General features: G+C 59.2%; 40 protein-coding genes, 6 pseudogenes and 1 riboswitch (2 of these 47 cut by a window edge). Of the genes and pseudogenes, 25 read left to right on the plus strand and 21 right to left on the minus strand.

Features of this window, described 5'->3' with window-relative positions; all coding sequences use genetic code 11:
• Together EP837_RS18340 and EP837_RS18345 are read right to left on the minus strand one after the other, a co-directional pair.
• Positions 1-2,049, minus strand: partial view of a TonB-dependent receptor gene (locus tag EP837_RS18340; protein ID WP_082919834.1) — the 5' portion only. It extends 153 nt beyond the left edge of the window; the window shows 2,049 of its 2,202 coding nt (coding positions 1-2,049); it begins with the start codon at positions 2,047-2,049; the stop codon falls past the left edge of the window.
• A 211-nt stretch (positions 2,050-2,260) separates the two neighbouring features.
• Positions 2,261-3,739, minus strand: coding sequence for an aldehyde dehydrogenase (locus EP837_RS18345; protein WP_066531946.1), 1,479 nt, complete (start codon positions 3,737-3,739; stop codon positions 2,261-2,263).
• 403 nt (positions 3,740-4,142) lie between these two features.
• Between EP837_RS18345 and EP837_RS18355 the strand changes: the two genes are divergently transcribed.
• From EP837_RS18355 to EP837_RS18380, 6 genes are all read left to right on the plus strand, one after another.
• Positions 4,143-5,654: a carboxylesterase/lipase family protein gene (locus tag EP837_RS18355; RefSeq protein ID WP_082919835.1), complete on the plus strand. Its 1,512-nt coding sequence runs from the start codon at positions 4,143-4,145 to the stop codon at positions 5,652-5,654.
• Positions 5,655-6,163: 509 nt separating this feature from the next.
• On the plus strand, positions 6,164-7,975 hold the full coding sequence (locus EP837_RS18360; RefSeq protein ID WP_082919836.1) for a flavin-containing monooxygenase: 1,812 nt from the start codon (positions 6,164-6,166) through the stop codon (positions 7,973-7,975).
• Between the two features lie 23 nt (positions 7,976-7,998).
• The gene (locus EP837_RS18365) at positions 7,999-8,898 is read left to right on the plus strand and encodes an isocitrate lyase/PEP mutase family protein (protein ID WP_066531956.1); all 900 of its coding nucleotides are present in this window, start codon (positions 7,999-8,001) and stop codon (positions 8,896-8,898) included.
• Positions 8,899-8,916: 18 nt separating this feature from the next.
• Positions 8,917-9,750 carry an SDR family NAD(P)-dependent oxidoreductase gene (locus EP837_RS18370; protein WP_066531957.1) on the plus strand — a complete coding sequence of 278 codons (834 nt, stop codon included), beginning with the start codon at positions 8,917-8,919 and terminating at the stop codon, positions 9,748-9,750.
• Positions 9,747-10,802: an amidohydrolase family protein gene (locus EP837_RS18375; protein ID WP_066531959.1), complete on the plus strand. Its 1,056-nt coding sequence runs from the start codon at positions 9,747-9,749 to the stop codon at positions 10,800-10,802. Before EP837_RS18370 ends, EP837_RS18375 begins: the two co-directional genes overlap by 4 nt.
• Positions 10,803-10,862: 60 nt before the next feature.
• Positions 10,863-11,594 carry a carboxymuconolactone decarboxylase family protein gene (locus tag EP837_RS18380; protein ID WP_066531962.1) on the plus strand — a complete coding sequence of 244 codons (732 nt, stop codon included), beginning with the start codon at positions 10,863-10,865 and terminating at the stop codon, positions 11,592-11,594.
• A gap of 67 nt (positions 11,595-11,661) precedes the next feature.
• Here EP837_RS18380 and EP837_RS18385 read toward each other — a convergent pair whose 3' ends face one another.
• Entirely contained in the window at positions 11,662-12,627 is a 966-nt protein-coding gene (locus EP837_RS18385) for an aldo/keto reductase (RefSeq protein ID WP_066531965.1), read from the minus strand.
• Positions 12,628-12,781: 154 nt separating this feature from the next.
• Positions 12,782-14,161, minus strand: coding sequence for an MmgE/PrpD family protein (locus EP837_RS18390; RefSeq protein ID WP_066531967.1), 1,380 nt, complete (start codon positions 14,159-14,161; stop codon positions 12,782-12,784).
• A gap of 562 nt (positions 14,162-14,723) precedes the next feature.
• Between EP837_RS18390 and EP837_RS18395 the strand changes: the two genes are divergently transcribed.
• Positions 14,724-15,545 carry an SDR family NAD(P)-dependent oxidoreductase gene (locus EP837_RS18395; RefSeq protein WP_156518750.1) on the plus strand — a complete coding sequence of 274 codons (822 nt, stop codon included), beginning with the start codon at positions 14,724-14,726 and terminating at the stop codon, positions 15,543-15,545.
• An 84-nt stretch (positions 15,546-15,629) separates the two neighbouring features.
• Positions 15,630-16,226 (plus strand): VOC family protein, encoded by a 597-nt coding sequence (locus tag EP837_RS18400; RefSeq protein WP_066531969.1) that lies wholly within the window; start codon positions 15,630-15,632, stop codon positions 16,224-16,226.
• A gap of 187 nt (positions 16,227-16,413) precedes the next feature.
• Here EP837_RS18400 and EP837_RS22105 read toward each other — a convergent pair.
• Together EP837_RS22105 and EP837_RS21170 are read right to left on the minus strand one after the other, a co-directional pair.
• Positions 16,414-16,530, minus strand: a pseudogene (locus EP837_RS22105) (IS3-like element ISBcen22 family transposase); the annotation flags it as partial.
• Between the two features lie 125 nt (positions 16,531-16,655).
• A pseudogene (locus tag EP837_RS21170) lies at positions 16,656-16,771 on the minus strand (transposase); the annotation flags it as partial.
• A 507-nt stretch (positions 16,772-17,278) separates the two neighbouring features.
• On the opposite strand from EP837_RS21170, the gene EP837_RS18410 reads away from it, so the two are divergent.
• The 3 genes from EP837_RS18410 to EP837_RS18420 all read left to right on the plus strand — a co-directional run bounded on the left by EP837_RS18410 (position 17,279) and on the right by EP837_RS18420 (position 20,317).
• On the plus strand, positions 17,279-18,040 hold the full coding sequence (locus EP837_RS18410) for an SDR family oxidoreductase (RefSeq protein ID WP_066531975.1): 762 nt from the start codon (positions 17,279-17,281) through the stop codon (positions 18,038-18,040).
• Between the two features lie 100 nt (positions 18,041-18,140).
• Complete coding sequence (locus EP837_RS20745; protein ID WP_082919838.1) at positions 18,141-18,806, plus strand: NIPSNAP family protein; 666 nt, start codon at positions 18,141-18,143, stop codon at positions 18,804-18,806.
• A 104-nt stretch (positions 18,807-18,910) separates the two neighbouring features.
• The gene (locus EP837_RS18420; RefSeq protein ID WP_066531977.1) at positions 18,911-20,317 is read left to right on the plus strand and encodes an MmgE/PrpD family protein; all 1,407 of its coding nucleotides are present in this window, start codon (positions 18,911-18,913) and stop codon (positions 20,315-20,317) included.
• Positions 20,318-20,444: 127 nt separating this feature from the next.
• On the opposite strand, the gene EP837_RS18425 is transcribed toward EP837_RS18420, so the two are convergent.
• A complete protein-coding gene (locus tag EP837_RS18425) occupies positions 20,445-21,053 on the minus strand; it encodes a VOC family protein (protein WP_066531980.1) in 609 nt (202 codons plus the stop codon).
• 22 nt (positions 21,054-21,075) lie between these two features.
• On the opposite strand from EP837_RS18425, the gene EP837_RS18430 reads away from it, so the two are divergent.
• Positions 21,076-22,215, plus strand: a complete 1,140-nt coding sequence (locus EP837_RS18430) for a LysR family transcriptional regulator (protein WP_082919839.1) — start codon at positions 21,076-21,078, stop codon at positions 22,213-22,215.
• Positions 22,216-22,286: 71 nt separating this feature from the next.
• Here the strand turns inward: EP837_RS18430 and EP837_RS18435 are convergent, their stop codons facing one another.
• Positions 22,287-23,678: an MFS transporter gene (locus EP837_RS18435; RefSeq protein ID WP_066531986.1), complete on the minus strand. Its 1,392-nt coding sequence runs from the start codon at positions 23,676-23,678 to the stop codon at positions 22,287-22,289.
• 309 nt (positions 23,679-23,987) lie between these two features.
• Positions 23,988-27,002, minus strand: a complete 3,015-nt coding sequence (locus EP837_RS18440) for a TonB-dependent receptor plug domain-containing protein (protein WP_066531988.1) — start codon at positions 27,000-27,002, stop codon at positions 23,988-23,990.
• A gap of 258 nt (positions 27,003-27,260) precedes the next feature.
• On the opposite strand from EP837_RS18440, the gene EP837_RS21175 reads away from it, so the two are divergent.
• On the plus strand, positions 27,261-27,536 hold the full coding sequence (locus EP837_RS21175; protein ID WP_156518756.1) for a hypothetical protein: 276 nt from the start codon (positions 27,261-27,263) through the stop codon (positions 27,534-27,536).
• A 902-nt stretch (positions 27,537-28,438) separates the two neighbouring features.
• Here EP837_RS21175 and EP837_RS18445 read toward each other — a convergent pair.
• Both EP837_RS18445 and EP837_RS18450 read right to left on the minus strand, forming a co-directional pair.
• Positions 28,439-29,446 carry an amidohydrolase family protein gene (locus EP837_RS18445; protein WP_066531990.1) on the minus strand — a complete coding sequence of 336 codons (1,008 nt, stop codon included), beginning with the start codon at positions 29,444-29,446 and terminating at the stop codon, positions 28,439-28,441.
• Positions 29,447-29,454: 8 nt separating this feature from the next.
• On the minus strand, positions 29,455-29,910 hold the full coding sequence (locus EP837_RS18450; protein ID WP_335676342.1) for a (R)-mandelonitrile lyase: 456 nt from the start codon (positions 29,908-29,910) through the stop codon (positions 29,455-29,457).
• Between the two features lie 904 nt (positions 29,911-30,814).
• On the opposite strand from EP837_RS18450, the gene EP837_RS18455 reads away from it, so the two are divergent.
• Entirely contained in the window at positions 30,815-31,984 is a 1,170-nt protein-coding gene (locus EP837_RS18455) for an MFS transporter (RefSeq protein WP_082919840.1), read from the plus strand.
• A gap of 288 nt (positions 31,985-32,272) precedes the next feature.
• Here the strand turns inward: EP837_RS18455 and EP837_RS21895 are convergent, their stop codons facing one another.
• The 4 genes from EP837_RS21895 to EP837_RS18470 all read right to left on the minus strand — a co-directional run bounded on the left by EP837_RS21895 (position 32,273) and on the right by EP837_RS18470 (position 36,066).
• On the minus strand, positions 32,273-32,398 hold the full coding sequence (locus EP837_RS21895; RefSeq protein WP_257784380.1) for a hypothetical protein: 126 nt from the start codon (positions 32,396-32,398) through the stop codon (positions 32,273-32,275).
• Positions 32,399-32,747: 349 nt separating this feature from the next.
• Positions 32,748-33,734 carry a sulfur carrier protein ThiS gene (thiS, locus tag EP837_RS18460; protein WP_082919841.1) on the minus strand — a complete coding sequence of 329 codons (987 nt, stop codon included), beginning with the start codon at positions 33,732-33,734 and terminating at the stop codon, positions 32,748-32,750.
• A 5-nt stretch (positions 33,735-33,739) separates the two neighbouring features.
• Positions 33,740-35,587, minus strand: coding sequence for a phosphomethylpyrimidine synthase ThiC (gene thiC / locus EP837_RS18465; protein ID WP_066531994.1), 1,848 nt, complete (start codon positions 35,585-35,587; stop codon positions 33,740-33,742).
• A gap of 11 nt (positions 35,588-35,598) precedes the next feature.
• Positions 35,599-36,066: a DUF2065 domain-containing protein gene (locus EP837_RS18470; RefSeq protein WP_225870684.1), complete on the minus strand. Its 468-nt coding sequence runs from the start codon at positions 36,064-36,066 to the stop codon at positions 35,599-35,601.
• Positions 36,058-36,168, minus strand: a riboswitch (TPP riboswitch). It overlaps the preceding gene by 9 nt.
• Before the next feature lie 437 nt (positions 36,169-36,605).
• On the opposite strand from EP837_RS18470, the pseudogene EP837_RS18475 reads away from it, so the two are divergent.
• The 3 genes and pseudogenes from EP837_RS18475 to EP837_RS18490 form a co-directional block, all read left to right on the plus strand.
• Positions 36,606-36,956: pseudogene (locus tag EP837_RS18475) on the plus strand (transposase); the annotation flags it as partial.
• A 245-nt stretch (positions 36,957-37,201) separates the two neighbouring features.
• Complete coding sequence (locus tag EP837_RS18480) at positions 37,202-37,534, plus strand: carboxymuconolactone decarboxylase family protein (RefSeq protein WP_066531996.1); 333 nt, start codon at positions 37,202-37,204, stop codon at positions 37,532-37,534.
• 714 nt (positions 37,535-38,248) lie between these two features.
• Positions 38,249-38,700 (plus strand): annotated as a pseudogene (locus tag EP837_RS18490) (aldo/keto reductase); the annotation flags it as partial.
• 200 nt (positions 38,701-38,900) lie between these two features.
• Here the strand turns inward: EP837_RS18490 and EP837_RS18495 are convergent.
• From EP837_RS18495 to EP837_RS18515, 5 genes and pseudogenes are all read right to left on the minus strand, one after another.
• Positions 38,901-39,884: an aldo/keto reductase gene (locus EP837_RS18495; RefSeq protein ID WP_066532001.1), complete on the minus strand. Its 984-nt coding sequence runs from the start codon at positions 39,882-39,884 to the stop codon at positions 38,901-38,903.
• A gap of 87 nt (positions 39,885-39,971) precedes the next feature.
• Positions 39,972-41,264 carry a multidrug effflux MFS transporter gene (locus tag EP837_RS18500; RefSeq protein ID WP_066532004.1) on the minus strand — a complete coding sequence of 431 codons (1,293 nt, stop codon included), beginning with the start codon at positions 41,262-41,264 and terminating at the stop codon, positions 39,972-39,974.
• A 101-nt stretch (positions 41,265-41,365) separates the two neighbouring features.
• Positions 41,366-42,234, minus strand: a pseudogene (locus EP837_RS20750) (SDR family NAD(P)-dependent oxidoreductase); the annotation flags it as partial.
• 328 nt (positions 42,235-42,562) lie between these two features.
• Positions 42,563-43,208, minus strand: a pseudogene (locus EP837_RS18510) (IS110 family transposase); the annotation flags it as partial.
• Between the two features lie 204 nt (positions 43,209-43,412).
• Positions 43,413-44,681 carry an MFS transporter gene (locus EP837_RS18515; protein WP_197486436.1) on the minus strand — a complete coding sequence of 423 codons (1,269 nt, stop codon included), beginning with the start codon at positions 44,679-44,681 and terminating at the stop codon, positions 43,413-43,415.
• Between the two features lie 614 nt (positions 44,682-45,295).
• On the opposite strand from EP837_RS18515, the gene EP837_RS18525 reads away from it, so the two are divergent.
• Positions 45,296-46,456 carry an acyl-CoA dehydrogenase family protein gene (locus tag EP837_RS18525; RefSeq protein ID WP_066532345.1) on the plus strand — a complete coding sequence of 387 codons (1,161 nt, stop codon included), beginning with the start codon at positions 45,296-45,298 and terminating at the stop codon, positions 46,454-46,456.
• A gap of 12 nt (positions 46,457-46,468) precedes the next feature.
• Complete coding sequence (locus EP837_RS18530) at positions 46,469-48,214, plus strand: enoyl-CoA hydratase/isomerase family protein (protein WP_066532009.1); 1,746 nt, start codon at positions 46,469-46,471, stop codon at positions 48,212-48,214.
• 67 nt (positions 48,215-48,281) lie between these two features.
• Here the strand turns inward: EP837_RS18530 and EP837_RS18535 are convergent, their stop codons facing one another.
• Entirely contained in the window at positions 48,282-49,907 is a 1,626-nt protein-coding gene (locus tag EP837_RS18535; RefSeq protein ID WP_197486437.1) for an MFS transporter, read from the minus strand.
• Between the two features lie 275 nt (positions 49,908-50,182).
• Between EP837_RS18535 and EP837_RS18540 the strand changes: the two genes are divergently transcribed.
• The 6 genes from EP837_RS18540 to EP837_RS18565 all read left to right on the plus strand — a co-directional run.
• Positions 50,183-51,550 (plus strand): MmgE/PrpD family protein, encoded by a 1,368-nt coding sequence (locus EP837_RS18540; RefSeq protein ID WP_197486438.1) that lies wholly within the window; start codon positions 50,183-50,185, stop codon positions 51,548-51,550.
• A gap of 63 nt (positions 51,551-51,613) precedes the next feature.
• Positions 51,614-53,437, plus strand: coding sequence for a thiamine pyrophosphate-binding protein (locus tag EP837_RS18545; RefSeq protein ID WP_066532013.1), 1,824 nt, complete (start codon positions 51,614-51,616; stop codon positions 53,435-53,437).
• 15 nt (positions 53,438-53,452) lie between these two features.
• Entirely contained in the window at positions 53,453-54,907 is a 1,455-nt protein-coding gene (locus EP837_RS18550) for an NAD-dependent succinate-semialdehyde dehydrogenase (protein ID WP_066532348.1), read from the plus strand.
• A gap of 147 nt (positions 54,908-55,054) precedes the next feature.
• Positions 55,055-55,819 carry an SDR family NAD(P)-dependent oxidoreductase gene (locus EP837_RS18555; RefSeq protein WP_066532014.1) on the plus strand — a complete coding sequence of 255 codons (765 nt, stop codon included), beginning with the start codon at positions 55,055-55,057 and terminating at the stop codon, positions 55,817-55,819.
• A gap of 106 nt (positions 55,820-55,925) precedes the next feature.
• Complete coding sequence (locus EP837_RS18560; protein ID WP_066532015.1) at positions 55,926-57,209, plus strand: DUF3422 family protein; 1,284 nt, start codon at positions 55,926-55,928, stop codon at positions 57,207-57,209.
• A 172-nt stretch (positions 57,210-57,381) separates the two neighbouring features.
• On the plus strand, positions 57,382-57,671 hold the 5' end (the start) of the coding sequence (locus EP837_RS18565) for an IclR family transcriptional regulator (protein WP_197486439.1). 568 nt of this gene lie beyond the right edge of the window; the window shows 290 of its 858 coding nt (coding positions 1-290); its start codon is at positions 57,382-57,384; its stop codon lies beyond the right edge, outside the window.

A 57,671-nucleotide genomic window follows, 5' to 3' on the forward strand; every position in this document is an offset into this window, starting at 1 on the left:
CATGATGGTCAAGCTCGCCCGTGCCGTCGTATAGGCCGGTTCGCGGTCGAAGCGAAGCGGTCCGCCCGCACCCGGCGCGAAGTCGAAACTCGAAGTGTAGCGCACGAAACCTGTCAGTTCCGCTTTCCAGTCTTCAGAGATGTCTCCAGTTGCGGTCGCACCTATGAAATAGGTCCATTTGGGCGCACGGATCAGAGGATGGCCAGACAGATCTTCATTACCGACTTGCGGCTGGCCGTTCGCATCAAGTGCTGGCAATAGCGCTTGATTGTAGATGAAGTCGATGTAACGCGTCTTCAGGTACGAAAGGCCGGTGAAGATCTGAAGGTTGTCGACTGGGCTAAATTCGGCATCGAATTCCACTCCCTTGCCCTTAGCATCGGCATTGAGGGTGGAGCCGAGTTCACCCCCCGTCGCATCCTGGTCGACGGCGAGAACCTGGAGATCCCGGTTTTTGTAGTGGAACAAGGCCAAATTGGCGCGGACCCGCTTGTCAGTCGAAACAAACTTGAGGCCGACTTCGTAGCCCTTGATCTTCTCGGGAAGAAAGACGCTGGGCGGCGGAGCAGCCTTATCCGCCACGACGCCCCCCGCCTTGAAGCCGTCATTGTAGCTTGCATAGACGTTCAACGGACCAGTATCGTAGGAAATGACGAACCGCTTCGTGAACCGGCTGAACTTCACAGGTTGATTGAACATTTCCCGCCGGTCCTTGGTATAGCGGCCGCCAACCGTGACCTTGAGCCCTTCCACCGGTTCGAGGGAGCCATCGCCGAAGAAGGAAATCGACTCAGTCGTGATGTGGTTATTGAATGCCTGCGGCCAATTGGGAAATTGAGACGCTGCCGGAAAACCAAGGGCAAAATCTGTGACATCGTTAAGATAGTTCACGCCACCTATGAGATTGAACATACCCTCGAAGTCAGACGTCAACGTGACATCCTGCGTCCAGGTTTCAGCCTTTGTGGAGTTGGCGATGTTGAGAACATCCACTTCCGTCAGGTCGAAATCGCCGGTCTCGAACGCGTCTAGCTTGCGGTATGACGTCGTGCTGTTCAGCGAGAACTGTCCGAAATCATAATCTACCTTGAGGTTGACGAAGACGTTCTTGTCGTTTCCGCCGTTCCCGTTGTTCAGTGTGTTGGCAACAGTCGTGTAAGGATCGGTCAGAGGGAAGCTGTAGGCCGAAGAACCGCATGCCAGGCAATATTGAGGTGGGAGATAGTTGGTGTAGGCTGCAGGCGTGCGCTTTGCCTTGTCGTACTGCACCTGAAGGACCGCATTCAAATCGTCGGTCGGCTGGAACCTCAACTTGCCCCTGACGGTCCAGCTTTCCCGCGCGCCAAACTTGAAATTGTCGACCAGGTTGCGGACGTAGCCGCCGTCATGACGATAACGTGCAGCGACGCGGAGCGCGACGGTGTCGCTGACCGGAATGTTCAGCACGCCTTCGGCGATCTGATGGTCAAGATTGCCCGCCTCGATCATCGCCCTGCCACCCCACTGGAACTCGGGGTCAGCCGTGTTGATGAGGATCACGCCTCCAGAAGCATTGCGCCCCCATAGCGAGCCCTGCGGACCTTTCAACACCTGCATAGACGAGGAATCGAGGATATCGAACACGCTGCCGAACGCATGTTCGATATAGGAGCCGTCTATGTACGTGGCGACCGACGATTCAATACCTGGATTGGGCAGTGGCGCGCCGATACCGCGGATGAAGGTCGACGCGTAGTTGATGCCGCTGCTGAAGACCATGCCGGGCGTCACCAGCTGCAGGTTGCCCACATCCCGGATGTTCAGCTGCTGAGCGCGTAATTCGCTGATCGCCGTGACGGAGATCGGAACGTCCTGAAGGTTTTGGGCCCGACGCTGCGCGGTAACGATGATCTCGCCAGTGTTGTTTGTAGCCTCTTGCTGCGCATCCTGTGGAACACCTCCGGCGTCACCTGCCGACTGCGACTCCACCTGTTCAGCGTGGGCCGGCATTGAAGCCATGATCGCAATCACTGACAAGGTACACATCATTATTTTAGATGATTTATTCATACCACTCTCCCTTTACTTGCGCCCGTTAGCGCTCTTCAACAATATGCGGCCCCTTACCTTCTTGTAAGCTGCAGATAAAAAATAATTATCTGCACCCAAACCGAAAAGTCCTTGAGACCACATCTCCCGGTCAAGCCGCAGCTCCCAGCAACAGACACCCAGAGCGAGGAATGAAGTCCATACGCTGGGCGCAATCATTTGAACCGGGGGTTCAGCCGGCGACCTCTTCGATGGGCTGATCGGTGACTACGACCTTTGACTCCAGATAGGCGAGCAGGCCTTCGACTCCCCCTTCGCGCCCAATCCCGGATTGCTTGAAGCCCCCGAACCCAATGCTGACATCCGTCCTCGAGGCGTTCTGGCCTACCGTCCCGGACCGCAGGCGTCTCGCCAGATGCCGGAAACGGTCACCGTCATTGGTGAAGATCGACGCGTTCAGCCCGAAGATAGAGTCATTGGCGATTTGCACTGCCTCTTCTTCATTCTCCACTGGGATGACTGCCAGGACGGGGCCGAATATTTCCTCCTGCCCGATTGTGGAGCGGTTATCGACATCGGCAAACAGCGTCGGTTCGACATAATAGCCCCGGTTAAGCTCGTTCGGCCGTCCACCACCGTACGCTAGCCGGGCTCCTTCAGCCTTGCCGATTTCGATGTAGCGCTCGACCGTCTCGCGATGCTTGCCCGTCGACAGAGGTCCGACGTCGCTCGCCGGATCGAACTGGTCGCCGATTTTTAGTGTTGCGAAGTAAGCGCTCACCGCCTCAACCATCTGCTCTTGCCGTCGGCGAGGAACGATAATACGTGTCAGACTGTGGCAGACCTGCCCGGTCAGCGAGCTTACGCCACCACCAATCGTCCGCGCGGCGGTCTCGATGTCGAAGTCGTCCAGTATGATCGCGGGTGATTTGCCGCCCAGTTCCAGCGTGTAGCGCGCGATACGTTGCCCGCAGGCCGAGGCAATGCTGCGTCCCGCTGCCGTCGAGCCGGTAAACGCGATCTTGTCGACTCGATTGTCAGCCACAAGCGCTTGGGACGCCTCACGATCCGCGACGATGACGTTCGCAACGCCGGCCGGCAGCCCGATCTCCTCGAAAATTTCTGCAAAGAGATAACCTGCCGCCGGAGCTTCGGGCGACATCTTGATCACCATCGTGCATCCGGCGAGCAGCGCGGACCCCAGTTTATAGGCCGTTAGTGGCGCGGGACCGTTCCAGGGAATGATAGCGGCGACGACGCCAACTGGCTCCCGCACGAGCGTCGCCTTCATCCCGGTGATAGACCGGTGCGGTTCTTCGAACGTAAAGGTATCCGCCAGGTCAGCAGCGCGGTTGAGAACGCCGGTGATAATGTCGCCCACCGCCTGTGCGCGACTGTAGAGGATGCCTGACTCAAGCGACCAAGCATTGGCAAATTCCTTTTGGCGGCGACGCACGGCAGCGGAAATTTCGCGCAGATAGGCTGCACGCTCCACCGGCTTCAGTCCGGACCAAGCGCCGCCATCGAAGGATGCACGGGCGGCGGCTACCGCTCGGTCGACGTCGTCGACGTTTGCTTCCGCCGTCTCAAGAACCTGCTCCTCGGTAGCAGAATCGAGTACCTGGACTGTCTTGCTGGTCGAAGGCGCAATCCACTTACCGCCAATGAAAAGCGAGTTCGGGTGCGATAGCAGAATCTCTCTAGCGCTCATGGCTATGCTTCATCCTTGAAGTCCGACTGCCCACCCCGGCAATCAGCATATCATACATTATCCTGCGAGGCCGGCCAAATGCAGCCACTCTGAACTTTTCCCATTCTGTAGGACTATTTGCATAATGATGCGAAGATCGCGTTATGTCAACTGATGCCTTGTGCCGCCGAAGCCAGTTCCCCCGGAAACCTCGATATAAGCAAAATATCAGCTTCCTTGCTGAAGATCACGCGCTATGACGGCCTTAGCCAAGGCGACGCGCGGCTTGCGACCAGACCGGTGATGAGCTAGCGATTAGTAGACGCAGATTCGAAATGAATGTGTGGTCGGTGCGTGACAGCTCCGCGCGAGACATGAACGTCGCAGTCGACGATAATCTCAGAAAATAGGGAAGGATGCCTGAATGACGGTTTTGGCCGCCGACATTGTCGAGATAGATAGTGGACCCGTCCGGGGAATAGTGCGTCAGGGGATGCTGGCGTATCTGGGCGTTCCCTACGCCGCCCCGCCGCTCGGCGAGCTTCGCTGGATGCCGCCGCAGCGCCCGGAACGATGGTCCGAAGTCAGGGACTGCAGCGAATATGGCAATGACAGTCTTCAAGATGCCGACTTGGGCGTGTTCGCTAGGGCGGGAGGCGATGAAGACTGCCTGTACCTCAACGTCTTCGTACCCCAACATGCTCATGTCGGCGACAAGGGTCTGCCAGTAATGGTCTGGATACATGGCGGTGCGACGCGCGTCGGATCTGGGCGGGATTATGATCCGAGCAAGATCGTGCTCCAGGGTAATACCATCGTCATCACCTTCAATTATCGCCTCGGGATACTCGGCTATTTCTCTCATCCGGAAATCGATGCCGAAGGACACCCGTTCGGCAATTATGGCGTGCTGGACCAGCAGCTTGTCCTCGATTGGGTTCAGCGCAACATAGCCGCGTTCGGCGGGGATCCCGGCAACGTCACGGTGTTTGGCGAATCCTCGGGCGGTAACAGCACGTTCGGACATATCATCTCGCCCTTGTCGAAGGGGAAGTTTCAACACGCTATTTCGATGAGCGGCGGCGCGATTGCCCTCAAGTCACCCATCTTCGGTGCGCCCGTCCCATTGGAGAAGGCCCGCCAGACAGGAATCGAATTCGCGATGGCGGTGGAATGCGAGTCTGCGGCCGAGTTGCGGCAATTGTCGGCGCGCCAGATACTGGCGATGCAGGCCCCCTATGTCAGAGCGCACCAGTTCATCATCGATGGCACCATCATTCCGACTCATCCCAGTGAAGCTTTCCGGTCAGGAAATTTCAACCGTGTAACCGTCGTGAGCGGTCACACTGCCGATGAAGGAGCATTCTTTTCGGGATTCGTCGAGAATGCGACCGGCAGGCCCATGGAAGAAGCCGAATATTTGGCAGAACTGGACAGCTATTTCGGCGACTTGGCGTCAAAGGTCATCCAAGAGTATCCCGTTAATAATTATGACAGCGTGGCAGAGGCTTATGCGGCCGTCTTTACCGATTATATGTTTGCCTGTACCGGCCGGGCGATCTTGAAGATGATCTCCCGCTATACTCCGACGTATGCTTATGATTTTGCTGATAAGACCGCTCCTTCATACTTGGAGCCGACGACGTTCCCGCTGGGCGCCGCGCATACTTATGAACTGCCTTATCTGTTCACCGGTTTTCGAGGTGGCGGGGGCCTGCCCGTCGCGCTCAACGCGCTCCAGCACAAGCTGTCCGATATTATGATTCGATATTGGACGACGGTTTCACAAGCCGCTGAGCGGGAGGACGAATGGTCGAGATACGACCCAGAGCTCGACAATTTCCTGATTTTGAAGTTGCCTGAACCCAGGATGGTGAGCGGTCGCTTCAGTAAAGTATACCATGCCGAATTCTGGGACAGTATAGGGATTTACTGAGGCCGTCGCGCTTTAGGATGTAACGCTCAAGTGGGCTTGGCTGGCGGGGGGTACGCCGGGCCAGGTCCGCGGGGGGGTCTCGCTCTACATCTTTTAGTCGAAGGTCATCCGCGCGGATGACCCTCAAAATCAAGCGCGGGCTAGCGCTTTTGCTCATGACCGCCAGCCGAATCCGCTTATATTGATATGGAGGATTTGGCGCTCAACCGAGTCGGCATAGACCCCACTTCGACACTATGCCCAACTACGGATGACGTGTCAGCTATTTCGCTTGTCGGGAATACCTAACTTGACCGCTGCAAGATCGAGGGCGCGGACGTGCTTACTGGACCAGGGTGTGATTTGCCTTTGGTAAACGGCACTAGCCTCACGGTGACGTTCTCAACATTTGTTGCGTCAGGCGCAAAGCAGATTGCAAAAACACTTTGTAGAGCAGGGATATCTGATCTTGTAATCAGGGATGCCTGTTCCGGCTGATCGCGCTGTTCGGCTGTTTTAAGGGAAACGAGATGACTATTGTTCAACAACTTTCGGTGAAGCAGGATGAACGATCCGTGCTTTCCGGATCCTACGGAAGCATCGTATCAGGTTGGTTGAAGAGTTTTGAGAGCGCCATCACGGCTGCCGATTCCTCTGCGCTGGTCGAGCTGTTTGTTGAGGATTCACACTGGCGCGATTTGTTTGTCTTCACTTGGACTATCACTCCGCGGAATGGGCGGGATGAGGTGGTCCGGTCGCTGATGGCCGCGCTGCCGCCCGCCAGGCCGCGAAATTTTAGGATCGCCGAAAACCGCACGGCTCCCAGGCCTGTGTCGCGCTCCGGCGAAGCGGTGATAGAGGCGATCTTTGAGTTCGAGACGGACGTGGCGCGGGGCGCAGGCATATTGCGGCTGCCGGTGAATAATCCGGAGCAGGCGTGGATGATCTCCACCTCGCTGCACGAGATCAAGGGTCGTGAATGGCCGATAGACGACAACCGCCCGACTGGCCAGCATGACCGGCTGTTCGGCGGTGATACCAAGGCAACGCGCCACGCGCGGGAACTGGAATATGCGGATCGCCAACCGTCCGTCCTGATCGTCGGGGGGGGGCATAACGGCATCTCGACAGGCGCGCAGCTACGAATGCTGGGGGTTGATGCGCTGGTCATAGAACGACTGCCCAACGTCGGCGATGTCTGGCGAAACCGCTATTCCTCGCTGGCGCTGCACAACAAGATCCATCTGAACCATCTGCCATTCATGAAATATCCGGAGACCTGGCCCCAGTTCCTGACCAAGGACGCGCTTGGCGACTGGATTGAATCCTACGCCAAGGCGATGGATGTGAACGTCTGGACGAGTTCCGAGTTCGTCGGTGCGCGTTGGGATGAGGAACGCAAGGTCTGGGCCGCGACCGTTCGCTGCGCCGACGGCACGGAGCGGATTCTCCATCCGCGCCATGTCTTGATGGCCAACGGAGGGATCGTCGGCCGGCCGCATATGCCGGACTTCCCCGGGTTGGGCGACTTCAAGGGCGAGGTGGCGCACTCCCACAGCTACGTTTCGGGGGAGGGCTATCGGGGTAAGAAGGTTCTGATTGTCGGCATCGGCAACACGGCGCATGACATCGCCCAGGACCTGCACGGCTATGGCGTCGACGTCGCGATGATCCAGCGCAGCTCGATCACGGTGTTCAGCGTGGAGGCGGTCACGCTCAACCATGCGCTCTATTACAAGGGCGACACCCCACTTGAGGATTGCGACCTGATCGCGACCAGCCCGACCTATCCGGTGGCGCTTAAGGGCTACCAGCTCAACGTGCAGAAGATGCTCGAGGTCGACAAGGAACTGCTAGACGGTCTCAAGGCGCGCGGCATGAAGCTCGACATCGGCGAGGATGGCGGCGGCCACCAGATGAAGATCCGCAAGCAGCATGGCGGCTATTATCTGAACGTCGGCTGCTCCGACTTGATCGTCAGCGGCGAGGTGGGGTTGATCCAGACCGACAATGTCGATCGCTTTGTCGAAAACGGCCTTCGAATGAAGGATGGCAGCGTGCGCGAAGCCGATGTCGTCATCACCGCCACCGGCTATGAATCGCCGACCAAGGAGGTCGCCCGACTATTCGGCGACGGCGTCGCCGACCGGATCGGTCCAATCTGGGGCCTCGATCCCAAAGATCATGAATTACAGAACATGTACAAGCCGACCGCGCAGCAGGGCCTGTGGTTCGTCGCCGGTGGCTTTGCACAGGGCCGGGTCTGGACGCGCTTCATCGCTCTCCAGATCGCGGCGCGCGAAGCGGGCATCGTCACGGACCCGATCAAGAGCTGCCCATAAGTCCTCAGGAGAGCCCGGGAACAATGCCCTGTCAAACCACCGCACTGCGAGCGCTGCTGCAGGCCGAAGGTGCATTGATGGCGCCCGGCGCGTTTGGCCCCATGCCGGCGAAGCTCATCGAGCAGGCCGGATTCGGGGCTGTGTACATGCCTGGCGGCGGGGTGGCGCTCAACCGGCTCGGTGTCGCCGATCTGGGGCTCGTTACGCTCACCGAAATGGTCGAGAGCGCCGCCGCGATCGCCGCGTCGGTTTCAGTTCCGGTGATCGCGGATGCCGACACCGGCTTTGGCAACCAGCTCAACGTCCAGCGCACCGTTCGCGAATACGAGCGCGCCGGTGTCGCCGCGATCCATCTGGAGGACCAGCTTTTCCCCAAGCGCTGCGGCCATCTGGCGGGCAAGAGCCTCATCCCGGCCGAAGAGGCCGCGCAGAAAATCAGGGCCGCGGTCGCGGCGCGGACCGACCCCAATTTCATGATCATCGCGCGCTGCGATGGCCTGTCGGTGACCGGATTTGAGGACGTTGCTCGACGCTGCGCGCTTTACCGGGATTCTGGTGCGGACATGATCTTCGTGGAATCTCCGCGCTCGTTGGAGGAGATTGCGGAAATTCCCCGCGCCATTCCCGGACCGCATCTGTTCAACCTGTCGGCCGGCGGAAAGACTCCTTCCCTGTCGCTGGAGGAAGTGGGCAGGCTGGGTTACAAGCTCATGATCCTGCCGAATTTCACCGCCCTGGCGGCGATTAGGGCGATGGCGCAGGTGCTGGCCGACATCCGGACGGCCGGGTCCATCGCGGCAGTGGGCGACCGCTGTGCCAGCTTCGCCGAATTCACCGCTCTTGGCGGGCTTCACGCATTTCAGGAGGTCGAGCGGCGCTTCGCCGCACCAGAGGTTGAAATGGGCGAGCAAGCCACACATTGAACGAAAGCGAGAGGTTGAATGCTTGATCTGACGGGTAAGGTGGCGTTCGTGGCCGGGGCGGGATCGGTTGCGGAAGGTTGGGGTAACGGTCGGGCGACCTCCGTGCTCTTCGCCCGGCAGGGCGCAAGCGTTTTCGGAACCGACTTCAGCGAGGGAGCGCTGGCGGGGACAGACCAGGTCATGGCCGCGGAAAATCTCGTCCGCTGGCAGGGCTACCGCGCCGACATGACTTCGAGCGGAGAGGTAAAGGCGGCGGTCGATGCGTGCGTCGCGACCTTCGGCCGGATCGACATATTGGTCAACAATGTCGGCGGCAGCCTCCCCGGCAATCCCGTGACGCTTCCCGAAGAGGATTTCGACCGGCAGATTAGGAGCAATCTCAACACCGCGTTTCTCGGCATGAAGCACGTCATTCCCGTCATGCAGGAGCAATTCCGCAGGCATGGCCGGGGCGGTGCGATCGTCAATATCTCCAGCATCGCCAGCAAGAGTTTCCAGCTGGGCGGGCGCATGCATGTGGGCTACGCCGCGTCTAAGGCCGGGCTGGAGACGATGGGACGCGCGTCGGCGATGGCCTTTGCAGAGGATGGAATCCGGGTCAATTCGGTCGTGGTCGGGATGGTTGACACGCCACTGGTCTCGTCCCGGCTGACCGGGCAGCTGGGCAGCGACGAGGAGGCGCTCAAGCTCCAGCGCGCCAGGCTGGTGCCGATGGGCCGCATGGGCACGGCTTGGGACGTCGCGCATGCCGCGCTGTTCCTCGCGAGCGACGAGGCCAATTATATCACGGCGGCAGAGATCATCGTCGATGGCGGCGTGACGGCATCGCGACTGAGCCCCGCCAGGGCATGAGCGGCGCGTCCGCCAACCAGTTTGTCATTCGTCCGGAGTGGCTTGCCAGCCATGACGAGCCGGTGATCGACCCCGATCGGCCTATCATCGACGCGCATCATCACCTCTACGACCGGCCGGGTCAGCGCTATCTGCTGCCCGATTATCTGGCGGATCTGGGGACGGGCCACGACATTCGCGGCTCCGTGTTCGTCCAGGCTCGCGCGATGCTGCGTGCCGGAGGTCCGGAAGCGCTCCGCGCCATCGGAGAGGTCGAGTTCGTCAACGGCATCGCAGCCATGAGCACCAGCGGCATCTATGGTTCGTCCCATGTCTGTTCGGGCATAGTCGGCTTCGCGGACCTTGCCCTGGGCGACCGGGTGCGCCCGGTGCTGGAGAGGCTGATCACGGCTGCCGGCGGCGTGGCCGGGCAGGGTGGCCGCTTCTGCGGGATCAGGCAGACGCTGGTGTGGGACCGCGACAACAGCCTGCTGAACGCGGCCTATCCGACGAGCGCGGAAATGATCGATCAGCCAAATTTCCGCGAGGGTTTTGCGCATCTCGCCCGCCTGGGCCTCAGTTTCGATGCGTGGGCCTTTTTCCCGCAACTCGGTGCAGTCGAGCGGTTGGCGCGTGCCTTTCCCGCCACTCCGATCGTCCTTAACCATTGCGGCGGGATTGTGCGGATTCACGACTATGCGGAAGCCGATACGCTGGAAAGCTGGCGGCGTGGGATTTCGGACGTAGCGCGCTGTCCTAACGTGTCGGTAAAATTGAGCGGGCTGGGGATGCGTATCGGCGGATTCGGTTTCGAAGACATGTCCCAAGCACCTTCCTCATTCGACCTCGCTTTCGCCTGGCGTCCCTGGGTGATGCACTGCCTTGAGGCGTTTGGAGCTAGCCGGTGCATGTGGGGAAGCAATTTTCCCGTCGACAAGGGCAGCTACAGCCTCAAGGTCGGCGTCAATGCCTTCAAGCGGCTGCTTGCCGATGCCACGGCGCAGGAGCAGGAAGAGGTCTTCGCACGTTCCGCCCAGCGCTTCTACCGCTTGCCGTCCAGCATTGTGGAATAACCAGCCAGACGACAACGGTGCCGCCGAATCGTAGAGTTCCTCGACCTCCCGGAGTAGAAAATGACGACACCCGATTTCAATCTTGCATCGCTGGATGCGCTCTTCAGCCGGCCGGAGGTCGCGGAAGCGATGAAGCGTGTCTCGCGTTCGGGATATGCGAGCGCCGCCAAATTCTGGCAGACGCCTCTGCAGGGGCCGCATCTGTCCGCGCGAATGAAGGAGCTTGTCTTTTTCACCATGCATGTCGCTGCGACCAGTCTGAACGGCGACGCCATCAAGCGCCAGGTGAAGCGCATCATCGCCGCAGGCGGCACCCAGGCCGATATTTTCGACGTGGTCGTCACGATCGCTAGCCTTGCCAATCATGCGCTCTATTCCTCTGTTCCGGTGCTGGAGGAGGAATTGGCCGCAATCGGCGAGGCCGGCGCGCCAGCAGAGGAATTCACGCCGGAGTTGGAGGCCGCCAAGCAGCAATTCCTGGAAGTCCGGGGCTTCTGGAATGAGCATCGAGACCCGGTGGCGCGAATGATGCCGGAATATACCGCCGCCCTGATCGGCATCGCGACCGAGACGTGGCAGAACGGTCCGCTGACCCGGAAGGAACGAGAACTGGTGTGCATCGCCGTGGACTGCAACGTCACGCACAGCTTCCCGTCGGGCCTGCGCACGCATATCCGCAACGCATTGGACGCGGGCGCAACCAAGGGCGAGATCATGGAAGTGTTCCAGATGGCGGCGCTCCTGGGGCTGGAAGGTTTCATCCTTACCGGAGAAGCGATGTTCGGCGAATGATCAAGACCGGATTTGGAGGCTTGGCCTCCCGATCCGGTCTTGCGAGGGCAACAACCCGGAACCTGAATTACCAGGCGTAGTTTTCGGGCGACGTCTTGTAGCCGGGGAAGATTTCGTCGAGCTTCACCAGTATCTCGTCGCTCAGGCGTACCTCGAGCGAACGCAGCGCGTCGTCGACCTGGCTGATGGTCGAGGGGCCGATCACGCACCCGGTAACGCCGGGACGCGAGGCGACCCACGCCAGGGCGACCTGGGAGGGTAGGATGCCGATTTCGGCGCACAGCGCCTCATAGCGTTCCAACTGCGAGCGGAAATGCGTTAGCTGCTCGTCGGTATAACGGCCCGAATTACTGGTCTGCTGCAGCACGCCCGCCAGCATGCCGCGATGGAGCGGCGACCATGCCAGCACGCCGACGCCATAATGCTGCGCGGCAGGTATGACCTCCATCTCGATTTGGCGTGTTGCGAGGTTGTAGATCGACTGCTCGCTGACCAGGCCCATGAAGTGGCGAGCGCGGGCGGCTTCCTGAGCCGCTGCGATATGCCAGCCACCGAAGTTGGAGGAGCCCACATAGAGGATCTTGCCCTGCGTCCGCAGAACCGTCATTGCTTCCCAAATCTCTTCCCACGGCGTGTCGCGATCGACATGGTGCATCTGATAGAGATCGATGCGGTCGGTCTTCAGGCGCCGCAGCGAGTCCTCGCAAGCCTGGCGGATGTGGAAAGCCGACAGCCGACTTTCGTTCGGCCAGGTGCCTCGGGGGTTGAAGACCTTACTCGCCAGCACCGTCCGTTCGCGGCGTCCGCCGCCTTGGGCAAACCAGTTCCCGATGATTATTTCGGAATTCGCCTCGCCCTTGAAATCCTTGGTACCGTAGACATTTGAGGTGTCGAAGAAGTTGATTCCATTGTCGTGCGCGTATTCCATCATCTGATGGGCGGTAGGCTCGTCGGTCTTGTAACCGAAGTTCAACGTGCCCAGGCAGATGGGGCTGACGAGCAGGCCGCTGCGGCCAAGATGACTGTATTCCATCCTTGTTTCCTCATGATTGGTGGTGGTTAGGGCATCCTGCGCAAAGGCCGGGACCCATTTTTACGCTTGAAAGGATGGAGCACGATCCGCTGACGTGTCGGGCTCCAGGGTCGTGTGACGCGGCGCGGGGATGAGCTTAGCATCCCGCCCCTCGTCATGAAAGCTTGCGGAGCAGTTCGGTCCCGTCGCTCAGCGTCTCGAGCGACCTTGCCATCTCTACCGCTTCGTTGATCTTGGCAGGCGAAATGGGGATGGGGGCCAGCGCCGCGCACGAGACGAATTTGGCGATGATGTGTTCCCATTCCATGGGGTGGTTCTTGCCGCCCAGCGTACCGTCTCCCGATCCTGCGAGGGTCTCGCCGGACCGTGTGTCGATTTCTACACGAGCATTCGGCATTTCGCCCTTCCAATCAAGGCTGCTGTCATTGATGGGAACGATCTTTTGCGCGGTTTCAAGTACTTTTGGATCCCGAAGCCCTGCTTCCGTGAAATGCTCGATCTTAACTTCTCCATACGTCGCCGCCGCAGCAAGGCAGAAGGGCAGACTAAAGCGTGCGTCCATCGAACAGGCCGGCTGTCGCCGCTCTTCAAGAGGATATGACATACGTTGCTGGAAATCGCCGATGTATGGTCGGATTTCGACGATGTCATCAGGTCTAAGCCCGTGATTACGTACCAGTTCCAGAACTGCGTGAATATAGGTGTTAGCGATGCCGCATACAGGCCAAGGCTTGTACTGCATCGTACTTCCCCCAAAAATGGTGCCCAATCCTTCAAGGATTTTCGTGCGGTCATATTCGTCGTCGAAATAGACGCGCATGATCCCGGCCTGGCCTTCAAAGACCTTCTGCGTACCCGTCACGCCCCTCTTGGCCAGCAGGGCGGATAGCAAGGCGCTCTTGGCAATGAACCCCGCATAGAGTTCCCCAAGATCGCTGTTTGTCCCAAACCGCAATTCGAGCGTACCGCACGAGCCAAGGCTTGCGATACCGAGCGCATGGGCAACCTGATCGGTGTCGAGACTGAGCACATAGGCCGCCCCGGCAGTTGCGGAGAACACGCCCAAAACAGTGGTGACTAGCCAGTCCATCCGCTGCTGGAGGCTTCGGCGCATGCGAAGAAACAGATCTTGCCCAATTGCAACTGCAGTGATCAGATCCTTTCCAGAAATGCCGCCCTGGTGTTCGGCCGCGGCGAAAACGGTAGGTATGAGCGTGCTGCTCGCATGGTTGCCGTCAGGCGCCACGTCGTCAAAATCGAGACAATGCGCCATTGCGCCGTTTGCCAGGGCTGCCATGACGGAAGGAACCTTGCCGCCAAAGCCGAGCACAGTCGATTCGGGTTTGCCGCCGCTCTCCCGAACAAGATCGATGACTGTGGCGACGGCTGGAACTGTGCCGGCCGCGGCCAAGCTCACCCCCAACAGGTCAAGGATGCTTTTCTTCGCAGCTTCGACGGCTTCGGGTGGCAAATCTTCGTACCGGCACGAAGAAACAAATTCAGCAAAGTTTCGAACGAAATCCTGATTTGGCATGATGATTCTCTTTGGTGTAAATGAAACGACCGGGACCAAGGAAACCTATTACTCGCTCATCCATAATGCATTGTAGTAGAGCAAATGAACTCTCATTTTTCCGTCGTTCAATTGGCAATGATCAACGATTATCATTTAAATGGGAGTGAGACTGACACTTGCGAACGGATGGGAGTAGGCACCTTAGAGGCTGTTTGGAACACGCGCGGAAGAGCGCCATTTCTGATACTGCGCGAGCCCACACCTCCGCTCGGCCGTCCGCAGAGCGTATCGTGAATCGGAGGTCGTGTGGGGTTGCGAGCTGGTGGGAATGCGCCAAAGGCGCATTCCCAAACATACTTTGGGACGCTCTATCCGCATCCGCCTGATCCTCATCCAAAACACCACCCTGCGCAGTAGGGAATATGATACCGATGAGCGCTTTGCGACTCGCGCACGATCGCCATAATACAATTAATCCCATAGATTGACATAATATAGTAGCGTTGTTATGAACTCAGCTGTCCTGTAGCTTGCACTTCTTACTAGCCCGGCTGAACAGCGGGCTCGGGGAGACGCAAACGTGATTCCTTGCACGAATCCCGGCTACGATCATGTGGAATATGCGATGATTAAAATGGAAACGGCCGTTGTTCCAGTTACTGGCGGGGCTTCCGGTATAGGATTGGCGATCTGCAGAGCCCTTCGGACCGCTGGCGCAAAGCCCATTCCCATCGATCTCAACCGTTCTCTTCTCGATCAAGCGATTGACGAACTTTATCCGAATGCTCCCGACGACAAGAGATCGGAGCTGGGTTATCTGTTGGACGTCAGCGATAGCAGAGCGGTCGATGCGGCATTTCAAGGTATCGCCAATACGCATGGGCCCATCACACACCTTGTTGCAAATGCGGGAATTGTATGGCGCGGCAACATCCTTGAAATGCCGGAAGACGACTGGCATCGAGTGATGGCTGTTAACGTCAGCGGCGTCCTTCACACATGTCGCGCGGCGGCTCGGCAAATGAGGGATGCGGAGGGAGGCGCAATCGTCACTATGTCATCCATAGGAGGACTTCTGTCGAAACCTGAGCGCACAGCATATACTACCTCCAAGGCGGCAATTGTTCAAATGACCCGCGGCCTCGCTGTTGATCTTGCACGGCATGATATTCGCGTTAATTGTGTTGCCCCTGGGTTGGTGGCAACACCCATCCAAGAAGCGCAGGCCATTGCGAACGGTCCAGGTGCCGTCGAGGCATTGGCCGGGCGCGCGGTAATGAAGCGGCTTGCCGAGCCGCGAGAGATTGCAAACGTTGTGCTATTCCTACTCTCGGACCTGGCGAGCTATGTTACCGGAGAAACGGTTGTGGTCGATGGCGGGCTAAGCATCCATTACGCCTGAGGACGAAGGTGGTGACATCACCAACGTCGGATGATATCGAACGACTTACGCACTTCTTGGCGCCGCAATGCTTGAGGTGAAACAATGCTTACAGCCTTCAGAAACTGCATGCTGCCTTCTCTGGTTGGCAAGGACATGCAGCTTTCCTACGTTGTGCCCGACATTGATGAGGCAATGCGCTTCTGGACGACACAACTGGAAGTTGGTCCGTTTGTTGTCATTGAAGACGCCGCGGCAGACCGAGTTGTCGTATACCGAGGTCGCAGAACGCGGGTGAAGATGTCGCTCGCCTTCGCTTATGTGGCGGAAATGCAGATAGAGCTGATATCTGCGACAAGCTCAGATCCATCGCCGTGGACCGATTTTCTCCAAAGCGGCCGACAAGGCCTTCATCACCTGGGTTTCTGGCCCGAGGACTACGATCACTCAGTGTTGGCGCTGGAACAGATGGGCTTCGTTCGGGAATGTTCGATTGAGACAGTCGACGGTTCGGTTAGTTCCAATTATTTTAGTGGCCCGCCTTATTTTGGGGTTTGGGTTGAGCTAGCACCCAACACTCCGACGAGAAATAACTACTTTGCAGGCATCAAAGCTCTGAGTGAAAGATGGGACGGTAGCCGGGCTATCCGTCGTTTTAAGTCGCGGGACGAATTTCTGGCTTCTGATGATTGCAAATCTTGAGCTTTGCAAAAATTTTGGTGCGCTGGGCTCCGCATGAGCAGCCTCAGTTACATTCAAATGCCCGCATTGTATAACCGGCGCAATGGTAAGCGGTACCGTGCCCTGGCCGTCGTCGATGCTTACACCCGCGAATGCCTCGCGAACCGCGTCAGGCAGGGCGCCAAGGGCGATGTACTTTCATCGGCGAGCCTTCGCGCCAAAGCAGCACATGAATTAGTCGATAGCCATAGCGCATGCGGGTCGCCGCGATCTCCTTGATCCTGTTCCTGAGCGGCGCCTGGTCGCTTCGGACCGACCGATAACGGTGCGTCTTGCAATCGAACCGGAGAACAGCGCAACTGGGCCACCAGCAGACGCCGGATAGATGTTCGCCACTGATCCACGCAGAACATTTCAATGCCGCTTGCAAAGGGAGAGCCGTCTATAGAGGTAATAGGTCGCCTCCGACACGCCCAACTTCCGGCACACCTCGGCAACCGACGTACCGGCCTCGCCTGGCGCAGCGCAAACGCGATCTGCTCTCCCGTGAAACTCGACTTCTTCATGCAAAATCTCCAGCGCCACTTAGCTCGATTTCGCCAGATTCCTCTCATTCCCGCCGGAGGCATTTTCCGGGACAGGGTCAGGCGCAGCGTAGTTGACCTCCTCGCTTCTGAACAATTCCGCGGATTATCGACGCGAATCCTTTTGGCGCTGGGCCTATGTGCAGACGAGCCGTCTGTCAGCCAATCGCCGACCCGATCGCGCGGGCAGGATAGTTCGATCATAGGCCATGCCTATTTCCCCTATAGGCGTCGACCTTTATCGCGCCGTCTGGTCCGGAAGTTGGGTGTTCATCGCTGCCGATCTTGGTAAAAATACGGCTTTGTGGAAAAACTGTTACGCCGGAGGCAGGCGGGCGCCCGGCCACGTCGGCTTAGCGATGCTTGTGATAACATGATGGTCACTTTGAAGGATCTGCTGGTTCGAAAGATAAGGGTGACTGACCGGTGTGGAGCACTTGCCGCCCTAGCAAGCGGCAGTTGCGGGACGCGAGATGCTTGGAGCGAGAGATGGATTTAGGAATTGATGGTAAACGCGCCGTTGTTATAGGCGGCAGTTCGGGGCTGGGCTATGGCGTGTGCGAGCGTCTTGCCGCCGAAGGTGTCAATCTTTTGATCTTTGCGCGTGACAGGGAGAAGCTTCAAGACGCGAAGAAGCGTTTAGTGGACAAAAATCCGCGTAGTACAATCGATATCGTAGCCGGTGATATCTCAAACGCAGAAGACATCGAAAGACTGAAGCGCGAAATCATCGATAGCGGGGGGATGCAAATTCTTGTGTTGAATACGCCGCCTCCGCCCAGACCATTATACGACTTTTTAGAAGAGCATGACGAAGAGCGATGGGAAAACGCTTATCAGTGGCAGCTGAAAGGTGCACTGCTGGTGTTACGGAAACTCGCGCCTCTTCTTCTAAACCAGGGCTGGGGCAGAATTGTCGCGATCACCTCGGCATCCATTAAGGAGCCGCTGCCCAACCACGCTCTTTCGACCGTTTTCCGCGCCGGTGTGCAGGCCGCGCTCAAGCACCTGTCGATGGAGATGGCGGCGCATAATGTGACGGTGAACTCCGTCGCTCCCGCCGTGGTCGTGACCTCGACCTATCATACCGTCCATGACATTGAGGCCCGGGTGAGCCGGATACCGCTCAAGCGCGTCGGCAAAGTCGAGGAACTGGCCGCCACCGTCGCATTTCTGGCGTCGGACCTTGCCGGCTTCATCACCGGCGAAAATGTCCAGGTGGACGGGGGCTGTACAAGGTCTCTTTGCTAAGGCGTGTCGGTCCTTTGGCGGTACGGCCAAATCGCCTGGACCCGTCTACATGCAGATAAATGGCGGCGGGCCAAAATAGAATACCAGGAGAGCGAAAGATATGTGGAACAAGCCGGTAGTCGAAATTCGCGTCGAGGAATTCACGCGGGGGACGCTCCCCACATATCTCGAGCTTCACAAATCAATGGCGCTGCCGCTTCTGCAGGAGCATCTCGGCAGGCCGATGGCGTATTATATGACGAATGTCGGCAGGATCAATTGCGTTACCCAACTTTGGGGCTATGATTCGTTGGAGGCATATCAGTCAGGACGAGCGGCCGTGGAAAGCCGGCCGCAGTGGCAGGACTATATGAGGTCGACGGAGGGAGTCGTCCGCTTCGTCGACACTCGCCTGACCCAACGCATCCTCTTTCCCAATGTCGGCGCCGGCGAGGAGATTTCCCGGGCAAAGCCGGTCGTGGATTTCAGAACATATCTGATCCACCACAATCACATGCAGACCTTCCTCTCGACGACTGAGGAGCATGCCATGAGCGTGATGCTGCGGCATGTCGGTCCGCCGATCGGCTACTATCTGACCAAAGTGGGGAATCTGAACCAGATTACCAACATCTGGGGCTATGACAGCATGGGCGATATGGAAACACGGCGTAACGCCCGGAACGCCGATCCGGAATGGCGCAACTATCTCGATGCGTCGGACGGAATCTATGAGCGGCAGGAAACGCAGATATTACGGCTTCTGGAGCTGTATCCCGACGAATGAATTGGTGTCCGGTTTGTCGTTTGCGCTTGGTCCTGTAGCCTCGATCCCTGGCGGCGAACCGATTTGTTCAACTGTGATGGTCTTTATCAGTTAAGGAAAGCGTTATGTCTTCCGATCAGGTCGCTATCGAAATGGATCTTGAAAGCCGGGTCGCGCAGTTCGTTGTCGATTTCAAATGGACCCAAATCGAGCCGGTCTCCATGCCTGCCATAAAGGCGCTTCTGAAGGATCAACTCGCGCTGCAAGTCGGCGCGGTGGACTTGCCATGGTCGCGCGAGGCGCGCCGCTTCCTTGCCAAGCCCCGTCCCGGGAGTTCGACGGTGGTTGCTGAAAGCGAGCCGATGGACGCCGCCGATGCGGCCTACATCAACGCGACTTACGGCCACGGATTTGAATATGACGATGTGGCGAGCAACGGCCATCCCGGCTGCTGCGTCGTCCCAACGGCCATCGCGGTGGGCGAGGAGCTGGGCGCCACGCTCGGCCAGGTGGTGGAGGCGATGCTCGCGGGCTATGAAGTCTATGTGCGGATCGGCCGCTTGGCCGCGCCGGACCTGGTAAATGCCGGCTGGCACGCCCATGCGGTGCTCGCGAACTTCGGTGCCGTCGCGGTCGCCGCGAAGCTGCACGATCTGGATGCCGACACCGTCCTGCACGCCATGGCGATCGCGCTGAGCCATGCGTCGGGCACGACCGAATATACGAAGAGCGGGGGGTCCATAAAGCGCGTCCATGCGGGCATTGCCGTCCGCAATGGCATAGAGGCGGTTCAGCTGGCGCGTGCGGGCATTACAGGACCGAGGCGTTACCTGACGGGACAGAAAGGATTTTTCCGCAACTTCATCCGCCGGCCGGTGGTGGACAGCGACGCGGAGGAAGCCTTCCGCAAGGGCCGGCCGCAGCGGATCAAGGATATCTGGCTCAAGGCCCATTGCTGCTGCGGCGCGCACCATCCCTATATCGACGCCATGACTAGTGTACGTGATCGCGTGGATGAGATCGTTTCGGTCGACGCGATCATCCAGGGCATGACCAGGACCCTGGCCGACAACCCCCATGCGCAACAGCACGGCACAACGAATATCGAGGAGTTGCAGTTCAGCCTTGCGTTGCAGATGGCGCTGGCCGCGCTGGGCAAGGGCAATGGCTATTCGACGCACCGTGCCTTTCTCGACGGCAAGCTGCCACTGGATGAAAGTTCCGACGTTGTGCAATTCGCCCGTCGCATCCGCCTGATCCACTCGCCGGAACTGGACGAGCGCTATCCGTTCAATTTCGTGGGCGAGGTTCTGCTCCATTACCGGGACGGCTCCACCCAGAGCATTTTCATGGAAGGCGCAAAGGGCATGCCAAACGATCCGTTCACGGAACAGGAGCATCGTCGGAAGCTGGACGAACTGACGCATGATGTGATCGGATCGGAACGGGCGATCAAGCTATTCGAACTGGTCGACGATCTCGACCCCGATACCCCCATCACCAAACTGACCCGGCTGTTGCAGGGGCGGTGACGAAGGCATTGAGTTCGGCCGGCGGGGCTCGCGACAGCCCGGTTCCACCGTCTTGAAGCGGGTTTCCAGGAGCCGCTCGTCTCGTTCGAGCGGCCTTGCAGTTGGAAATCCCGAAAGTTCTATCTGATCAGGACAGGCTGGCGCTCTCCGCGCCTTCAGCGGAAGCGAGGAAGGCTGCACGATCGGCAAAGCGACGGATCGGCCGCGTGACGCCGTCCCAGGATTTGCTGAGCTGCTGGATGCGGCCATAATAAGCGGTCCGAGCCGCGCTCATCGGGAGCAGCTCGACCACGCAGCCAATATGTGCCGGGGCTTGATAATAGACCACGGTCCTTGATCCGTCATGGGCGAGAACCGCCGAAATCTCCGTGAAGCCATTTTCTTCCAGCAGGGCGCAGGCACCGTCCATGTCCTCAGGCCAGAAAGCGATATGGTGCAGCCCTTCGCGGCCGCTGTCGAGAAACTCCTTGTAGGCAGACGGTGCGTCGTTGGACTGCGCGATGAGTTCGATCTGAACGTCTCCGACATAGGCGAAGGCCAGCGTGAATTGCACATCGCTCTCCTGCCCGCGGTGCAGCACCGATCTTTCACCGCGTGAATCCTCGATCACGACGAACGGTCCGACTTTCATGACATCGGCCCAATATTGCATTGCGGCGTCGAGATCGTGCACCACATAGGCGACTTGCATGCGCTCGCCTAGATAGCCCTTGCATGGGAAGGGGAGGGGCAACATCGCAACTTCTCCTCATTTTTCTGTGCGCGAGATCATGCAGCCATCGCAGGCTAGCAGTATAGCCCAAACGGCATTTACTTCAGCGCGGTTTCAACTTAGGAATTACCTATGGCAAATCAAGGTTTTGCCTTGTAGGGCCGGGAGAGGTCACATGAGCCGTATCGATAATCCCCACAATGTTAGCTTGAGGCAGTTGTCCTATTTGCTCGCCCTGGCCGAGCATGGGTCGATCTCCTCGGCGGCCAACGCGCTCAGCATAGCGCAGCCGTCCCTTTCGGAAAATATCGCTAAGCTCGAAAAGTCCATCAACGCAAAACTGGTGATAAGAGGCGCGCGCGGCATCCAGATGACGGAGGCGGGCCTGACACTGGCAGAGCGCGGCCGTGAAATCCTGAAGAGCATCGATGAAGTGCTCGACGAGGTGCGCCAGAAAACAGGAGAGCTTCGCGGCCCGTTATCGATCGGGCTTCCGCCATCCTTCGGACCGTTCCTAAGCGTTCCTCTCGTTGAGACGATCTGTCATGAACATCCCGACATAAGGTTGCATATCGTCGAGGCCATGTCCGGCGATATTCTTGATTGGATCAGTTCCGGTCGTGTGAACATCGGATGTGTATATGAGATTTCGGATACCTCGGCCTATTCTTTCGAGCCGCTTCTGACCGAGGAAATCTTCCTTGCGACCGCGCCTGACAATTGGCCGGGAGAAATTGGTGCGGACGGTTTCGCCCTAACGCCGGTAAGCGCGGAACGGTTGAAGGAACTTCCGATGGTCCTCACAAGCTCGCTGCATGGCGGCCGAAGACTGCAAGAGCGATTTGCCCGCTCCAGTCACCTGCATCTGAACGTCGTGGCGGAAATCGACTCGCTTGCCCAGATCGTCGAGATGGTCACCAGGGCGAGCGCCTATACGATGATCGCCCATGGGGCGGTGTTGAGGCAGCTCGCGGAAGGAAAACTGGCGCTTGTTCCCGTCGAGGAGCCGGTCATCAAGAGGACTTCCTATATCGTACGGTCGCGCACTCGACCGGTATCCTGCGCGTCTGCCATGGTCGAATTCGCTATCAGGCAGATCGCCTCCGAGATGGTAGATCGCTACCATCTGCGCGCGAGAGTTGAACCGCATTCCCTGTCCCAGCCTGTCGGTAGAAATAAAGGATAGGCGAGGCCTGCCGATTGCGCCAGCAGAGGAGCGGTGCTGTCCCCGGCACCCGCACCGCCCTTCAAAAATGATCAGATTTCCTCCACGGTGCTGCCAACTTCTTGATCGAGAAGCTGGCGAAAGGGCTTCCATATGGAAAAATACAGCACCGCCGCCACGAAGGAGGCTGTTGCCAAGACGATCCGCAATGACTCGCCTACCATTTTGGGGTCGCCAAAGAAGCGTTCCGTCAGCACTGCCACCATGGTCGGACCGCCGGCATAGCCGATAACCTGAGCGGAAAGCGTGTACAGCGATGACACAAGGCCCTTGATCGGCTTCGGCGACACCTGAAGGCATGCATATCCAACAAGCGGAACGCATAGGGTTGCAACAAAAAGAAGTAAGCCGACTACAACGATCACCCCTGTTGCGGTCGCCGGCATCGGCAGGAACAACGAAATCAGTCCGATGCCTGTGCACGACGCGACACCGACGCGAAGTGAGGCATCCCGATAGCCTTTCTTGATCAGCTCCTGCGCGACATACGGTCCAGCAAAAAGGCCGCTGACGCTGCAGATTAGTGATACGAGACCGAATTTCAGACCAATTTCCGCAATGCTGATACCGTAAAAACGGGCAAGGAAAGTGGGGACCCACGCGGGAATGCAAAGCACAACCATTGCCAGCGCCCCGTTTGCGATAAACATGGGACCATAGAAGCGCAATCTGCGGCGGACAACGTTTAGGCTTTGCCTGAGGGAGAGGGGAATCTCGGTCTCTTTGTTCTGCGATCCCTGGCGATGCGGCTCTGGAACAGAAAGGAGCAGAGCCATGAGAATGGCGCCCGGTATGCCGACGAGGACGAAGGACACCTGCCATGGTTCAAACCCGCGAGCCCAAGACGACGAAGCCGAAAGATCGGTGGCGAAACTATAGATGAGGCCCCCTCCCAAGAGGGAAAAGGCGCTACCCAGATAAGAACCCATCGAAAAATAGCTATAAGCACGCGGGCCATATCGCTCGGAGAAAAGGTCCGGAAGCAAGCCCCAAGCGACAGGGAAGATACAAGCCTCCGCCATGCCGACGCCGAAGCGGGCGAAGAAGAGGTGCCAATATGATGTGGCAAAGCCCATAAGTCCGGTACAAATGGACCAAGTACCAACACTGAAAATGAGAATATTGCGTCGGCTAGAAATATCAACGAGACGACCAAATATTGGAACAGCTAAGCAGTAGGCAGAAACAAAGGCAAATCCCTGCACATAGCTTATTTGCTCATCATTTAATTTAAGTGATGCCTTAATCGGATCGACCAAGAGATTGAGTATTTGCCGATCTATAAACGACAGGGCCCATGACAAAGTTAGCAGGAAAAGCATGTACCATGCTTGAGGCGAGTCAATTCTCGGCCGCTGCGGAGGGACCGCATGGTAAGCTTGGATCGGGCCTTTCACGATATTCGAATCTGTGAAGTAGGACATTATCGGGCTCTCTATTCCAGGAAGGCACCCATGGCGCTAACCTGGCGCCAGGTTAGCGCCGGTATCTGCCCACCTCTCCATGGCGACTTGTGACAGGTGAAGCTAAGCGACCTTCAAACCGGCAATGAACTTCAAGTGAGTTTCTCTCATGGCCTTAGCGATGTCCCACGCCATTGCACCATCGGCTTGAGGCCGATCTGGAGGTCACCTTTACCGCTCCTTTCGACAGATCAGCAGAGCAGAGCGTTATCGGTGTTCGCCTTCGCGGATGGCCAAATTCTATGGTGGCGTGGAGCACTCATTCCAACGTTAAAACTTAACACGCACTCCAGCCGTGAAGTAACGCCCGATAACGTCGTACAACTGTTTGTCCGTGGGCGTCTCGATATTCGTTGCGAACGCCGGTTGGAATACCGGCGGATTCACATCAAACAGGTTCTGAACATTGACGAAGGCTTGGATACCCGTTCTGACCTCATACTGAACGTTCATATCGACGTAAGTACGATTTGGTGCCTTTATTAGCGGCAACATTTCCGGATGCACAACCTGTGTTGCTAGGAAACGCTTGTAGGTTCCGGTAAATCGTTCAGCAAAAGAGATGGAAAATGGACCGCGGATGTATTCCTGCGTCAGGGTGCCGCGCCATTTTGGCAGGCCGCCTCGGCCCACTTCTCCCGCGCCGGCACCGATGACGCCTTGAATTCGACCCGCGCGATGTACAACCGGTGCTCCGGAGGCTTCTGTGTCATAAGCGTCAAGATAATTGATGAATGCGCGCAATGACAAATCTCCGCCCACCGATGGCAGCAGTGCATCGAGCGATGTCCGATATCCAATTTCGAGATCGACACCCTTCGTCGTTAAGGAAGCCAGATTCAACGTATAGAGGTTAATCTGTGTCGCGCGAGCATCGGGGGCGGGGCGAATGATCTGATCACAGACCTGCGCGGTGCGGTTATTGAAGCAGTCAGCAAGAATGCCGACGGCGTTCGTTCCTTGGAACGCATCCTTGATTTTAATGCGGTATGCGTCGGCAGAAATAGTCAGGCCGGGAATGGCTTGTGGAGTCAACACCATCCCGAGAACCAGCGTGTTGGCCTTCTCGGGCTTGAGATTGGGATTGCCGGCGGTGTTGATCAGCAGCGAATAGCTGTTCCCGGGGCTCGGGAGAAACGGATCGGTGACGTTTGTAGTGGCAATATTTGCGCCTGCAAACAGATTGAACAAGCTTGGAGCCGCGATGTCACGCGAGAAAGTGCCACGGAAGCGTAAGTCGCGGATCGGCGACCAAGTCGCGCCAATCTTCCAAGTCTTTTCGCCACCGCTGGTCCGATAGTGGGTGTAGCGGCCGGCAAGGTTGAGTTCGAGGCTTTCTGCGAACGGCTGTTCCTTGAGCAACGGAACGAGTAGTTCCGCATAAGCTTCCTTCACCGTCTGTCTGCCCGATGCTGTTCCGACATTCGTAACCAGGAACGGTAGCGGGTTGGCCGGAACACCACGGATCAGGTCATCGGTGGGCGTTGTTATGTTGCCCAAGCCAAAATATGCGATTTTTCGAGCCTCGCCCTCTGATCCCGAAAGTCCGGCGAAGATATCTGGCTGCGCATTGGTTGTTTGGCGCAATTTCTGCGTCCGATATTCGACGCCGAAAGCGAGAGAAACCGGCCCGGCCGGTAGGTCAAACAAATCACCATGCACGTTCGCGTTGACGTATTGCATCTCGCTAACCACGCTCGATACGGAATTTTGCCGAACGAAATCAAACGACTCTTTGCTGATATTGCCTTCACCAAGGACGTTCATGGGCACGCAATTGGAGAGACCGGCTTGATTCGCGAAGGTCGGGCTGCGCAGCAGCACTCCACAAACCACGCGCCCGGTCGACGGGTCGCGCACCGCATCGACTGCCGCGAAGAAGCGTCTGGAGTCAAACTCGTTCGCTGCGACCCGCAATTTTGAACGGCCCGCTACATAGTTAACGTCCCATTTCCAGGAGCCTGTCAGATCGCCCTTGATCGCCGCTTGGCCCATATAAAACGTGGTGGTCGATCGCTGGGTCATCAGCGGGATGTCGTCGAAAAGCCGTCCGAGCGTGAAACTCCCCGGCATGCCGTTGGCCGTCGTAGCGGGCAGCAGTGCCGCTACTGCGGGATCGAGGAACGCATTGTCTCGATAGATGGTGGTGAGCCGGTTGCCGCCGCGGTGGCTTTCTACCGTCGTGTTGCCTGCCGTGGCGCTGTGCGCAAATACGCCCTGGACGTAAGCTTCGACAGAATCACTTAGGTCGACGGTCACACGGGCAAATGCCTGATCAGTCTTGAGACGACCCGAAATGGGCGTGGTGTCGGCGCGGCCCCACACGCCCCCGCTTCCTCCGCTCATCTGGTTTCCGACAATCGGGCTGCCGCTTAGGAATGGAACAAGCGATCCGTCGGGACCGAACTGGACACAGTTGACAACAGTTGGCCCACAAGCGGAAAGCGGCGCTAATGTGCCGGGGCTCACGCCCGTAACCAGACCTCCATAAGCTAGGTCAGCAGAACGGCCGTTCGGTATTGGTCTAAAAGGACTGCCAACTGTGCCATTGCCGCCCGTTATCGGCGAGTAAGGAGCCCAACTCCGCTTGAACAGGTTATCAACACCGTCATTATTAAAATGTTCATAGCTAGCAAGGAGATGAATGCTTTCCCCGACTGGAATGCCAACCGCCGCTCCATACCGATAAGAGAATGCATCGCCTTTGTCCGAGATGCCCGCTTGAAGCACGCTCTTGAGACCAGTGAACTTCTGGTCCAGGACAAAGTTCACCACTCCGCTGACGGCATCTGAACCATAGGCCGCAGAAGCACCGCCGGTAACCACATCGACGCGACTGATCAGAAGTTGCGGCAACACGTTGACGTCCACTGCGTTGGTGTTGGACGTCGGCGGCACGCGGTTGCCATCGAGGAGGACGAGAACACGGTTGGTGCCCAAATTACGCAGGTTGAGGTAATTACCCATAGCCGGTTGGGTTGCAGAGAAAGTCGTCGTGGTGGACTGACTCTGGGATCCAGAAAAGACCGGCAGCTTATTTAGAGCGTCGGGAATGCTGCTCGGCGCTGATTGAGCTAGCGATTCGGCACTTACCACAGTCACCGGTGTCGGTGCTTGAGAACCGTCCCGGACAAGGCGCGAACCGGTTACGACGATGTTGGAGACGCCGGCCGCTTCATCGGGGGCCTCTTGCTCTTGAAAGGCCACAGGCGCCTCAGAAAGAGGCGAGGAAGTCGGCACTTGTTCCTGTGCGTAGGCCGAACCAGCGATAAGGGCCAAACTCATTAACGTTAGACCACAGCTATACTTGCAAACTTTCGCCACCGCTAATCCTCCCTGTATGTATAATTAGAACTTTGCCGTAACGCCTACCCATTGAAGCGGGGGCTGAAACTCGGCAGGGCTTAAATGGAGACACCGACAGACGGTTATTGTCGCTAGCCATATTCGTCAGATCATCGACAATAAATTGATTTCGTATTTTCAACCTCCGGCAATTGCGTCGGGTGAACTGGACAACATTATTGCTTTCTGGCGATCTGCGTGGAGTGGACCATCTGCGCCACTGGTGAAATCAAAAGCGCAGTCGGCGGACTTGTATTCAGCATCGAACTCGACGCCCTTGCCCGTCGCCGAATCCGCATTGCGGGCAGACGTAATGTGGCTCGTGTTACTCTGATGGAGAAACTGGGCCTGGACATCTTTATACTTGTAGATGGAAGCTGCGAGTTGGTGCGCAGCGAACGATTAGAGCCGAAGTCACCATCAGCGCGATCCCCAGCGCCGCAAGTATTGGCAACAGAAGGGAACATCCTGTAAGTTCCGGGATTTCCGCTGGGCAGTGACAACGAGGAAAGCCAGGCCTTCCATTTGCCTTTGCGCCTGCTCATTAGCAGACGAGGGATCATGCTCCACCGTGTTGAATTCACAGTGGTGGAGGTCAGCTTCGCCGCGGTCATCGCAATGATACCCGCGGATACAAATAAGCTTCGCATGACCTAATCCTCTTAAAGTTCCGCTAGGGCCGCCAGCGAATGCCATATAATGGCATTCGTTCTTCACCGCAAGCTTGAAGCGTTGTGCCTCCTGCCGGCTCAAAGGCACGGCATCCCGATCCTTCTCCTGGAGTTTGCTGAATTCCCATCCGCCTGCGCCCGCGCAGACGCGCGGGCGTCGCGGCATCGCTGCCACTCCCGCCACCATAACCTCCGCCGAAGCCAGTAGCCGGCGCCCCGGGTCGCACTCCTCGTAATCCCGCCGATCGCATCAGCCCCCCCCGCCGCGGCGCCCAAGTCGTCACGCTCGATAGACCTCGGCACCGGACGTCGCGGGGGCGGGTGGCACCCTGTGGCAAATCGGAAACGATGGCCGACGACGCACCGATTGGCTCTCACGACAGGCATCAGTTGACCGCGCAATATAGTCTAATCAAATAGGACTTGATGAAGCCGCCCAAGCGGTTGCTGCCGTGCGCTTTAGTTACCTGACGGAGAGCGAATACCCAGCGCCCGGCCCCCGGCATTGAAGGACACCGATATGAGCAAGAATCGCAGGTCATTCGGTGATCAAGTCATGGGGGCATGCCTCCTTGACTTGAAGCGCAGATTCGCCGAACGAACTCCAATAATATTTTCCGTTTCCTCCATATGTTCGGAGGTTACGGCGCAAGCAAGTCAAACTTCTGTTTGGACGATCGCAGCCCGCGGCTCAATCGGGCCTGTTCAGATTTCAAGATCATAGACCCGCGCGGCTGTACCGCGGTAGAGTGCCGTTTTCTCGTCCTCGGTAGCGTTGCGCGTAATGAGCTTGTAGGCATTCCAGATCGGAACAAAGCCGCCAGTGCGGCTGTCCGGTGGAAAGTTGCTTTCCATCATACACCGATCAGCGCCAAAGGCTTCGATCGCGGTTTCTACATATGGCCGCCAAGCTTCGGCAAGAACGCTCGATCCGACGACGTCTTCCCTGAGTTCGAATTCGAGGCCCCAATGAGGCATCCCCATTCCGCCAACCTTGCAGTAGACATTCGGCCGACGTGCCAGTTCACGTAGGGAGGCGCTCCAGCTTTGGAAAAGCTCGACCCTTTCATCGGCTGTCATGTCAATTCCCACGGCGGTTCCCATGTGATTAAGAACAAACCGCAAGTTCGGGAACTTGTCGACGAAGCCGGTAAGCGTCGGTAATAGAGGATCGAACACCGCCGTGTCGAAAACTAGACCACGTTTATCGACCTCAGCAAGACCCAGCGGGAAGCCGGTAGTGTCCATGACGCCCATTGGAGGGCGGCCGCTCATAAAATATCTGTAAGGACGCTCGTCGGGGTAATCCATGGTGATGTGGCGCACGCCGCGAAAGCGCTCTGGCGCGAGATTGATGCATCGGTCAAGCAGTTCACCAACCTGTGCGCCGAGAGTGAGATTGGCGTGACCAACAATCCCGTGATTGACCTTACACGGACCGTAGATACCACTGGCTGACATGGCAGCAATGCCGTTGGCGAACTCGACCTCCCCGAGGGGGCGAAGCAGTTCCGGACCGTCTGCGCGGATAAATGCCTGCGTTTCACAGTAGATGGATGCGATGATGTTGTGTCCACCCGCCACATCGAAAAGATATTCTTCGAGCATGTAGCGGTTGCCGGGGCGATCGAAGAGGTGGAAGTGGCTGTCGATGATCGCCAGCTCAGGCTCCAAAATGGGCTCATCACGGCCATCCAGTCGTTTATTTCGCATGGGTCAGCTCACAGATCGGGGTTAAACTGCGCATCAGCGACCGGTTCGAGCCAATCAACGGCTTTGCCATTCTCTGCCTCGGTCACCGCAATATGCGTCATTGCAGTGTGGGCACCTGCACCATGCCAGTGCTTTTCACCAGCCTTGATCCACACAACATCACCTGCACTAACTTCTTGCACGGAATCGTTCCAACTGGCGACGCGCCCGTGCCCGGATGTGATGATCAGGAGCTGTCCGTAGGGATGCTGGTGCCAGCGTGTGCGCGCGCCTGGCTCGAAAGTGACATAGCCGGACATCAATCGAGATGGTAGTTCGGAAGTATGGATCGGATCTCTACGGACGCGCCCGGTGAAATTTTCCTCGGTGCCATATGAGGACGGACGCGATCCATTGCGCATAATTTCCATAGTGCTGTTACTCGCAAGTTGGTGCGGTGGATTGATCTGTAAGCCAGCGCTCAAGCCTTCTTCGCGAGGCAAGAAACGCGGGACGTGAATCGATGATCAGCCTATCTAGAGCTTAGAGCAAGGAATCTCGTCATTTGCAATACGCTGAATGGCGATAGCCTGGGAGCATACGCTGGCCCGGGGCAAGAAAGAACGGCAAGCCGAAACTGTCGCCGGGAGAGCCTCAGCGCTCACGCTCTGGTTAAATCAAGCGGCGACGGTGATTGAGCAGGAGTGTGACTGAGACGGGTGACGATGTACCGTCAGCCGAAGAGCAGAGCGCAGGAGCTGGGAAACTGGACAGGGTCGACGAGAGCATTGCAGAAACGGCGCGCATTTGTGACGCTGTTTCGCAGTTCAATTGATTGCGTAAGGATGCTCTGGTGGCCGATATATCGCAGCAGCCCTAAGGCGCGCGATCGCAGTATAGTCACCTGCACCGGGGTTGGCCTGCTCGGTAAGTCGGATGAACTTGGCGCTCATTTGCGGATAGCCCAAGAAATAAGGCATAACGGAAGACGAGATGCGCGGGACGGTTGTCCAGTTCGCGATCGACGCGGGACGGGCAACGGGCCTCGCTTTCGGCGGGCCGCTTACCCGCTATCGTTAAATAAGAGCTGACGATCATCATCATAAAAGCGCGAAAGCCTTCCCGCCGGCAAGTCTAGCCGGCACTTGCATCGCCAGCGGAATTCCATTAGAAAATAATATAGATCATGCCCGCCGGGAAGGTTCGGTAACGCCGTGGGGGATCGCGACACACGGCTTTAGGTCGCCGTCTCGACATAATTTCCCTGTCAACTGCAATTTTCCATAATAGATCAAACGTTCGAACAAAGTCGGACGGTGCATCTATCAAGTTTTTTTCGATCAACCAGTATGTCGAATAGCTGGCTCAAGGAGAGGATGAGATTACAATATGACCGATGCATCCCCAACCAGTGCAAGGCCAAAGGCCATACCAGCGATCATGGGGGGCATTGCCAGTGCCCTCGCGCCCAACGTTATGCCGCTTCTTGTAGCGACCTTCTCGAATTCATTTGCGCTCAGTCCTGCGGCCGCGGGTCGAGTGACGGCGATTGAAATGCTGGGTGTATGCACTGGGTCTCTCTTGATCGCGATCTTCCTATCGCGCGCCAGCGTCGCGCGGCTGATGTCGATTTCTCTGGGACTGATTATTGTCGGTAATCTGCTGACCATTGCCGTGGGGCCCCAAAGTCTGCCCCTGCTGAGGTTCATCGCGGGTCTCGGCGAGGGCGGCGGGACGGCCGCTATGGCTGCAGTCCTTGCAGGAACGGCAACTCCTGAGCGTTTTTTCGGTATCTTCATCATCGGCACCTACCTGCTGGGAACGCTATTGTTCCGCTTTAATCCGGTGATTACAGACGCTGGCGGTGTTTTAGCGATCTTCTGGATATTGACCGCACTGGCGGCGCTAGCCCTTCCCGTAGCCTTCCTGACACGCAAGGCGGAAAGTTCAACGGTCGACCAGTCCGGTGCGCCGCCGGCCCGTAGTCACATGATCTATGTTGTCATCGCACTCGCCGCCATGATCCTCTATCTGACCGCGTGGACAAATACCTGGGCATATGCGGTCAATATTGCACAATGGGCAGGGATGGATCCGCAAAGCACCAGTGAAGCGCTGGGCTATGCCGTCGTCGCTGGCGCGGCAGGGGCGATACTTGCGGTCATCATTGGACCTCGTCTGGGCGATTTCATTCCAATGCTCGGCGCAGGATCTCTGATGATATCGGCGGCGCTGCTGTTGATCGTGCAGCTCAGTTCGTCCACCTTTACATTTGCAGTCATGGCCTGGATCGCGGGAATGCAATTCATCGGACCCTATTTTCTTGCGATCGTTTCCGCCGCGGACCGCGAAGGGCGTGCGGCTTCGCTCTCCATCGCAGCTCAGACCCTTGGGATCGCAATTGGGCCGGCGCTCGGGTCGCTCGTTGTGAGCCGGGGCGAGGTTTCGTTGCTAGTCGGCGTTTCGCTTGCCCTGTTGCTGCCCAGTCTCTTCGCTCTTCTAATGGTGGAACGACTGCTCAGCAGGGGCGAGCGCCATGCCGTGCATTCGGTGGACTGAACGTCTTTCTCGTTAACGTGCGTGGGAGCATGCATGGGCTGCATCGTTAAGCCACACGCCTTGCAGAGCCACATGGCCCACAGATATACACGCGCGGGATGTGCCTTGGTGAATGCGTCGTCAGATGTCAGGAGTGGGAAGTGAGCGATCGATGCATCATGGCAGCCCCCAAGGAGGGCGGCGGCCCCGTATGATCTTGCGGATTCGCCTATTACCACGCTGGATTCGGTGAGACTGCACGCTATGCCGTGCGACTGGAGCCAGTCAAATCCACCTGCATGTTCGCGATCAGGACGAGCGGCACAGTGTGGACGGAGAGCCCATTACGCGGCGATAGCCGCCATTCTGCACGTCTATCCGGACATGACCATCCGGCCCCTCAACCGAAGTGACCGAATATTTTCCCTCAATCATCAGATCGCTTGGGTGGAGCAGCTGTTGCCCGCGTGTCTGTCATTTGCGATCAGCAATTCATGCGCGATGGCGAGGAACGGGAGCACGCTTCCTGGCGTGGGCCGATCCGACGATAGTGCCGCATTTTGTATAGCCCAGCCGATATCGCACTATTCGCCAGGCTCTCCAGGGGGGGATTGCATCTGCGCATGCCTCCCCGGCTTCTGCTCCTGATGGGACACTATTCTGCCACACTTAGTTGGACCCGCGGAATTCCAATTGCTACATGCATGCTTCATTCGGAAACTTCGACAAGAGGCGGGTGTGGACGTCGCTTGGCATGGTAGCGATGTGAATCACGACCGCTTATTCAGATCAACCCTGCAAGCGGGCTCGACGGATCGGCATAGAGGCGCTTGCCCATGCGCCCTGCACGATAGGCCATGCGGCCCGCTTCGACGCCCGCCTTCATTGCGGCGCCCATCAGCACCGGGTCCTTTGCCTCCGCGATCGCCGTGTTCATCAGCACGCCGGTGCAGCCCAGTTCCATCGCCTCGGCCGCTTCGGACGCGGTGCCCACGCCCGCGTCGACCAGCACCGGCAGCTTCGTGCCCTCGACGATCAGCCGGATGGTCACGCGATTCTGAATGCCCAGACCCGACCCGATCGGCGCGCCCAGCGGCATGATCGCCACCGCGCCCGCATCCTCCAGCCGTTTGGCCGCGATCGGATCATCGATGCAATAGACCATCGGCTTGAAGCCTTCCTTCGCTAGCACCTCGGTCGCGCGCAGCGTTTCGACCATGTCGGGATAGAGAGTCCGCGCCTCCCCCAGCACTTCCAGCTTCACCAGGTCCCAGCCGCCCGCCTCCCGAGCGAGGCGCAAGGTGCGGATCGCTTCCTCGCCCGTGTAGCAGCCCGCCGTATTGGGCAGGTAGGTGATTTTCTTGGGATCAATATAGTCGGTCAGCATCGGCGCGGTCGGGTCCGAAACATTAACGCGCCGTATCGCCACCGTGACGATTTCAGCACCCGACGCAACTACCGCCGCCGCATTTTGCTCGAAATTCCTATATTTGCCCGTGCCCACGATCAACCGCGAGTGAAAGGTCTTGCCCGCGACCGTCCAGCTGTCTTCGTCGACCGCCGACACATCGCCGCCGCCGACAAAATGGACGATCTCCAACTCGTCGTCGTCCTCGACCATAACCTGCGCCAAGATCGAGCGGGGCACCACCTTCAGATTGCGCTCCACCGCCACCTTTCCCGGCACGAAGCCCAGCTCGCTCGTCAGTTCCGCCAGCGTCAGCCCGGCGCGCACGCGGCGATGCTCGCCGTTCAAATGAACAGAAATCATTGCATCTACTCCGCGGCCGGCAGGTAGATTTCACTACCCTTCTCTATGAACTTCTCACTCATTTCTTGCATCCCCTTTTCCGCATCCTCGGCCGCTATGAAGCTGTCCGCCGGTTGGTTCTGCTTGGCGGCAAAGTCCCTGACTTCCTGCGTGATCTTCATGGAGCAGAATTTGGGGCCGCACATGGAGCAGAAATGCGCGGTCTTCGCGCCCTCGGCGGGCAGCGTCTGGTCGTGATATTTTTCCGCCGTGTCAGGGTCGAGCGACAGGTTGAACTGGTCACGCCAGCGGAATTCGAAACGGGCGCGGCTCAGCGCATCGTCGCGGACCTTGGCGGCGGGGTGGCCCTTGGCGAGATCGGCTGCGTGGGCGGCCAGCTTGTAGGTGACGACGCCGACCTTCACATCGTCCCGGTCGGGCAGGCCCAGATGCTCCTTGGGCGTGACATAGCAAAGCATCGCCGTGCCGTACCAGCCGATCATCGCCGCGCCGATGCCGCTGGTGATATGGTCGTAACCCGGCGCGATGTCGGTCGTGAGCGGCCCAAGCGTGTAGAAGGGCGCTTCTCCACATGCCTCCAGCTGCTTGTCCATATTCTGCTTGATCTTGTGCATCGGCACATGGCCCGGCCCTTCGATCATGACCTGCACATCCTGTTCCCAGGCGCGCTTGGTGAGTTCGCCCAGCGTGTAGAGTTCGGCGAACTGCGCCTCGTCATTGGCGTCGGCGATGGAGCCGGGGCGCAGACCATCGCCAAGCGAATAGGCGATGTCATAGGCCTTCATGATCTCGGTGATCTCGTCGAAATGCTCGTAGAGGAAGCTTTCCTTGTGATGGGCAAGGCACCATTTCGCCATGATCGACCCGCCACGGCTGACGATGCCGGTGACGCGCTTCGCCGTCATCGGGATATAGGGCAGGCGCACGCCCGCATGGATGGTGAAATAGTCCACGCCCTGCTCGGCTTGCTCGATGAGCGTGTCGCGGAAGATGTCCCAGGTCAGCTCTTCGGCAATGCCGCCGACCTTCTCCAGCGCCTGATAGATGGGCACGGTGCCGATCGGGACCGGCGAGTTGCGCATGATCCATTCGCGCGTGTCGTGGATGTTGCGCCCGGTGGAAAGGTCCATCACCGTGTCCGCGCCCCAGCGGATCGACCAGACCAGCTTGTCGACCTCGCTCGCCACATCGGACGCGACGGCGCTGTTGCCGATATTGGCGTTGATCTTCACCAGGAAATTACGGCCGATCGCCATCGGCTCCGATTCCGGGTGGTTGATGTTGGACGGGATGATGGCGCGACCGCGCGCGACTTCCTCGCGGACGAACTCGGGCGTCACATAGTCGGGGATCGACGCGCCCCAATCCTGCCCGTCGCGGACATATTCGGCGAGACGGGCACGGCCGAGATTTTCACGCTCGGCGACATATTCCATCTCCGGCGTGATGATGCCGCGGCGGGCATAGTGCATCTGGGAGACGTTCATGCCGGGCTTCGCGCGCAGGGGCCGTCTGATCGTGTTGGGGAAGGATTGGACGCCGCCGGAACGATCCGGTCCTTTCAGGCCGTTATCTTCCGGCTGGATGGCGCGGGCGTCATATTCCTCAACATCGCCCCGTCCGACGATCCAATCTCGGCGCAGCGCAGGCAGGCCCGCCATGATGTCGATCCGCGCATCGGGATCGGTATAGGGGCCGGACGTATCATAGACGCGCACCGGCGGCTCGCCGCTGCCCGGCTCCAGGTCGATCTCGCGCATGGCGACCTTGAGCGGGCCGACATGGATTTTGCGCGAGCCACGGATGGGACCGGTTGTAACGCGCATTTCGGTGCGGGCGGGGAGGTCGGCCATGAGTTTTCCTTTCAGGCGATAACGGTTGCGCGGCCGGTGAGGCCAGCGAGGAAGAGAAGGATGCCCAGCACGATACTGACGATCGCCCAGGCGCGAGTGAATTGGACCGACCAGCGGCCGATCCTGATGAGCGGCCCCGGCACGGCGAGCAGCAGCGCGCCTTCGACCAGCGAGACATAGCCGATCAGCGACACGATGACAGCGAGGGGATCGGTCCAGATGCTGTGGATGAGGATCAGCGCTGCGCCCACCGCGAATACAGGAAAGCCGAGGGCCATGACGAGACCGGGCAAACGCTCCAAATCCTCCATCATAGCGCGCCAGCGCTGCGGCGCAGTGAGGCCGCCGATTCCCGCGACGATCATGTAGAGGCCGATCGCTTCGGAGAGGCGCAGGGTCAGGACGGAAATGGTGTCCATCGGCAGTCCGTCCTCCTCTTCGTCGCGCATGGCGGAGGATGGGCGGATTGCCTTTGACAAGCCGTCCCTCCCTACGCCGGTTTTAACCGGATCAGGTTCAGCGGGTCGCAGCCACATCAGCCGCCTCTCAACCGCCTGTGAGCGGTCCCCCGGGGATGACGCCCCCGATAGTGTATTAATCCGGCCTATGAAAGTCCTAACCGCACTTATTTGTGGGGGTGTTGAGCGGCCCTACAAGTCGACAATGTACACCGGGTGAGGTGAAATCGGCCCATATCAGCGTTGCGGAAACGGCAGTTGCGGCCCACTTGCCCGAACTCTTTTGCTGAATCCATCTTAACGGCTCTCATGAGGCGCCCGAGGAAATTTGGCGTTTGAAGGGCTTTTGGTTTTTCCGCAATGTGCTTGATGTCCTGAAAGGGCGCTGCTTTATCGACCGCATGAGGTGTGTCCCCGGTGATGGCGTAGCTCGACGGTTAGCGAAGCTGACCGGACGCGCGCTCATCGAATAAGCGCAGTAGCGGCCGGTCAGTTTCGCGGGTGGCCATCGGAGATCTCGGATAGATTTGGGTTGCGACACTCAAGCTATGGAGATCCCGATAACTAAGGAGATGATGTACGCTCAGGCGCTGCTGGGAAAGAGCGCCGACAGCGATTTTCTACGTGAGATGATCGGCTTTGCGGCGCAGCAGCTGATGGAACTTGAGGTCGGTGGGCTGACGGGTGCCGCTTACGGCGAGAAGAGCGCGGAGCGGCAGGCCCAGCGCAATGGCTACCGCGATCGGGATTGGGAGAGGCGCGCGGGCACGGTCGAGCTGCGCATCCCCAAGCTGCGCACCGGCAGCTATTTTCCTGGCTTCCTGGAGCCCCGCCGGCTGGCCGAGAAGGCCCTGACGGAGGTCATCCAAGAGGCGTATATCCAGGGCATATCGACGCGCTCGGTCGATGATCGAGCTACCAGCATTTTGAACCAGGATCGGTCAAATAGGGTTGGTTCACGTTCCGATTCTCGGATGATAACGCACCGAATTGAACGTGCCGATTTCTGCCCAGGAACAGTTTCGTTGGAGGTAGATTTTAGAGCAATCGCAGCTTGTGTCGCTGGATCAATCCAGGGCGGCCGCTATGGTGAGGACATGGGCTGGAAAGCTGATCCGCTGTGTGGCAATCGCATAATATTTCAGGAGATGCCGTTATGACGCAGCCGAAGAATCCACCCGCAAAGGACATAGTCCGTCGGATCGCACCGAAATTCGCCCAGTTGGGGAATGAAATATTATATGGTGACATCTGGGAGAGGCCGGAACTCTCGAAGCGTGATCGCAGCCTTATCACCTGCGCGGCGTTGGTCGCGCTGGGCAGGACTGAGCAGATGGCGACACATTTTCCCCTCGCGATCGAGAATGGCGTTTCGCAGGCTGAAATTGTGGAGATGATCACGCATATGGCCTTCTACGCGGGATGGCCTGCCGCATCGTCCGCCGCGGTCCGCGCGAGCGAAATCTTCGGTGCCGAACTGGACGACTAATAGCAGTCGAGAATGGTCAGCCCATGGAAAATAAGCAGCTTGACGGGCGAGGAGATGGATCTGAAGGGACATCCGAAATGCCGGTCGGGGCCGTTCCTGCGCGGTCGACGACACCGTAAAGCCAAGATGCAAAGTGATAAGGCAGAATTTACAGCAGGCCTGGTTCCTTCGTTTGCTCGCCCTCGCATATGGCCTGATCTATATCGATCGGCAAAGGCTGAACCTCTTCGTCGATCCCGTGAAACGGTCGCTATCGCTGCATATTGCAGCGTGGGCCTCTTTACTTGGCAGGCTGGTCGACGAAGAGGGCCGGCGGACCGTGCTAATCCTGTGCGTTGCGACATGGAGCCTTTGCACCGCACTTTGCGATTTCGCCTTGATTACTCGGAATTCGCGTTGGCGCGCTTCGGCGTGCGAGCGGTGAAGCATGCCTGTCTTCAGTCACAAGGTCTCTCCTGCCGGAGCTGTTTTCCGCCGAATATTGCCAGCCGCACGACACTGGCGGCTATGCGCATATCGTTGTGGTGTATGCCTTAAGCAGTGCGATCCCGATCATCCATCTCGAGACGCATTCGATCGCGTCCCGCATTCTCTGCCGCTCCGTCGCATATATGAGCCGCTCTAAGGGCCTTATCCCGCCTCGCTGCGCTAATCCTGTCGGATACAGCGCACACATATCACCGATAAAGCTCTTCCTGTGAAGTAGGATCGCTCATGCAGACGCGCATACTTGGAAAGAACGGCCCAAAATTATCTGCCCTGGGTTTTGGTTGCATGGGGCTGTCATTCGGCTATGGCCCCGCAATTGATCGGGAGGACGCCCTCGCCATGATCCGGACAGCCTACGATCTGGGCGTCAGCTTTTTTGACACCGCCGAAGCCTATGGCGCCGCAAATGAGGAACTGGTGGGCGATGCGGTGGCGCCGTTTAGAGACAGCGTGGTGATCGCGACGAAGTTCGGCTGGAAAGATGGCGACCCTCGAAGTGGCCAGCTTGACAGTAAGCCAGAGAGCGGATCCGCCTGGTCGCAGAGCAGTTGCTGCGGCGACTGAAGACGCACCGTATTGACCTATTCTACCAGCATCGGGTCGACCCCGAGGTGCCAATTGAAGAGGTCGCGGGCGCGGTGGCGGACCTTGTCGCGCAGGGTAAGGTTTTGGTTTTCACGTGTGCGTGCAGAAGCTATCCAGGTACGAGAAATTGCTTTGCGCGGACACGGAGCACATCCTTGGCGATCTGCAGGACCAGACGTAGTCAGCAGTTCGTTCCAGAAAAGTCACCTGTGATTAAGCCGTAGAAACGACCACCCTCACGAGGTCGACGTGGGATGCACCGACTATGCCGACCATAGGCTACGCGCCATGGTCACCGATCGATCAGGCTCATGGCCTGCTCAGTGTAGCGCGCGCCTTGCACGGTGGTGCTTGACAAAATGCCGTTCAGTGTCCGCAGATCCTCGTCGGCTAGCGACACTCCGGCAGCGAACATATTCTCCTCGAGCCGATGAAGCTTCGTCGTGCCAGGGATAGGCACAATCCAGGGCTTTTGCGCGAGCAGCCATGCGAGCGCAACCTGAGCCGGCGTCAGGCCCTTGTAGGCGGCGAAAGCGGTAACCTGCTCGGCAAGCTTCTGGTTGGCCGCGCGAGCCTCGCCCTGGAAACGCGGGAGGGTGTTACGGATATCGCCTTCTGCGAATTTGGTAGCGGTATCAATCTTTCCGGTCAGGAAACCCTTGCCCAGCGGGCTGAACGGAACGAAACCGATACCTAGTTCCTCCAGCACCGGCAGGATGCTCGCCTCCGGGTCGCGCGTGAACATCGAATATTCGCTCTGGATTGCGGCGACGGGCTGGACAGCATGTGCGCGCCGGATCGTCTGGACGCCGGCTTCCGACAGGCCAAAATGCTTGACCTTGCCCTCGGTGATCAGATCGCGAACTGCGCCCGCGACCTCCTCGATAGGCACGTCGGGATCGACGCGGTGCTGGTAGAACAGGTCGATCCTGTCCGTCCTGAGGCGCTGCAGTGACTGGTCCGCGACGGCGCGGATGCGCTTTGGGCGGCTGTCGAGCAGGCCGGTTCGAGCGTTGCCATCCTTCCACCCGAATTTGGTGGCGATCACGACGGAATCGCGAAAAGGCGCCACAGCCTCGCCAAGCAGTTCCTCATTCTCGGCGCCATAAGCTTCGGCGGTGTCGAAGAAGGTGACGCCCAGGCCGTGTGCCTTTCGGATCAGCGCGACCGCATCGTTGTGTTCAACTGCAGGCCCGTAGCCGAATGACAACCCCATGCAGCCAAAGCCGAGGGCTGACACCACCAGTCCGCTGTTGCCAAGCTCACGCATTTGCATCTGTCGTCCTTTCTTCGGTGGCAGCTGGATAAGCCACGATGTAGGTGCACCGAACCGCGTTGATTACTCCAACGTCACGGCATTCACTTATATGGCACTTTGATAGTCGGTTTCGGTGGAAGCAGAAGTTGAAGAGCTATGCGACTTGTCGACTTTCGCGGTTTTCGACGGGCGAGGCACGAGCCAGGCCGCAATCAGACAGGCAACGGCGGTTGTCCCCAAGATCAGGCCCATGGATCGCGGCGTGCCATCCGCCAGCCATCCTACCGCCGCCGAGCCGAAGATGCCGCTGCCGAACTGGATCGACCCTACGAGTGCCGATGTCGCATCAGCACGTTTAGGCTGCGCCTCCATCGCGCCTGCGACCGCATTGGCGATGAACAGCCCATTGGCAGCCAGGAAAAGGAAGAGCGTGGCAACGAGCCCGGGCAGCCCGCCAAAACCCGTCCACGCCGCAACGCCCGCGGCAAGCCCGGAGATGGCAACGAGCAATGCGCCCCAGCGAAACATCCGGTCGCTGCCAACGCGCGTCACATAGCGACGATTTACCAGATTCAGCCCCATCTGCCCGATGATGCCGGTTCCCATTAGCAGTCCGTAAAACTCCGTCGGCACCCGGTAGTAGCTGATATAGGCAAACGGCGTGCCAGCGAGATAGGCGTAAATACCCGCATAGTAGAAGCCGCTCGCCAGCGCATAGGCCATGATCGTCCGGTCCTTGACGAGTTTGGCGTAACTGGCGAACTCGCCTCGCAGCGAAGCAGTCGAGCGACGGTGCGCCGGGAGGGATTCCGGCAGCCGCCCGACCGGGATGATCATGACGGCCCCGATGATGGCGAGGAGCCAGAACAGCGTTCGCCAGGTGCCGATATGCAGCAACTGACCACCGATGAGCGGCCCGAGCAATGGAGCGATACCCATCACCAGCATCAGGGTCGATAGCAGCTGCGCTGTACGATCGCGTCCATAGAGATCTCGCGCCATCGCACGCGCTAGCACCGGCCCGACGCACGCGCCGAGGGCCTGCAGCACACGCCATCCAATCAAATGCCAGAGTGACGTCGCCATCGCACAGCCGGACGATCCGATGATGAACAAGATCAGTCCGGCAGTAATCGGTAGCCGGCGTCCATAACGGTCGCTGATCGGACCCCAAAGGAGTTGCCCGGCGCTGAAGCCGACAAGAAATCCAGAGAGCGTCAGTTCCACCCGGTCGGACCCACCGGCGAACGCATGCCTGAGGGCCGGCAAGGCAGGCAGGTAAATGTCGGTGGAGATCGAGGCGAACGCCATCAACCCGCTCAACACGGTCACCAGGCGAAACGAGGGCGTCTGATCGGTCGAAGTGGACGCGGCGGGGGCTGACGACTGGAACAACATCGAAGCTTTCGAAGACAGGAGATTAGCTGAGAAGACAGCCGCTTTATGATGAGGGCACCGCCTTCTACGCAGGCAGGTCTCTCATCCGTGTGGCGAGGCGATCAGTAGCGCTCGCCCACCATTTCCTCCGCTTTGGACCAAAGCGCCGAGGCGCGATCGGGGTCGATCGCATCGGGCCGGACTCCGCCTCTCAGGCCTTCTCCGTCCGCGACCTGCGCCACATGGCAATCCTCGCAGTAGCGCCCGCCAACCGCATCGGCGTCTGCAACAAGCGCTGCCCACACCGAAGTGGCTGCGCCCTGTTCGACAGTCTTGTACTGGAACGGCGGGAGACCGGCTTGGACATTGGCTTTGTTGATCGAGTCCACCAGCGCCTGCTCCTCCTCGGCGGGATAGTGGCGTTGCAGCTCGGTCTTGATACCCCCGGGATGAACCGCGACGGCCCTAATCCCACGCTCGCGGTGACGCTTGTCGAACTCGACCACGAGCAACGCATCCGCCGTCTTGGAACGGCCATAGGCGCTCCATTTCTCGTAGGATTGTTCTCGAAATTGGGATCGTCGAGGTCGACGTCAGCTATACCATTCGCCGCCGACGACAGGACTACGACCCGTCCGCCGCTCCGGAGAAGGGGCGCAATCCGGTTGATGAGCACGAAATGGCCGATGAAGTTGGTGCCGAACTGCGTCTCAAAGCCGTCCTTCGTGTGGCCGAAAGGCGTCGCCATCACGCCCGCGTTGGCGATGACCACGTCAAATGGGCGGCGGTCGGCCAATAGGCCCTCCGCGCAGGCGTTGACGCTGGCGAGATCTGCGAGATCGAGCGTGACAAGCTCCAGCCTGCCAGCGCGGTCGTTGGTGCCGGTATAGATGGAAGCCGTCGCTGACTCAGCCTTCGCCAGGTCGCGGGCGGCCCCGACGACCTCGGCGCCATGCATGAGGAGCGTGCGCGCGGTCTCGCGCCCGAGGCCATCCTGAGCCAAACTATGAAGAGTTGCTGGACGGCGTCGATCCGGCAGAATGAAAGGGCGTTCGGGGATCGCTCGGAAATTCAGAGCCGATTTCTGCGGGGTGAGGAGGCGATGCGGCCGTCCCCTTGATCAGAATTGGCCGGGTTCTCAATGGCGATCGGATCGTGAGCAGTCGCACCCCTAGAGCTTCTTCCAACGTCTTCTTACCTCGCATTTCCGGGCTGTGGTGCATGTTATCGAAGAGATGATGCGGTTGGGGGCCGTGCTATGGATCCAGAAGAACATTGCAGATCTGCTGGATCGTGTGTGGTTCACTGCCTGGGGCGCTGGACGTGAGCCGCCGCGCCGCCTCATCATTGCGAGCCAGTTCGATGAATTCACCGTTCAGAGCCTCGATCCTGGCATCAAGTTCGCGCCATTCGGCACGCAGTTCGCCTACCAGTTAAAGCAGACGCGGTGACAAGGTCGTATCCTTACCGGCCAGCATGGCATCGATGCCGAGTTCCAGCTTACGCCGACCAACGGGGAAAATGGTCCCCCGTTCAAGCAGGATCGCCCGCAGCTGGTTGATCAGGTTCCTGCGCTCGGCGACTAGGCGGGAGCGGACGCGGTGGAGGGTCTGGATATCCAACTGTCCCTGGGTCTTGAGTTCGACGAAGGGCATCGTCGGGCGCGAGGCTGCCTCGGCGATCCCCTCGGCATCACGATCATTGTTCTTCTGCTTTGACATACGGGCGCACGTACTCCGGCGACATCAGTCTGATCTCGTGTCCGTGCGCGGCGAAAAGGCGCCCAAGATTATAGGCGCCACAGCATGCTTCCAACGCGACTACGCACGCAGGAAGCTTGGCCACGTAGTCGATCAGCGTTTGCCGGCGCATGGACCTGCGCACGATGACCGCTCCTGCCGCATCCACGCCCACCACACTGCAGGCATTCTTGCCCAAATCAACGCCAAGGATCACAATAGACATCGGTCCGCTCCTTTCCTTCTCAAGCGCCGGCATCATATCCGATGCCGGGGAAAAGGGGCGGGCCATCCCATAAAGATGGTCTGCATCCGCCATTGTGGCAGATGGAGGAGTTCGTCATGCGTCTGCGGCCGTTGCCGCGTGCGCCGTGCAGGCCGGGCGCCGATGCCGGCTCGCCTTCCAGCTTGCATCCTCGCTCGGGATGGTTCAACTCGCAGGAGCGAATATTCCTGATCGGCGGAGGGTGATCCAAAGACTGACTAGCGCCAGCGCCGCGACGACCAGCGGCAGGCTCGCGGCGAGCAAGGGACTTGTGCCCTGCCAGCCCCTGTCGATCAGGGCTGACCCGGCGAGCGGCCCGGCGATCGACCCGATACGGCCGAAGCCGAGCGCCCATCCCACGCCCGTTGATCGGATACCATCCGGGTACAAGGATGCCGCCAGAGCGTTCATCGCCATTTGTCCACCGATCACGACCCCGCCGGCAAACGCAGCGCTTACCATAAGCAGGCCAGTCTCCTCCGCGCGGTAAACAATTACGAGAATGCACAAGATGCAGCCGATATAGGCTGTCGCCAGATAGAGGCTGAAGCGTGGCCGGTTGATGAATTGGGCAAAGCTCAATGCGCCGGCGACGCCGCCCAGGTTGAGTAGAGCCGTACAAAGCGTGGCGACCGACAACGACGAGCCGCCGAGGCTAAGCAGGGCGGGCAGCCAGTTCATCAGGCAATAAAGAACCAGGAGGTTTGAGAAGAAGGCGGTCCATATAAGGATCGTCGGTATGGCCAGGCCGTCGGTAAACAATGCTGTAACGCCGAATGCTTCTGTGGAGAGGGCTGCGATCCGGCTTTCGTCCGCGGCCTGGTTTTCCGGTAAGGACGGGCGGGTCTTCGGCGGCAGGACAAGATGGAGGGCGGGAAGCAGGGCTAGGGGGATGATTCCACCGAGGATCAGAATGGTCTTCCACCCCCCCCATTCGATCAGCGGCGCGCCGACAAAACCGGCGAAGGTCGCACCGAGCGGAAACCCGCATATCATGAGCATCACGGCAACCTTCTTGAACCGTGCGGAGGCTGCTTCATTGGTAGCGGTGATGAGGTTCGGTAGGACTCCGCCCAGGCCAATGCCCGTCACGGCGCGCCAAGCGGCAAGTTCGAAAATTGTCGTTGACCAGGTGGTAGCGATGGATGCCACCCCGAAGGTCGCGATACATAGCATAATGACGATCTTGCGGCCCCAGCGATCGGCGATGGGGCCGCAAGCAAAGGCTCCGATAGCGAGGCCCGCCAGTCCACTGGAGAATACCGGGCCAAAGGCGGAGGAAGCGATGTCCCACTGCGATATAATGGCGGGCGCGATGAATGCGACCGCCTGGGTGTCATAGCCGTCGCACAGTGCGACGAGAGCACACACGATCAATATGCGGATCTGCCCGCGTTCCGACAGCGTGCCGGGTGAGCTCGGCGTTATGGACATTCCCATGAATTTCATCCCCAACCTAAATTTCGCCGGGCTGGCCGAATAGAGAAAATGCGAATCCATGATGGGCAGATCGGGTTCGAGGATCGGCTGGTGACCGCCCGCCAGGCGATGAGTCTTTTATGGGCTGACGCCCTTGTCAATACAAAGTCGCCGGATTGACGACCCGAGCGCAATGGAGGGCCTCGACGGCGCGCTCGATATGATTCGGTCGTGGCGGCGGCGAGGTGGAAAATTGCTTATGCTCCGTTGAAAACGAACGCGGTAGTCGCGGCCGCCGTTGGGATATTAACGAAACGTCAGCGCGCTGATCAAACATTTGCAATCTGAATCAAAATCCCGCCATTTGCAACAATGTTCACGCTGAATACAATTATGTTTCAACGTGAAGTTTCGACTGCCCCCGCCATGGCTTGGAAGGGCGAGAACTACCCATCCCCTCACCAGGAGGTCATAGGCGTGGCGCAGCCAGGCACAGCACCTGTCTCTGAAGAAATCCTGCTTTGTAGGATTATATTGACTTCTGTCTCATCTAAGACGAAACGGGGCACCGACGCAAATGACTCGCCGCAGGGCGTCTGGCAAGCCATCAAGACAAGCTGGAGGGCATGATGAATTTTTCGCTAACCGATGAACAGGCGCTTTTTGCTGAATCGGTGCGCCGGTTCGCCAACGATCAGCTGAAGGAAGGCGCCCTGGAGCGCGCGCACAGCGCTGATTATCCATGGGAGGTTGCACAGCTTCTTGCTCAGCAGGGCCTGCTCGGCATCACCATCGCACCCGAAGACGGCGGCGTGGGCGGCACATTGATGGACGCGGTGATCGCTATCCAGGAACTGTCTCTCGTCTGCCCGAAGAGCGCCGATATCATCCAGGCCGGCAATTTCGGCGCCATCCGCACCTTCGCGGAATATGCCTCGCCCGAGCAAAAGGCGAAGTGGCTGCCCGACCTGCTCGCCGGCAAGAAGATCATTTCCTTGGGTATGACGGAGCCCGACGCGGGCTCGGCCGCAACCGACCTGCGCACGTCGGCGACCGAAGACGGCGACGACTATGTTATTAACGGGCAAAAAATTTTCGGCACGCATAGCCGCGAGGCGTCGGTCTTCCTGGTCTACTGCCGTTTCGCGCCGGGGATCGATGGCATCGGGTCGCTCCTGATCGAGCGGGGCACGCCCGGCTTTACCGTCGGCAAGCCGGCCGCATTCATGAGTGGCGAGGAATGGTGCCCGCTCTATTTCGAAAATGTGCGCGTGCCCAAGAAGAACATCTTGCTTGGCCCCGGAGGGTTCAAGCGGCAGATCGCCGCCTTCAACGCGGAACGGATCGGCAACACCGCGCGGTCCCTGGCTATTGGCCGGCACGCCTTCAATCTCGCCCGTGACTATGCATCCGAACGGAAGCAGTTCGGCCGGCCGCTGTGCGAATTCCAGGGGCTGCAGTGGAAGTTCGCCGACATGGCGATGAAGCTCGAATCGGCGCAACTGCTGCTCTACAAGGCGGCGGTGGGCGCGGACACGGGCCTGCCGTCCGCCTACGACACCACGCTTGCCAAGCTGGCCTGCAACCAGGTGGGTTTCGAAGTCGCCTGCGAATCGGTGCAGATCATGGGCGGGATGGGCTATTCCCGTGAGACGCTTGCCGAATATTGTATGTTGCGTACCAAGGGTTGGATGATCGCTGGCGGTTCGGTGGAAATGATGAAGAACCGTATGGCTGAATTCATCTTTGACCGGCGCTTCAGCCAGCGACTGCCAAAGTCCGCCGGCTGACGATCGTTCGTGATGAGCAGCGGCAATAAGAGCGATGTCGTTCGGTTGGAGAAGCGGGACGACATCGGTATTATAACGATCGACAATCCGCCGATCAACGCAGGCGCCCGTGGGGTTCGGATCGGGTTGTTGGCGGCGGTGCAGGCGTTCAGCGAGGATTCCGGACTTGCCGCCGGCGTGCTGATTGGCGCCGGACGCATGTTCATGGCGGGATCGGATATGCGTGAAATTAATGCGCCTGTGCTGGATCCAATCCTTCCAGAAGTCATCGGCGCTATCGAGCGCTGCCCCAAGCCGATCGTTGCAGCCATCGCCGGCGCGGCGCTGGGCGGTGGCTACGAACTGTCGCTGGGCTGTGACGCGCGCATCGCTTCGCCCGAGGCTGTCGTCGGACTGCCCGAGTGCGCCCTGGGCATGATGCCGGGCGCGGGCGGAACCCAGCGACTGCCGCGTTTGGCGGGACTGCCGGTCTCCATCCGCCTCATTTGCTCGGGCGAGCGCGTGAAGGCGCGGCGCGCGGCCGAAATCGGAATGATCGACAAGGTGGTCGACGGGCCCCTGCTGGAAGAGGCCATCGCCTTTGCGCGGGGCCTTGGTGGACGCAAGCGCCGGGTGATGGAGATGACGGCGCCGGACTGCGACCCTGCCGACCTTGATCGGGCGAAGGTGGATGCGCTGGCTGCGGGGGGTGGGCGGCCGCATATCCAACTCGCCATCGATGCAGTCGAATGGTGCCGCACACGCCCCGGCGATGAAGCGCTGCGCGAGGAACGGAAGATATTCGACCGCCTGCGGACCGGGCCTGAAGCCGAGGCAATGTTGCATCTGTTCTTCGCAGAGCGAGACAGCATGAAGGATGCCAGCGTCGATCTATCGTCCTCCGCGTCCCTCGACCATGTGGCGATCGTCGGCATAGGACCTGATTGCGATGCGCTGGCGGCGGCCATGGTTCGCCGTGGGCACAGCGTCGTGCTTGTCAGCGAGTTGAGCGATCTCGACGCAGTGTCATCTTGCGACGTCATATTCGTTGCCGAGCAGGCGAACGACGATCGGATCGGGGCGTTGCTTGTGCGGCTGTCCGCACATGCGCGTGCCCATGCAGTTGTTCTGGTCGCTGGGGGTGGCCAGACGGTCGCCACTCTGGAAAAAGCCTTCGGCCGTTCGGGCAAATTGTGCGGATGGCGGGGCATGGCTGGCGCGGCAGGGTCCGGCATTGTGGAGATCGTGCGGCAGGCCCGAACGGAGCCGCGCACCCTGGCGACCGCTCTGGCTCTCGCAAAAGCTGCCGGACAGATGGCGGTCATGGTAGGCGATAGTGAGGGGCTGGTGGGCCGCCGCATTGCCGCGGCGGCGCACCGAAGCTGTGTCCTACTACAGGAGCAGGGTGTTCGGGCTGAACAGCTCCGGGAGGTGCTGACGAGATTTGGCCTGCCGGTTCCCCCGCTTTCGGAAGCGACAAGGGCGGAGCCCCAAACAACGATGGATGACGAGCAGATCGCGTCCTGGATATTGGTGGCCATAGCGAACGAGGCTGCGCTGATGCTGGCGGCCGGAAGAGTCCGTTCACCCGGCGACGTCGACTTGCTCCTGACCAACGCCTATGGTTTTCCGCGCCATGAAGGCGGCATCGGTCTTTGGGCCCGTCGGCAGCAGCGCGCCAATCTCAAACAGGTCGTGGGGATGCTGGCTGAAGCCTCCGGCGAACGTTTCGAGAGGGCACCGGACGTCGCCTTGGATGCGCTCTGCGGAGAAGGTTGACAGACACCTCGCCCTTGCAGGTTGAGGAAATCTCCTCGCCCGATCGCGCGGGATCAGAAAGTCTCTGTTATATGCCGGGACTTGGGAGTTCTTCCCTTTCGGTATCAGTTTCCTTCGACCGGGGGTAGGCCAACGTATAGTGGACCTCGAGCTTGTCCTCCGCCCTGTGAAGGCCAAGAACAAGCTTGTTGATTTCCACACTTTCCGCGGTGCGACGCCAATGCAACCGCTGGGCCTCTGCCCAGTTCGTGACGCGGTAGCGTTCGAACCACAAATCGGGCTCGTGGATGTCGCGTGACAGGCTCCAGCGGCTCGCGCCATCGCGCAGCCTCAGTCGGCGCTTCTTCTGCATCGCCTGAAGGAAAAGGGGAACGTCCCCCTCACGAATGCGATAATGTATTGTCGCAATGATGGGGCCGTCAAATGGGTCGAGCGCAAGTTTGGGTCGGGGTTCGATCTGGTGCGGCACGCCATCGTGCAGGGCGGCCCCGGGCTCCCCCACACGAAACCAGCGTCCGCCCAGCGCCGCGGCAATCATCAGTCCGGCAGAGGACAGCAGGGAAAATTCCAATCCTGGCGTAGCCGCCAATGTTCCCCACGTGAGGCTGCCCAGGGCATTGCCGCCGAATATGATGGATTGGTAGATCGCGGTGGTTCGGCTCAAAACCCAGCGTGGAGAGGAAACCTGAACCGCCGCATTCAGCGTCACCTGAACGAAGGTCCAGCAGATGCCACACAGAACGCCGCCAGCAACCGTCAGGAGAAGAAGGCGGCTGAGCGCGATGCATATCGCGCCCAGGGCGAACAATGTATAGCTTACGGCCAGAGCGGGCTCCAGCGCTAACATGCAACGGAAGCGCCCCAGGAGAAGCACGCCTGCCACTGCGCCGATGCCGAAGGCGCCCAGAAGCGCGCCAAAAACCTCGGGACCGCCGTTCAGAAAATCCCGTGCGACGAGCGGAAGCAGCGCCAATATAGCCACTGCCGCTATATTGAATGCGCACGCTCGCAGGGAAATGCGGACAAGTTGGGGCGAGAAGGCGAAGAATCTGGCGCCCGCGACCACGGCTCCCCTCAGCGTTTCAATGGGAACCTCGGAACCGGCGATCTTGCGCGGCCAGCCCCGGACGAAGGCGATTACGGTCAGATTGGCGAAGGCATTAGCCAGGAAGGCGACGAACACGCCAGCCAGGGAGACGATCGCACCGCCAATGGCCGGGCCGAAGCTCCGTGCGATGTTGAGGTTGCTGGCGTTGAGACCGATTGCCTGCGGCACTTCGCGTCTGGGGACCAGATCAAGCACCATCGACTGCCAGCCGGGATAATAGACGGCGCGTCCGCATCCGATCAGAAAAGTGCACAGCAGCAGCAGACCCGGCGTCAGCAGGCCCAGATGGGCACCTGCGGCCAAGGCGGAGGAGACGGCAACGAGAAAAGCCTGAGACCACAAGATGACGGTTCGCTGTCCCAGAATATCGGAAACAGCCCCCCCGGGAAGAGACAGGAGCATGACCGGCATCGCCACCGACGCTTGCACCAGCGCGATCATCTGAGCGGAGGCGCCGAGCGACAGCATGAGCCAGGAAGCGCCGACCAATTGTATTTGCCAGCCGAAATTGGCACTCATACCCGTCAGCCAGTAGATCAGGAACTTGCGGTGGCGAAACGCCCTCAACGGTCCGGAAAGCATCATTGCCCAGCTGCTTTGCATGACAGAAAAATTCTCTCGCCCGGCATCAAACCCCCAGCGTTCGTGCGAATTTCGTCACTGGCGGCGTTAGATATGCCTAAGCCGCTTGACAACAGCACAATCATAATTAATGTCATAATATGAGAATAGATAAGGATTGGTGCAGAGCAAGGATAAAACGCGTCTGACGCGCTATGGAAGCTCCATCGAACGAGGTTATGGCGCGCAAGGAATTCTCCTTCTGTTGCGCCGAGCGATATCAGGGAGAGATACTCAAGATGACAAAACTCACCGCTGAAATCGGCGAATTCCTCGCTGATATCCAGTATAGTAATATACCAGAGAGTGTTCTGCCGGTAATTCGCGATGCCTTCACCGACACCGTCGGGGTGGTGATGGCGGGCATTGATCAGCCTATTTCGGGCATTCTGCGCCGCACTCTTGTGGAACCGGCCGGGCGACAGGAGGCTCGAGCCTGCCTGTCCTCGCGTCAGGTCGCTGCGCCGGACGCCGCTTTGCTCGCTGGCGCGATCGCGCATGCTTTGGATTATGGTTGCCAAACCATGTCCGGCCATCCTGGCGGTGTGCTCGTCCCTGCGATTCTTGCCGAGGCTGAAGTTTTGGGTTCCACGGGCGAGGAAATGGTGACCGCCTTCCTGGCCGGATACGAAGTCTGGTGTGAAATCTGGCGCCGCAACAGAAATTATCACAAGGCCGGCTGGCACCCGACCGCCCTGCTGGGACCACTCGCTTCCGCAGCGGCCTGTTCGGTGCTTCGCAAGCTGCCAGCGCATAAGGCGCAGATGGCGATCGCGATCGCCGCGAGCCATTCAGGCGGCTTGTTTTCCAATTTCGGTTCGATGACCAAGGGCTATCATTCTGGCATGGCGTCGCGCAACGGCGTCGTCGCCGCTCGCCTGGCCGATGCGGGCATGACGGGTGGACCCGACGCCATCGAGAATATCCAGGGCTATCTCACCGCCTTCTCGTCCGGCGGCGAGCCGGATGTGGATTCGCCTTCGCAGCTGGGCAAGGAATGGTATCTTCCGCGCTTCAAGCTGCAGTTCAAGATGCATCCCTCCTGCTTCTTCATGCACCGCTCCTTTGAAGGAACGATGAAAATGCTCGAGGGGCGAAGGATCGATCCGCAGGAGGTCGAGTCGGTCGAAGTCACGATGGGACGCGGCCAGGTCACGGTCCTTGTCCATCATCAGCCGCAGAACCAGTATCAGGCACAGTTTAGCGGAGAGTTCGGCATCGCGGCGGCAGTGATCCTCGGGAAATTCGGCGTGCCGGAAATCGCCGACGACGTAGTCAGCCGGCCGGATATGCAGGCCTTCTATCCCAAGGTGAAACTCAATCCGGTGGATGAGTTTGACCCGCGCGATCCTGTATTCTCGCCAACGGAAAGCGTCGTCATGAAACTGAAGAATGGCGAGCTGATCGACAGCGGACCGATCGCCACGATTCCCGGCTACGCGGGCGAACCGCTGACGACCGAAGAGTTGTGGACGAAATTCGCGGAATGCACCGAGCAGACCCATAGCCCGGACGAAGCTTTGCAGCTGTTCGAGCTGCTCCAGCGGGTCGACACGCTCAAGGGCGCGTCTGACCTGCCGACCTGCAACAGAATTTTCCGCGATTAACCGCTGCCGACTACATCTGTGCCTCAGCGGCTAACATATCAATTCGACTGAAGGATGTCTCAAATGGAACAGAAAATGATCACTGTCTCCGCAGCGATCGCCAAGCTGCTGGAGCAGATGGGGACCGAATTTGCCTATGGCGTCAACGGCCATGGTAACTGGGGACTGCTCGACGCGCTGGTTCACGAAACCAACATCACCTGCATCGGCGCCAAGATGGAAGACCAGGCGGTCGAGCTGGCGGACGGCTACTGGCGCCTGAAGCGCGGCGCGCCGCTGCCGATCGTGACGACCAGCGTCGGGCCGGGCAACATGAATATCGTTCCCGCCGTGGCCACCGCCTTCTACGAATCGATCGGCATGCTGGTGCTGGCAGGCGTCGGCGCCACGCACTGGTTCGACCGCGGCGGCATCGAGGAAGCCTATCGCGACGGTCCCGAGGACTGGACGGCGGCGCTCAAGCCGATTTCTAAAAAGGCGTTCATGGCCACCCGGCCCGACACCTGCATCGACATGTTCCTGCGCGCCTATCAGACCGCGCTTTCGGGTCGCCCGGGTCCGGTCGTCATGGCGATCCCGTTCGACATTCAGCACGCGCTGATCCCTGATGATCTTCCCGATCCGCGTCCCTACATGCGCTTCCGTCCGCCGGCACCGGACCCGCAGGGCGTCCGCGAAGCGATCGAACTGCTCAAGAAGGCCGAGCGTCCGATGGTCGTGGTGGGCAGCGGCATCGCAAACAGCCGCGCCAATGACGCGCTGCAGAAGTTCGCCGAAGCGACCGGCACGCCCGTCGCCACGACATCGAGCGGCAAGGCGGCGATTTCGGAAAAGCACCGCCTTTCGCTCGGCTGCGTCGGACGCGCGGGAACCCTGCATGCCAACCATGCCGCGCGCCGTTCGGACCTAGTCATCGGCGTCGGCACCCACTTTACCGACATCGACACCGGCGGCTGGACGCTGTTCGACATTCCGAACAACGCCAAGCTGGTCCATATCGACATCGACACGTCGGAACTCGGCCGCGCCTATCCGACCGCTGTTGCCCTGACCTCGGACGCCCGTCTGGGCCTGGAAGCTTTGACCGAGGCTGCGGGTGCCGCCGGGATCACCGAGAAGTCGGCCTGGACCGATGAACTGGTCAAGGAGCGGGACGCCTTCAACGAAGCGGTCAAGCCGCTGCGCACGTCGGACATTTCCCCGCTGCACTATGCCCGCGTCTGCGAAGACGCGAGCCAGGTGATCGAGGAAAAATGCCCGGAGATGGCGGTGTTCTTCGACACCGGGCATATGCTCAGCTACGGGCCGCCCTTCGTGCGTGCGTCGTCGCGCAACGTCTATCACAGCGGGTTCCTCCATCGCATGGGCTGGAGTGCGTCCGCCGCGATCGGGGCCAGCATGGCGAGCGGCGGCAAGCCTGCCCTGGCCCTGATGGGCGACGGCGCCTTCATCATGCGCTCGACCGTGATGATCACCGCGGTCGAGCAGAAGCTGCCCGTCGTCGTCGTCGTATTCGACAACCGCTCGCTTCAGGTCGAGCGCGAGGCGATGCTTAAAATCTACGGCCGCGAATCGCTGTGCGATTTCCGCAAGGTCGGCGAGGAGGAGCTTTGGGGCCCTGACTTCGTGATGATGGCGAAGGGCATGGGTTGCGAGGCGATCCGCGTCGAGAAGGCCGATGAGTTCAAGCCGGCGTTTGAACAGGCTTTCGCCAGCGGCCAGCCGACCGTGATCAGCGTGGCGACGGAGATCGAGACGCCGCAATATCGTTCGGCCTGGTATCCCTATCCGAAGAACTATCATGACACCTGGAAGCCGGGGCCGGTCCCGGGTTCTGAAGGAAATCACGGCTTTGTCATGCCGACCTTCACAAAGACTGAATCGTAAGGACCATAGATGAGCGTGCTTCAGCTTCAGGACCCGCAGCTTCTTCGGAACCTGGCCTTTGTTGACGGTAAATGGGTGGGCGCCGATAGCGGCGCCACCCTGGACGTCATCAATCCAGCAACGGGTGAAAGCGTCGGAACCGTGCCCGACATGGGTGCGTCGGAGGCCAGACGCGCTATCGCTGCGGCAGAGGTGGCCCTGGTTCAGTGGCGAGAGACGCTTGCCAAGGACCGGGGGCGCCTGCTGCGGCGTTGGTTTGACCTGATTATCGAAAATACCGACGATCTGGCTCGCATTCTGACCGCGGAGCAGGGCAAGCCCCTGGCCGAGGCAAAAAGTGAGATCGTCACGGGCGCGGCGTTCATCGAATGGTTCGCCGAAGAGGCGCGCCGGACTTATGGCGACACTATTCCGACGCCAGCGCCCGACCGCCGCATTGTCGTCATAAAGCAGCCGATAGGCGTCTGTGCGGCCATCGCGCCGTGGAATTTTCCCAGTACGATCATCACCCGCAAGGTGGCGGCCGCTCTTGCCGCCGGTTGCACCATGGTCGTGCGGCCCGCCAGCACGACGCCCTTTTCGGCGCTGGCGCTGGCAGAACTTGCCGATCGTGCGGGCATTCCCAAGGGCGTCTTCAGCGTCGTGGTCGGGGATCCGATCGCGATCGGCGGCGAATTCACGTCCAACCCAGTGGTGCGAAAGCTGTCCTTCACCGGGTCGACCCAGGTGGGCAAGCTGTTGATGCAGCAATGCGCCGGTACCATCAAAAAGGTGGCTCTCGAATTGGGGGGGAACGCGCCCTTCATCGTGTTCGATGACGCCGACGTGGATGCGGCAGTCGCCGGAGTCATGGGGTCGAAGTTCAGGAATGCGGGCCAGGCCTGTGTGGGCACGAACCGGATCTATGTCCAGAACGGCGTCTATGATGCATTCGTCGGCAAGCTGTTGCAGGAAGTGGCGAAGCTGAAGGTCGGGAATGGCGCCGATCCCGACATCAACTTCGGCCCGGTCCACGATCTCAAGGGCGTGCAGAAGACCGAGGAACATATTGCCGACGCGGTAGCAAAGGGCGCCAAACTGCTCGCGGGCGGCAAGCGCCATGCACTTGGCCGCTCCTTCTTCGAACCGACGGTGATCGGGGAGGCCAACGCGACCATGAAGGTCGCGCGCGAGGAAACGTTTGGGCCGCTCGCCTCGGTATTCCGCTTCAGCGAGGAAGATGAACTCATCGCTGCCGCCAACGACACCGAATATGGCCTGGCGTCCTATTTCTACAGCCGCGACATCGGCCGCATCTGGCGGGTCGCGGAGGCTCTGGAAACGGGCATGGTCGGCGTGAACATCGGCCTGATGGCCAATGAGGCCGTGCCGTTCGGCGGGATCAAGGAGTCGGGCATCGGCCGCGAAGGCTCCTACCAGGGGATCGAGGAGTATCTGGAGGTCAAATATATCTGCATGGCGGGCCTCTAGCTGGGGAGCCGGATTAGGCGCCACTTTGCCTGTGACGGATCGATACACACGGACGCAGTCGACGGACAGAGGTGGCGTTCTCCCTAAGGAACAGTTCCATCCTTGGTTTTCGGGTAGCGGCATTCGGATCAATTAAAAGGAACCACCATGAATCGCTTTGACAACAAGACGATCGTCGTCACAGGCGCAGGCAGCGGAATTGGCGCTGCGACGGTGGAGCGCCTGCTTCACGAAGGCGCGTTCGTCGTGGCGGTGGACAATCGCGCTGAAGCGCTCGAAGGCCTGCTCTCCAGGATAGAATCAAAGGATCGGGTGCGCACTGCGGTTGCCGACATCGCCGATGCGCAGCATGCGCAGCATTTTTTCGACAAAATCGTGCGGGAACTCGGCGTTGTCGACGGATTGGTCAACAGTGCGGGGATTCGTGGCGTGGGAACGGTACTGGATACACCGGCTGAAAAGCTGCGCCGAGTACTGGCGGTCAATCTAGAAGGCACTTGCAATATGTGCCGCAGTTTCGCCGCCGCCGCTCAGTCGGCAGGGAATGGGGGGGCCATCGTCAATATCAGCTCGTCGGCCGGGTTGCGCGGCAATCCCAACAGGCTGTCTTATGCCGCGTCCAAATGGGGTGTCACCGGTATCACCGCCACCATGGGGATCGAGCTTGCGCCGCTGGGCATTCGCGTTAACGCGGTGGCGCCCGGCATGACACGCACGCCAATGACCTCGCCCATGTTCCAGGACGAGGCCAATGTCTCCAAGATCCGCGCGTCTCACCCGCTCGGTCGGGAGGGCCGTCCAGACGAGATAGCCGGGCCGATCGCTTTCCTTCTGTCGGAAGACGCCAGCTTTATCACGGGCGCCACGCTGGCGGTGGACGGCGGTTACACAGCGGGTGTCCCTTCCTTCTGAGGTCCAGGCCAGCCCGGTAGGACCATAGGTCTGCAGCGTCCGGTTGGCTTACGAATATCGAAATGTGGGGGGCGCATGCGCGACGCTATGGCCGGGCAGGAATCTGATGACGGCAGGTGAGTTGGTCCAGGGCCACGCGCCACGCTATTTCGACCTCCCGGATCATTCGCTCCGGGCCGCACTCTCGACCGAGATGCACGGTCGTAAATTGCCGGCGATCCATGCGCCGGCTCGACTCATGCAGGTCGTGGTTCAGATCGATGAACAGGACGCGGCCAGGGAGCTCGAGCGGCTTCGGACGCTTTTCCCCTCAATTTCGCACACGGCGGAAAAGCGTTTCCATCGCGACATGGTGGAAGACGTTCATCTGATCTGGGAGCGCCACACCGAATTCTCGAGCTACATGTTTATCCTTGAGCGCGAATTCGATCGTCCGTTCGACGCCGATATATTCGATGTGTTGCCACCCGACTGGTTCGCGCAACTCCCTGGCCACGTGCTGCGGGCCACCCAGATCGCGGTATTGTGCTATGATGATCCAGAAATCGTCGAACAGTGGTTCCGTGCCGATGACCTGGTCCATTGCAGGGCGCTCTCTTCGAAAATCCGTTTCTGGTCGGATTTTCGATTGAACCCCGATGGATTTGGGCGCCTGCTCGTGGTGAACGACGCAGCCTCCCCGGGGGAACTGGCACTTGCGCTGCAACGGGTGCAGGAATTGGGCAATTACCGCAATCTGGCACTGCTGGGTCTACCGGTCGCACAGCGTCTGGCCCGGCGGATCAATGCGTTGGAACTTACACTGGCCGCCACTACGCAGCAAATCGCGGAATCCGTCCAGACAGATGCGAAGTCACTCGCCGAATTGTCGGACCTGAGCGCCGAAGTGGCGCGCATCAGAGGCGAATCCCAATACCGCATGAGCGCTACCCGCGCCTATGCACAGATGGTCGACGATCGGTTGCGCGCTCTCCAAGCAACCAAGATCGACGGGTTTGAATCCTTGACCGATTTTACTGAGCGCAGGCTTCTGCCGGCGGCACGCACCTGCCTCAGTTTCACGAGCCGGCTCGACACGCTCGCGCAAAGTGCGGCATGGACTAGCGACCTACTACGGACACGGATCGACACGGAACTGGCGACGCAGAACCGTGATCTTTTGCGTTCGATGGATAGAAGGACCGCGCTGCAATTACGCCTGCAGCGCACGGTCGAAGGCATCTCGGTAGTGGCGATCACCTACTATGCCTGCAATTTGCTGGGTTATTTCATCAGAGGCTTTGAGCGTTTCGTCCACCTCGATCACGACCTTGTTCTTTCCATCTTTTTGCCTGTCGTAGCGTGCTGCGTATGGCTAGGTATAAGGTCCATGCATAATCGACTGCGGTAATCCGGAACGCTTTCGATCGAGGCCTGCTGCATTCCAACATTCGGCGACGCGCTGATGATTAACCCGGACGCGCTCGGCAGGCGCGGGTCGGCAGATCATGTTCGATTGACAGTCTGTAGTATTCCCGCAATGATGGATTTTTACTGTAAGTGTCGGTGGATGAGGTTCATTGGTGGCTAATAAAGTTGGTAAACTTAGTAAAAGCGGACATATTGAAGCCGAGCCTGCCGTCGAGATCGATCGTGACGCCTCCAGCAGCCTGGCCAAGGCGCTCAGCATTCTGGACCTGTTCAGCGAAAACAAACCAATTTGGACTACCAATGAAATCCTCGATGCCTTGGGAGCAACCCGCTCGACCGGCTACCGCTATATCCGGGCGCTGACATCGGCAGGGCTACTTGGCGCAGTCGGCAACGGCTATTATGTGCTAGGTTCGCGCATCATCGAACTGGATCTATTGAT

Origin of the sequence: Sphingobium sp. EP60837, assembly GCF_001658005.1 — a bacterium.
Classification (GTDB): Bacteria; Pseudomonadota; Alphaproteobacteria; order Sphingomonadales; family Sphingomonadaceae; genus Sphingobium; species Sphingobium tyrosinilyticum.

What these genes read in the sequence shown, in the direction of transcription:
- EP837_RS18390 (WP_066531967.1), bottom strand. Translation starts at nt 14,161, where the DNA reads ATGCCAAATCAGGATTTCGTTCGAAACTTTGCTGAATTTGTTTCTTCG.
- EP837_RS18400 (WP_066531969.1), top strand. Translation starts at nt 15,630, where the DNA reads ATGCTTACAGCCTTCAGAAACTGCATGCTGCCTTCTCTGGTTGGCAAG.
- EP837_RS18495 (WP_066532001.1), bottom strand. Translation starts at nt 39,884, where the DNA reads ATGCAAATGCGTGAGCTTGGCAACAGCGGACTGGTGGTGTCAGCCCTC.
- EP837_RS18540 (WP_197486438.1), top strand. Translation starts at nt 50,183, where the DNA reads ATGACAAAACTCACCGCTGAAATCGGCGAATTCCTCGCTGATATCCAG.
- EP837_RS18435 (WP_066531986.1), bottom strand. Translation starts at nt 23,678, where the DNA reads ATGTCCTACTTCACAGATTCGAATATCGTGAAAGGCCCGATCCAAGCT.
- EP837_RS18385 (WP_066531965.1), bottom strand. Translation starts at nt 12,627, where the DNA reads ATGGAATACAGTCATCTTGGCCGCAGCGGCCTGCTCGTCAGCCCCATC.
- EP837_RS20745 (WP_082919838.1), top strand. Translation starts at nt 18,141, where the DNA reads ATGTGGAACAAGCCGGTAGTCGAAATTCGCGTCGAGGAATTCACGCGG.
- EP837_RS18515 (WP_197486436.1), bottom strand. Translation starts at nt 44,681, where the DNA reads ATGTCCATAACGCCGAGCTCACCCGGCACGCTGTCGGAACGCGGGCAG.
- EP837_RS18555 (WP_066532014.1), top strand. Translation starts at nt 55,055, where the DNA reads ATGAATCGCTTTGACAACAAGACGATCGTCGTCACAGGCGCAGGCAGC.
- EP837_RS18375 (WP_066531959.1), top strand. Translation starts at nt 9,747, where the DNA reads ATGAGCGGCGCGTCCGCCAACCAGTTTGTCATTCGTCCGGAGTGGCTT.
- EP837_RS18525 (WP_066532345.1), top strand. Translation starts at nt 45,296, where the DNA reads ATGAATTTTTCGCTAACCGATGAACAGGCGCTTTTTGCTGAATCGGTG.
- EP837_RS18425 (WP_066531980.1), bottom strand. Translation starts at nt 21,053, where the DNA reads ATGTTGCCCCTCCCCTTCCCATGCAAGGGCTATCTAGGCGAGCGCATG.
- EP837_RS18455 (WP_082919840.1), top strand. Translation starts at nt 30,815, where the DNA reads ATGACCGATGCATCCCCAACCAGTGCAAGGCCAAAGGCCATACCAGCG.
- EP837_RS18370 (WP_066531957.1), top strand. Translation starts at nt 8,917, where the DNA reads ATGCTTGATCTGACGGGTAAGGTGGCGTTCGTGGCCGGGGCGGGATCG.
- EP837_RS18545 (WP_066532013.1), top strand. Translation starts at nt 51,614, where the DNA reads ATGGAACAGAAAATGATCACTGTCTCCGCAGCGATCGCCAAGCTGCTG.
- EP837_RS18530 (WP_066532009.1), top strand. Translation starts at nt 46,469, where the DNA reads ATGAGCAGCGGCAATAAGAGCGATGTCGTTCGGTTGGAGAAGCGGGAC.
- thiC (WP_066531994.1), bottom strand. Translation starts at nt 35,587, where the DNA reads ATGGCCGACCTCCCCGCCCGCACCGAAATGCGCGTTACAACCGGTCCC.
- EP837_RS18360 (WP_082919836.1), top strand. Translation starts at nt 6,164, where the DNA reads ATGACTATTGTTCAACAACTTTCGGTGAAGCAGGATGAACGATCCGTG.
- EP837_RS18365 (WP_066531956.1), top strand. Translation starts at nt 7,999, where the DNA reads ATGCCCTGTCAAACCACCGCACTGCGAGCGCTGCTGCAGGCCGAAGGT.
- EP837_RS18535 (WP_197486437.1), bottom strand. Translation starts at nt 49,907, where the DNA reads ATGATGCTTTCCGGACCGTTGAGGGCGTTTCGCCACCGCAAGTTCCTG.
- EP837_RS18420 (WP_066531977.1), top strand. Translation starts at nt 18,911, where the DNA reads ATGTCTTCCGATCAGGTCGCTATCGAAATGGATCTTGAAAGCCGGGTC.
- EP837_RS18560 (WP_066532015.1), top strand. Translation starts at nt 55,926, where the DNA reads ATGACGGCAGGTGAGTTGGTCCAGGGCCACGCGCCACGCTATTTCGAC.
- EP837_RS18445 (WP_066531990.1), bottom strand. Translation starts at nt 29,446, where the DNA reads ATGCGAAATAAACGACTGGATGGCCGTGATGAGCCCATTTTGGAGCCT.
- EP837_RS18480 (WP_066531996.1), top strand. Translation starts at nt 37,202, where the DNA reads ATGACGCAGCCGAAGAATCCACCCGCAAAGGACATAGTCCGTCGGATC.
- EP837_RS21895 (WP_257784380.1), bottom strand. Translation starts at nt 32,398, where the DNA reads ATGATTGAGGGAAAATATTCGGTCACTTCGGTTGAGGGGCCGGATGGT.
- EP837_RS18410 (WP_066531975.1), top strand. Translation starts at nt 17,279, where the DNA reads ATGGATTTAGGAATTGATGGTAAACGCGCCGTTGTTATAGGCGGCAGT.
- EP837_RS18345 (WP_066531946.1), bottom strand. Translation starts at nt 3,739, where the DNA reads ATGAGCGCTAGAGAGATTCTGCTATCGCACCCGAACTCGCTTTTCATT.
- EP837_RS18380 (WP_066531962.1), top strand. Translation starts at nt 10,863, where the DNA reads ATGACGACACCCGATTTCAATCTTGCATCGCTGGATGCGCTCTTCAGC.
- EP837_RS18440 (WP_066531988.1), bottom strand. Translation starts at nt 27,002, where the DNA reads ATGAGTTTGGCCCTTATCGCTGGTTCGGCCTACGCACAGGAACAAGTG.
- EP837_RS18355 (WP_082919835.1), top strand. Translation starts at nt 4,143, where the DNA reads ATGACGGTTTTGGCCGCCGACATTGTCGAGATAGATAGTGGACCCGTC.
- EP837_RS18500 (WP_066532004.1), bottom strand. Translation starts at nt 41,264, where the DNA reads ATGTTGTTCCAGTCGTCAGCCCCCGCCGCGTCCACTTCGACCGATCAG.
- thiS (WP_082919841.1), bottom strand. Translation starts at nt 33,734, where the DNA reads ATGATTTCTGTTCATTTGAACGGCGAGCATCGCCGCGTGCGCGCCGGG.